The organism is Nonomuraea sp. NPDC049421, assembly GCF_040677005.1.
GTDB classification, from domain to species: domain Bacteria; phylum Actinomycetota; class Actinomycetes; order Streptosporangiales; family Streptosporangiaceae; genus Nonomuraea; species Nonomuraea salmonea.
The window spans coordinates 57,672-114,844 of the sequence record NZ_JBFAQA010000025.1 but is presented as its reverse complement, the minus strand read 5'-3'; the positions used below and the strand labels follow the sequence as shown (position 1 = coordinate 114,844).

Below are 57,173 nucleotides of genomic sequence, written 5' to 3'. Positions count from 1 at the left end.
CGCTCGTCCTCGTCCTTGACGGCCGCGCCCAGCTCCTCCGCCGTCTCGAACGTGAACAGCGAGTTCTCGAACACCGGCGGGTTGACCGCGCCCAGCACCCAAGGCTCGTCCTCACCCAACCGGCCACAGATCCATTCGTCATCCATGGGGGCACACTATGACAGCGCGGGAGAACGGCGACCTCGTGGTCTCGCTGAACGACGGTCAGGAGGCCGCCACGCGCAAGCCCACCATGGCCGACGTCGCGCGGCACGCGGGCGTGAGCCTGAAGACCGTCTCCCGGGTCGTCAACCAGGAGCCGCACGTGCGGGCCTCGCTGCAGCAGCGGGTGCAGGCCGCCATCGACGCGCTCGGCTACCGCCGCAACGAGGCCGCCGCCCGGCTCGCCAGGGGCGCCTCCATGCTGACGCTGGGGCTGGTCATGGAGAACATCTCCAACGAGTTCTACGGCCGCCTGGCCGCCGCCGTGGAGGCCGCCGCCGCCGAGCACGAGGCGCTCGTCGTGTTCGGCTCGTACGAGGAGAGCGCCGACAAGGAGCGCATGCTCATCGAGTCGATGTACGCCCGCGGCGTCGACTCCCTCATCGTCGTGCCGTCGGCCGCCGACCACGGCTGGCTGGCCAGGCACGCCGGGCTCACCACGGTGTTCGTGGACCGGGTGCCGCCCGGCCTGGTGACCGCCGACGCGGTGCTGCTCGACGACGTGCGGGGCGGCCAGGTCGCCACCGAGCACCTGCTGGCCCACGGCCATCGCAGGATCGCGCTCATCTCCGACGACGAGGACATCAGCTCGGTGCACGACCGGGCCGCCGGTCACCGTACGGCGCTGGCCGCCGCCGGGGTGCCCACCGACGAGACGCTCGTCGTGCACGCGGTGTACGACCCCGCCCGCGTGGCCCGCGAGGTCACCAGGCTGCTCGACCTGGCCGACCCGCCCACCGCGTTCTTCGCCACCAACAACCGGGCCGCGATCGGCATCCTCCAGGCGCTGCGCGAACGGCCCGAGCGGCCCGCGTACGTGGGGTTCGACGACTTCGCGCTGGCCGGCGTGTTCAACCCGGGCGTCACCGTGGTCCGCTACGACACCGCGCGGCTCGCCAGGGCCGCCGTGGACCTGCTGCTCAACCCCTCGCGCACGGGCCGCATGGTCAAGGTGCCGATCGAGCTGGTGCCGCGCGGCTCGGGCGAGCTGCCGCCCCAATGACGCCCCCATGACGCCCCGCGCTACGCCTCATGACGCCCGCGCGACGCCCAAAACCCGGTCACGTCTCCACAAGCCCCGCACGCACGGCGGATGAGCGGGTACCTCTGTCTCGACCGACGGGGAGCAGAGCATGTCCGAGGGCGCCGAGGAGGCCAGGGTCAGCACCGACCCGGACGTCTATCTCGACGTGCCCGAGGTCAAGGTGGACGAGATCACCCTCGACGTCCAGGACCTGCGGGCCAGGGTGTCGCTCCAGGCCGAGGTGCTCGACCTGCTCAAGCTCAACGTCGGCGCGGACGTCTTCCTCGGCAGCGTCAATCTCACCATCAAGGGGGTGGAGGCGCAGGCGCTGCTGAAGGTCCGGCTGGACAACGTGGCCCGCATCATCGACCGGGTCCTGCAGACCATCGACACCAACCCGCAGCTCCTCGAGCACCTCACCAGGGGCGTCGGCCGCGCGGTCGAGGACATCGGCCTGGGTGCGGGCCACGCGGTCCGCGACGTCGGCGCGGGCGCGGGCGGCGCGGTGCGGGACGTGGGAGCCGGAGCCGGAGGAGCCGTACGCGACGTCGGCGCGGGCGCGGGCGGCGCCGTGCGGGACGTCGGCACCGGAGCCGGACGAGCCGTACGCGACGTCGGCGCGAGCGCCGGCGACACCGTACGCGACGCCACGGGCGCGGTGCGCGAGGTCGCACCGTCCGGAGGCGCCGGGACACCGCACGAGCAGGAGGAGCATCATGCCGAAGCCGGAACACCCACAGGACCCGGACGTGGAGATCAGCGCCACGGCGAAGGCGAAGGAGCTGCACTTCCACGACCGGCCCAAGGTGGAGGTGCACGCGCATGCCGAGCCGGATGGCGAGTGCTTCTCGGGCAGCGACCGGACGAACCTGCCTGACCAGGTGGAGCCCGGCGTCACCTACCGGGACGTCCGCATCGACTTCCGCGTGGCCGCCGCACTCACCGACCCGGGGGACGACGACGGGGGCCGGCGGCGGGGGGCGACGGCAGCGAAGGACCGTCTCGCATGACACTGGCGTAGGGCGTCCCGTATGACACTACAGTCGGATGGTGGCCCTTTCCCTGCCTGATCTCACCCGGCTCCTCCGCCACAGGCCGGAGCTGGCCGGTACACCCTCCGTCGACCTGCTCGAACGACTGCTGGCCGAACCCCGGCTGGCCATCCCCGCCCTGCTCGACCTCGACGCCGACTGCCACGTGGTCAGCCAGGCGATCCAGGAGGCGGGCGGTGAGAGCAAGCGCGCCGCGCTGGCGGACCGGTTGCACGACCTCCACGACCGGCTCGGCGAGGTGCTCGACGTACTGGCGGGCCACGGCCTGATCACGGTCGACGGCGAGATCGTACGTTCGCGCCATCCCGCCGGCCTGTGGGCGCACCCGTTCGGGCTGGGCCGGCCGCTGCGGGAGTTCGGGAAGGCGGTCACGGCCGAGACTCTGAAGACGATCGTCAGGACGTTCGGCGGGCAGCCCGCGGGGCGCAGGGCCGACCTGATGCGACAGGCCGAGGAGCTGCTGGACGACGGCGAACGCGTACGAGCACGCGTGTCCCGGCTGGGGAGCCAAGAGCGTGCCCTGCTGGAGTCCCTGGCCGCCGGGCCGCCGGTGGCGAACGGCGAGCCCTTCGGCTACGGCTCGCTCCCCGGTGCACGGCCCGTCCAGCGCCTGGCCCAGGCCGGCTTCGTGATCCGCGACGGCTGGGATCACGAGCTGCCCAGGGAGATCGCGCTGGCCCTGCGCGGCGTCGGCTGGAAGCCGGCGCTGACCGGGCAGCCCGGCGTGCCGGCCGGTCCGCGCCCCCAGAGCGACGGCCTGGACGCCGCGCTGGCCACGATCGAGCGCGTGCACGCCCTGGCGGAGCTGGCCGCGGCGGAGTCCGTCGCCGAGCTGAAGTCCGGCGGCGTGGGCGTGCGCGAGGTCAGGCGGCTGGCCAAGGCGCTCGGCCGGACGGAGCAGGAGGTGGCGCTCCTGCTGGACCTCGCATTCGAGGCCGACCTGATCGGCTCGGAGCGGGGCGAGCGACTCGTCGGCACCACGCTCCTGGACGACTGGCTGCGGCAGCCCGCAGGGCGGAGGTGGCGGCTGCTGGCCGAACGCTGGACGGGGTTGCCGCAGGCGCCCACACATCGGGTCGTGGGGTGCTGCGAGGAGCACATGACGCCGCAGCCTCCCCCGTACGAGTTCGCGTGCGAGGCGGGCCGCATCCGGCGCGCCGTCCTCCAGACCCTGAGCACCCTGCCTCCCGGCATGGGCGCGGGCGCGCAGAGCGGCGCGGACGCGAGCGCGGGGGTCGCCGCCGTGCTGGCGGCGGTGGCTTGGCGCACGCGGGCGATGGCGGAGGTTCCCGAGGCGGCCGAGGACTTCGTGGCCGCGGCCCTGCGCGAGGGCGAGTGGCTCGGCGTCGTGGCCGGCGGCGCGCTCACGACGCTGGGCCGGGCGCTGCTCGACGCCGGCGACGTGGACGCCCTCTTCCCCGCACCCGCCACGACCGTGACCCTCCAGAACGACCTGACCGCCATCGTGTCCGGCGTTCCCTCCCCCGACCTGGCCGCCCTGCTCGACCTGGCCGCCGACCTCGAGTCGCGCGACAGGGCGAGCGTGTGGCGCTTCTCCGAGCCGACCGTGCGCAGGGCGCTGGACGCGGGCACCGACGCCGAGACGCTCCTCGCCGGCCTCGCCCGCTTCTCCGCCAAGGCGGTCCCCCAGCCGCTCAACTACCTGATCAAAGACACCGCCCGTAAGCACGGCACCATCAAGGTCTCCGCCGGCCCGTCCGTCGTGATCGCCGAAGACCCGGCCGTCATCATGGAGTTGTGCGCCGCCAAGGCCCTGCGCAAGGCGGGCCTGCGGCAGATCGCGCCGACGGTCGCGCTCGGCACGCTGCCTCCCGCGGAGACCCTGCGCCTGCTGCGGCAGGCCGGTCACGCCCCGGCCGGTGTGGCCGCTGACGGCACGATCCAGGCCGAACGCCCCCAGCGTCGGCTCCTGGCCGTCGAGGCGGCCTCCGACGAGCCGGAACTCGACGCCGAGGCCGCCGCGCTGCGCATGCTCGCCGGCCGGAGCCGGGCCGCCCGCGGCCCGGCGGAGGAGGCGATCGAGGCGGCGGTCATGACCGGCGAAGTGGTCGTGATCGCCTGGCGGCGGCGCGAGCACTACATGGACGGCCTGGAGTTCGGTCCCGATACGGTCATCGGCTACTGCCACGACTGCGACGACGTCCACCGGATCCCCCGGGCCGGCATCAGTAAGGCGTATCTCCTCTGACCCTCCTCTGGCCCTCCTCCGAACTAGGACGAGCGGGGCCGCCAGTCGCCGCGGTCGAGGTCGAGGTTCTCAGGGGTGTGCAGGCGGACCATCGTCCGCGCCACCCCGGCCGGCACGCGGTGCGGGGTGAGGAACGACACCGCGATCATCACGGTGAACGCGATGGGCACCGTCCACGCCGCCGGCTGGGCGAGCAGCGCCCCCGCCAGCCCGCCCTGGGGCCCGGCGACGATCGTGACGAGGACGGCGCCGCTGGCCAGCCCGCCCCCGATGAACAGCCCGGCGAGCGCCCCGACCGTCGACAGGCGCCGCCACCAGATGCCGAGCACGAGCAGCGGGCAGAACGACGACGCGGCCACCGCGAAGGCCAGCCCCACCACGTCCGCCACCGGCAGCGCCCGCGCCCACAGCGCGAGGGCCAGCGGCACCGCGACCGCCATCAGCGTGGCCTCCCTGAACGAGCGCACCCCGCCCTTGAGCAGGTCCTGGGCGATGACGCCCGCCACGGACACGGTCAGCCCCGACGAGGTGGACAGGAACGCGGCGAACGCGCCTGCGGTGACCAGCGCGGTCAGCAGGTCGCCGAGCGTGCCGCCGATCATGCGGCTGGGCAGCGTGAGCACGACCGTGTCGGTGCGGACGAGGTCGGGGGCGTACAGGCGGCCGAGCCAGCCGTACACGGCCGGGAGCAGGTAGAAGGCGCCGAGCAGCGTGAGCACGACGAGCGTGGTGCGGCGGGCGGCCCGCCCGTCGGGGTTGGTGTAGAAGCGCACGAGCACGTGCGGCAGCCCCATGGTGCCGAGGAAGGTCGCGAGGATCAGCGAGTACGTCGAGTACAGCCCGTACTCCTTGCCGCCCACCAGCGGCACCTGCCAGGTGGCCGCGTCGGCGGCGCTGAGGCCCGGCGCGCCGTCGCCCTGCCAGGCGATGAGCAGGAAGACCAGCGGCACGGCCAGCGCGGTCAGCTTCAGCCAGTACTGGAACGCCTGCACGAACGTGATCGACCGCATCCCGCCCGACAGCACGTTGACCGCGACGACGACGGCGACGAGCAGCCCGCCCACCCAGACGGGCGCGCCGGTGATCGTGCGCAGCACCAGGCCCGCGCTCTGGAACTGCGGCATGAGGTAGAGCCAGCCGATCAGCACGACGAGCACGCTCGCGGTGCGGCGCACGGTCATCGACTCCAGCCGCGCCTCGGCGAAGTCGGGCAGCGTGTACGCCCCCGACCGCCGCAGCGGCGCGGAGACCAGCACCAGCAGCACCAGGTAGCCGCCGGTCCAGCCGACGGGCAGCCACAGCATGTCCACGCCGAAGGACAGGATGAGCCCGGCCACGCCCAGGAAGGAGGCCGCCGACAGGTACTCGCCGCCGATGGCGGAGGCGTTCCAGAGCGGGCTGACCGTGCGGGAGGCGACGTAGAAGTCGGAGGTCGTCCGGGAGAACCTGATCCCGAACGCCCCGATGAGCACGGCCGCCACCATGACGACCAGGACCGCGGTCAGGCTCATGCGGCACCCGCGCCCGTGAAGGAGACGTTCACCGGCGCTCGACCAGTTCGGCGAAGTGACGCTCGTTGCGCTCGGCCTGCCGGACGTACAGCCATGCCCCGATGACGAACGCGGGGTAGATGAGCCCGGCCAGCACCGCCCACGGCAGCGGCACGCCCAGCAGGTGCACCTCGCGCAGCTCGGGGATGAGCAGGAACAGCAGCGGCAGCCCGCCGACGACGCAGGCCAGCACCGTGCAGACGAACAGCGCCAGCCGGAACTGGGTGCGCAGCAGCGAGTGCATGTACACCTCGCCGAGCCTGGTCTGCTCGTCGATCTCCCGCGTGGCCGGGTAGCGGGGCCGGCGGGCGGCGGCCGTGCGCGGGCTGGTGACGGCGATCCTGCGCGGCGCGTCCGCTCCCCGCCGCGAGCCCTCCGAGGCCCGCCTGGAGCCGTCGGACGAGCGGCGCGGCTGCTCGGGGCGGGGCAGCGGCGAGCGCCGGCCCTGACGCGGCTCGGAGCTCATTCCTGCCTGCCCTTCCTGGCCCGTCGCACCAGCAGGTCACGCAGCTCCCGCGTGTGCCGACGGCTGACCGGTAGCTCGGTGTCACCGACGCGTACGGTGCACTTGCCCGAGTCGATGTGCAACTCCTCGATGTGTTTCACGGCCACCAGATGGCTGCGGTGCACCCGGACGAACCCGGCCGACGCCCACCGCTCCTCCAGCGTGGCGAGCGGGATGCGCACCAGGTGGCTGCCGGAGGCGGTGTGCAGGCGGGCGTAGTCGCCGTGCGCCTCGACGTAGATGACGTCCGCGCTGGAGACGAACCGGGTCACCCCGCCCAGCTCGACCGGGATCGTGTCGCTCTCGCCGCCTTCCGCGGGCACGTCGGCCGAGACCGCCACCCGCCTGATCGCCTCCGCGAGCCGCTCGGGGCGCACCGGCTTGAGCAGGTAGTCCTCGGCCTTGATCTCGAAGGCGTCCACCGCGTGCTCCTCGTACGCGGTCACGAACACCACCCTGGGCGGGTTCGCGAACTGCGACAGCAGCCGCCCGAGCACCACACCGTCGAGGCCGCGCATCCTGATGTCGAGGAACACGGCGTCGATCGGCCGCCCCTCGGCGATGGCGCGGTCGAGCAGCCGCAGCGCGGCGGCGCCGTCCCGCGCGGTCGCGACCTCGCCGATGCGGGGGTCGGCGCGCAGCAGGTACGACAGGTCTTCCAGAGCGGGCAACTCGTCGTCGACCGCGAGTACCCGGAGTTGTGCCATAGACAGTGATGAAACCGACAACGAAGATCGAGGTCAACGGGCGGAGACGCCTGGGTGATATTTCGGCAATCTGATGTTGACCTTGGTGCCCGCGCCGTCGGCCGTCTCGACCACGAGGCCGTACTCGTCGCCGTAGACCTGGCGCAGCCGCTCGTCCACGTTCGCCAGCCCGACGCCGCCCGCCGGAGCGATCTCACCTGCGAGGATGCGGCGCAGCCTGTCGGGGTCCATGCCGAGGCCGTCGTCCTCGACGCTGATGCGGCACTCCGCTCCGGCGTCCTCGGCGATGATCGTGATGCGGCCGACGCCGTCCTTGCTCTCCAGGCCGTGCCGCACGGCGTTCTCCACCAGCGGCTGCAGGCACAGGAACGGCACCGCGACCGGCAGCACCTCCGGCGCGATGCGCAGCGTCACCTGGAGCTGGTCGCCGAATCTCGCCCGCTCCAGGATCAGGTAGCGGTCGATCGAGCGCAGTTCCTCGGCCAGCGTGGTGAACTCGCCGTGCCGCCGGAAGGAGTAGCGGGTGAAGTCGGCGAACTCCAGCAGCAGCTCCCTGGCCCGCTCTGGGTCGGTGCGCACGAACGAGGCGATCGTGGTGAGCGAGTTGTAGATGAAGTGCGGCGAGATTTGCGCGCGCAGCGCCCGCACCTCGGCCTCCATGAGCAGCGTGCGCGAGCGGTCCAGCTCGGCCAGCTCCAGCTGCGAGTCCACCCAGCCGGCCACCTCCTGGGCGGCCCTGACGAGCCCGGCCGAGGCGGTCTGCCCGTACGCGGCGAGCGTGCCCACCACCCGGTCGTCGGTGGTCAGCGGCACCACCACGGCGTGCCTGATGGGGCATTCGAGCAGGTCGCAGTCGATGGTGAGCACCTGGGTGCGGCCGTCCTGGAGGGTGGCGGCGGCGTGCTCGAACGCCTGGTCGGCGTGGTGGTCGTCGCCCTCGCCGTCGTAGACGAGCAGGCGTTCGCCGTCGGTGATGGCCAGGGCGGCGGAGCCGAGCAGGGTGCGCAGGTGGCGGGAGGCGCGCTCGGCGCCGTCGGCGGTCAGCCCGGCCCGCAGCGGCGGCCCGGCCAGGGAGGCGGTGTGCAGGGTCTCGAACGTGGCCCGCTCGGCCGGGCTGGTGCCCAGCTCCCTGCGGCCGCGCATGAGCCGCCACAGCACGACGCCGGGCACGCCGACGAGCACCGCGACGACGGCCGAGCCGACGAGGTACTCCACGTGGCCAGAGCCTAGCTCATAGGGGGCTCACAGGGCCTTGGCGATGCGGGCTGCGTAGGAGGCGGCCTCATCGGCGGAGTCGTACTTCGTGCGCGGCCAGAAGAAGCCGCGCAGCCCGTCCTTCTTGTTGCGCGGCACGACGTGCACGTGCAGGTGGGCGACGCTCTGGCTGATGCGGTTGTTCATCGCCACGAACGTGCCGCCGGCCTCGAGGCCCTGCTCCACGGCCCGCGTCACGGCCTGCACCCGCTCGAAGAACGGCCCGACGTCGGCGAGGTCGGTGAGCGTCTCGACGTGGACGCGCGGCACGACCAGCACGTGACCCTTGAAGACCGGGCGGATGTCGAGGAAGGCGAGCGCCACGTCGTCGGAGCTCACCAGGTGGGCGCTCCGCTCACCGGCGATGATCTCGCAGAACAGGTCGGTGCTCACGGGCCGACCCTACCGGCCTTGGCCGCGAAGGCCGTCCAGCTCGTCATGTTGGGCTCCGACCACTGCTCGGGGGCGTGCAGGAAGTGCTCACCGACCCGTTCGCGCAGGCGTACGGGCACCTCGGGCACCTTCGCGCCCCTGCAGTGGTAGACCAGCCCGCCGCCGCGCCGCCCCATCGCCATCCACGGCAGCCACGGCGAGACCCGGCACCACGAGAACACGCACGGCACGTCCGGCACGCCCGACTCCAGGTCGGCGGCGGAGGAGAAGAACTGGAACAGCTCCAGCGCCCGGTAGGTGTCGCTCGCCGAGTTCTCCGGGTAGTCGGCCACCTTGAGCGGCGACGGGTAGGCCAGCCGGACGTCCACGTTGTGGACGACCTGGCCGCCGAGCCGCGTCTCGGGGACCTTGTAGGCGCCCAGCCGCTGGTTGACCGGGTCGTTGAAGACGTGCTGAACCTCGACCTCGCGCCCGGTGAACGGGTTGGCCCAGGTGTCGAGCACCCGCCGGTCGCGGGGGTCGAGGTAGAGCGCGGCCTCCCGGGTCAGCAGCCGCCATCCGCCGTCGGTCTCGACGGCCCTGGCCACGTTGAGCCCCTCGAAGCCGAACAGGTGGTGCGGGCCGTCGTCGTCCTGCCGGCCGTAGACGTCGCCGGTCCAGTACGAGATCGTCTCCGCGCCGTCGGCGGACGCGCGTACCCGGATGAAGTCCATGCCGGGCAACCTAGCCACCGGGTATGCCGGAGGACGGCCGCTCGCGCACGGTCACCTGGAAGACCGCCTCGCCCGACTGCCGCCTGCTCTCCTCGGTGGCGGGCGTCCTGTCCTGGCCGCAGCGCCAGCAGTCGTACAGCCTGATCTCGGTCGTGCCCGGGTGCTTGCCGTTGAAGACGAAGTACGCCGTGCCGCCCGAGCCCGGTTCGTCGCCCTGGCTCTCGCGCTCCTCGCTGATGAACGAGGCCACCTTCGTGTCGGGCACCGCCACCAGGCCCCAGCTGTCGCCCACGGACGGGTTCTCCGGCACGGCCAGCGAGAACCGCTGCCCCGGCGTCACCTCGACCTGGACGGTCGCGCCCTTGGCCCCCTTGGCGACCTTCCCGTAGTCGCTCACCCACGACCCGGCGCCGCACCCGGCCGCCAGCAGCGGGACGAGCAGGGCGGCGGCCACCGTTCCACGCATCACCCTGGCAGGTTATCGGCCCTGCTCCTCCGTCCCCTGGAAGGGGGCGTCAGGGGAGTCGCACGACGATCCTGATGCGGTCGCCGCGCCGCCCGATCTCGATCACGCGGCGGCGGTAGGCCGCCCTGCCGGTCATCATCCGGCGCAGCGCGAACGCGGTCATCGCGCCCGCCACCAGGATCAGCACCATGGGACGCCGCCCCTTCGCCACGTCCATGACGGGCTCGGGCACGCTGTCCCTGGCTCGCTCCGCCATGTGCGACGCCCGGCCCTTGACGACATCGGCGCGCTCCCTGGCGACCTCGGCGGCGTGTCCGGCACGTTCCCTGGTCAGTTCGGCCGCGTGGCCCGCGCGCTCCTTGGTGACCTCGGCGGCGTGTCCCGCACGCTCCTTGGCCACCTCGGCCGCGTGGCCCGCGCGTATCTTCGCCGTCTCTGCGGCGTGCCCCGCACGGTCCTTGGCGCGGGCCTTGGCACGGTCCTTGGCGCGGCCGGCCCGGCTCCTCATGTCGACCTTGGCCGCCAGCGCGCCCACGGTCGCGCCCAGCTCGCGCCGGGTCTCCTCGATCTCGCGGCGCAGCTCGTCCTCCGTGGTCGGGCCGCCGGAGCGCCGCCCGCGCGCGCCGTCCCCGCGCGCCGCGCCCTGGGTACTCATGCGGGAGGACGTACGCCGCTCCCCGCCGCCGCGTGAACCTTGCAGCGACGCCTCCTCGGTGCCGTGGCTCATGTCGGCCTCGGCGCGTTCGTCACGTATGGGGGTCTCGGGGATGAACGTCTCGTGCCCCTCGCGCTTCAGCTCGGCCTCGTGCGCGTTCTCCGCCGCGCCAGGACGCGTCTGGGGGACGTTCATGGACTCGCGGTCCGTCGGCGTGCCCACGGTCGCTCTGCGGGCGCCGACGTCACCGGCGTGCTGTCCGCTGTATCCGGGGTCGGTCTCGCTCATCGCCGTGCACTCTCCTTGACCATGTCGATGTCGGCCCTGACGCTCGCGATGGTCTCCTCGGGGACGGGCGGCTTGGCCCGTTTGACCTCGGTCCTGCCCGCGTACGCGAGCACCGCCGCGACGAGGAACAGCACGACCGCCACGATGGCGGCGGCCGCCCAGCCCGGCAGCACCAGGGCGAGCAGCATGATGACGGCGGCCACAAGGGCGGCAGCGCCGAAGAACGCGACGAGACCCGCCGCGCCGAACATGCCGGCGCCGAGACCCGCGCGCTTGCCCTTGGCGGTCAGCTCCATCCTGGCCAGGCGGAGCTCATCCCTCACGAGCCTGGAGACCTGCTCGGAGAGGTCGGTGACCAGCTTGTGGGTGTCGTTCACGACGTTCGCCTCCTCCGCTGAGGAAGGCGACTACCCACACATATGGCCTTCTATCGCACCCGTGGGCGGGGCCGCCGCGCTACCGCCTGGTCGCGGCCCTGAACAGGAAGCCCACCACGGACACCACCGGGTCCTTGCCCGGCTTGTCGCTCTTGCACCAGTTGTCGGGCTGCTGCGGCTTGCTCCACGGGGAGGGCAGCTCGCACGAGGGAGCCTGCGGCTTGGGCCGCTCACACCACGATCCGGGAGTGTTCATACCTTCAGCCTACTCTTCAGGATGGCCGGTGTTCGGGAAAAAACGTCCGCAAATGAGGTGGGTGAGCGGGCGACCCGCCGGTACGGATCCGCCCGCCCGGCCCGCTCCTCGGCCGGTCTCGCCGCGGCCTGGCCCGATGTACGCCGGAGTGGCGGTAGCCTGCCGACGTGCTGGTACACGGGGTCTGGGCGGACGACGGTCTCGCGTTCTGGGCGGAGACCATCGGCCTGCCCGCCGCCCCGCCGTCCCGCACGACCCCCCGCACCCACCCCCACGCCGCACCGGCCTCCGCCCTCACCGCCTTCCTCCGAGCGGCGGGCTCCTCCCCTGAGACGGAGCCGCGGGTGCTGACGTTGCTGCTGCCGGGGTCGGCCAAGGAGCCGCTGCCGTCGCCGGAGACCGGGCGGCTGGCGGAGGTGGCGCGGCCCAGGCTGCGTCCGTGGCGGGTGCCCGCCGTCGTCCCCTCGGCCGGCGACGCGCTGCGGGTGCTGGAGGGGCATGCGGAGACGGCCACCCTGCGCCACTGGGCCGCCGTCGCCGCCTTCGCCCGCGACCTCGTACGCCGGGGCCGCGTCATCCCGCAACTGGTCATGTCGCGGGCCGTGTGGCGGCCCGTGGTGACCGGGGCCGACGCCGCGTACTTCCGTGAGCTGGCGCTGGCCATGCCGCCTGCCTGCCGTACCGGCGAGGTCGAGCGGGCGTCGGCGGAGGTGCAGGCCGAGGCGCTGGAGGCGGTCACGGACGCGATCGTCCGCGAGACGCTCACCGCTCCCCTGCTCATCGAGGAGGCCGCGAGCCCCGCGGAGCGGTGGCTGGCCGCGCTGACCGGGCCCGACCCGGCCTGTCCCGATGTGCCCGAGCTGCGGGCCGAGCTGGAACGGTGGCACGCGGCGGTGACGGCGGCCGAGGACGCCACCCGCGTGTGCTTCCGGCTCATCGAGCCCGCCGAGCCCGTTGAGGCCGCCGCGCTCGTCGAGCCCGCCGAGGCCGCCGAGGCGGCTGAGGCCGGGTGGCGGGTCGAGCTGGCGTTGCAGGCGGTGGACGATCCGAGCCTCTACGTGCCCGCCGCCACCGTGTGGAGCGGGGTGACGGGGCTGCCCGGCAGGCCGGAGCGGGACCTGCTGGCGGGGCTGGGGCGGGCGGTGCGGCTCTACCCGGAGCTGGAGCGGGCGCTGCGGGTGCCGGAGCCGGACGAGCTGGCGCTGGACACGGCGGGCGCGTTCGGGTTCCTGCGGCAGGCGGCGCCGCTGCTGCAGGCGGCCGGGTTCGGGGTGCAGCTGCCGCGCTGGGCGGGCCGCACCCGGCTGGGGCTGAAGCTGACGACGCGGACGAAGAAGCAGTCGGCGGCGGCGAGCCAGGGGTTCGGGATGGCCGACCTGGTGACCTTCCGGGTGGACCTCGCGGTCGGCGGCGAGACGATCAGCGAGGCGGAGCTGGCCGAGCTGGCCAGGCTCAAGGTGCCGCTGGTCCGGGTGCGCGGCCAGTGGGTGGAGCTGGACGACCGGCAGCTCAAGGCGGCGCTGCGGGCGGTGGAGGGCGGCCGTACGGGAGAGGCGAGCGCCGCCGACATCCTGCGGCACGTCGTGCAGGGGGACGAGGAGGAGCTGCCGCTGCTGGAGGTGGACGCCGACGGGGTGCTCGGCGACCTGCTGTCGGGGCAGGCGGAGCGGCGGCTGGCCCCGCTGGCCACCCCGGCCGGCCTGGACGCGACGCTGCGGCCGTACCAGGAGCGGGGGCTCGCCTGGCTGAGCTTCCTGTCGGAGCTGGGCCTCGGCGGGGTGCTGGCCGACGACATGGGCCTGGGCAAGACCATCACCACGCTGGCCCTGCTCGTCCACGAACGCGCCGCCGGGACCGAGATGGAGCCGACGCTGCTGGTCTGCCCGATGTCGCTGATCGGGAACTGGCAGCGGGAGGCGGCCAGGTTCGCGCCCGCCCTGCGCGTGTACGTGCACCACGGCAGCGGCCGCGACGCCGCCGAGATCGCGGACGCGGACCTGGTGATCACCACGTACGGCACCGCCCACCGCGACCTGGAGACGCTCAGAAAGCACGCCTGGCGGCGGGTGGTGTGCGACGAGGCGCAGGCGATCAAGAACAGCGGCACCCTTCAGGCCAGGGCCGTACGCTCGATCCCGACCGGCACGAGGCTCGCGCTGACCGGCACGCCGGTGGAGAACCACCTGGCCGAGCTCTGGTCGATCATGGAGTTCGCGAACCCGGGCCTGCTGGGCCCGCGGGCCAGGTTCAGGACGCGCTTCCAGGAGCCGATCGAGGCCCGCCAGGACGAGCAGGCGACGCGGGCGCTCAGGAGGGCGACGGGCCCGTTCATCCTGCGCCGGCTCAAGACCGACACCTCGATCATCTCCGACCTGCCGGAGAAGCTGGAGGTCAAGGAGTGGTGCTCGCTCACCACCGAGCAGGCCACGCTCTACCGGGCGGTGGTGGACGACATGCTGGGCAGGATCGACGACAGCGAGGGCATCGAGCGGCGCGGCCTGGTGCTGTCTGCGATGGCGAAGCTGAAGCAGGTCTGCAATCACCCGGCGCACCTGCTCAAGGACGGCTCCCGCCTCGCCGGCCGATCCGGAAAACTCACCCGATTGGAGCAGTTGTCCGAAGAAATCCTGGCGGAGGGTGAAAAAGCGCTGCTCTTCACTCAATACGCGGAGTTCGGCACCATGCTGCAGCCGTACCTCGCCCAGCGCCTCGACCACCCGGTGCTGTTCCTGCACGGCGGCCTGCCCAAGAAGACGCGCGACCGCCTGGTCGACCGTTTCCAGAACGACCCTGAGCCCGCGCTGTTCGTGCTGTCGCTCAAGGCCGCCGGCGTCGGCCTCAATCTGACGGCCGCCAACCACGTCGTCCACGTGGACCGCTGGTGGAACCCGGCCGTCGAGGACCAGGCGACCGACCGCGCGTTCCGCATCGGCCAGCGCAAGAACGTGCAGGTCCGCAAGCTCATCTGCGCGGGCACCCTGGAGGAGCGGGTGGACGAGATGATCGAGCGCAAGAAGGCGCTGGCGGAGCGGGTGGTCGGCACCGGCGAGGACTGGCTGACCGACCTGTCCACGCAGGAGCTGCGCGAGGTGTTCAGGCTGAGCGCCGAGGGGGTGGACTGATCGTGGCCGAACGCCCCGGCTGGTACGACAGCGCCGGCCCGATCGAGGTCGAGGGCGGCATCAGGGCGCGCTCGAAGCGCGGCAGCATCGGCTCCGCCTGGTGGTCGCGGCGCTTCATCGACATCCTGGAGCGCGTCTGCGACAAGGGCCGCCTCTCGCGCGGCCGGGCCTACGCCCGCAAGGGCCAGGTGGTCTCGATCGACCTCGAAGCGGGCGAGGTGCGGGCGTCGGTGCAGGGCTCGCGGCCGAAGCCGTACCGGGTGACGATCAGGATCGAGGCGTACGACGAGGCGCGCTGGAGCGCCATCGAGGAGGGCATCGCCGCGCAGGCCGTGCACCGGGCGCGGCTGCTGGCCGGCGAGATGCCGCCGGAGATCGAGGAGCTGTTCGCCGCGATGGGCGTCGACCTCTTCCCGCGCGACCTCGACATGGACTGCTCGTGCCCCGACTGGGGTTTCCCGTGCAAGCACCTGTCGGCGGTGCTCTATCTGCTGGCGGAGTCGTTCGACGACGACCCGTTCCTGGTGCTGGCCTGGCGGGGCAGGACGCGCGAGCAGCTGCTCGGCTCGCTGGCGGAGGAGCCGGCGGCGGGCGCGCCCGCCGTGGAGGACGTGCCGTTCGCCGACCGGCTGGCCGACTTCTACGCCCCTGGCGCCTCGGCGCACCGCCCGGAGCGCCGCCCGGTGACCGTGGCGCCGGGCCTGCTGCCCCGCGTCTTCCCGCCGCCCGGCGAGGTGGCGGCCCCGCTCATCGAGGCGTACCGGCGGCTGGAGACATCGTGACTTAGCGCGATCTCTCGTTTACCGTGGGTGTACGGAAGTCGCGACGAAAGGGCGGAGACATGGGATTCTCCTGGGCGTGAGCCGCTGACTCAGCGGTCCTCGAAGTCGGCGGGCACCATCACGCGCACCCCGTTAGGGACCACGCGGAGCCTGATCGGGGTGCGCAGCCGCACCTCTCCGTCGACGTCGGCGGCCATCGGCGGGTCGGTCTCCAGCAGCATCTCCCTGCCCATCACGAACGGCCCGCCCGCGAGGCTGCGCCACCGCCCGGTGGTCGCCCTGATGAGCGTCTCGCCGAGCAGCCGCAGCTTCTTGCCCGAGCCGAGCTGATAGGCCACCAGCATGCCGTTGTCGATGCTGATGTCCTTGGCCACCTGCCAGCCGCCGTGGAAGCGGCCGTTGGCGATGTTGAGCTGATGGGTGAGCAGCTCGTGGCGCTCGCCCTCGACCGTGATGTACGCCCGGAACGGCCGGTGCCCCGGCAGGATCGTCAGCGCGGTGAGGGGGTAGGCGGGCCGGCCCACGATGCGCTTGAGCCACGGCTTGACCTTGCCGGCCACCTCGACCGACACCCCGAAGCTGGCCAGGTTGGCGAACGGCCGGTCGTCGGCCAGGCCGAGGTCGATGTCGGCCACCTTGCCGGTGTCGAACACCTTGATCGCGCCGGCCAGGTCGAGCGGCAGGCCGAGGCTGCGCGCGAAGTTGTTGGTGGTGCCGAGCGGCAGCACGCCGAGCGCGACGTCGCGGTGGGCGACATGGCGGACGGCGGAGGAGAGAGTGCCGTCGCCGCCGCCGACGATGAGCAGGTCGGGGTCGGTGGCGAGGGCGGTGTCGAGCAGATCGCGCAGCCGCTTGGGGTTGTAGACCGACAGCTCCGCCAGCGGCTCGAACCCGAGGTTGTGGATCTGCTCGATCACCTCGAAGTAGTGGCGTCGGCCACGGCGCGAGCGAGTGTTGACCACCACCGCCACCCGGCGATCTCTGCGGATCGCCGCGGTGTGCTCATCTTTGGTGCGCAATTCGGCCATGGTCATCAATGGTAGGGGGCCGCCGGACGCCCGGCGGCCCCCTGTGGATCACTTCTTCGGCGGGACCACGTGGACGATCGCGCCGAGGTTGCCGGGCAGCGGGCTGACCAGCTTGAACTGCACGCCGAGGGCCTTGCCCTCGTCACCGGGGTCGCCGGTGCCGAGCACCGAGCCGGCGGCCACCTGGCCGTACAGCTCGGTGGCCGGGGTGCCGTCCTGGTGGACGACGCGCGTGGTGTAGGCCTGGTCGCCCTTCGACGGCACGACCACCGAGGCGTCGAAGTCGCGGTAGTACAGGCCGCCGTCGATCACCTCGATGCCCGGGTACCAGGTCTTGGCGTCGGTGAAGGACTTGACCGGCTTCTGCGCGGGGAAGTCCGTGCAGTAGGAGCTGGCCGGCTCGTCCGGCGCCTCCACGCACTCCTTGAACGGGTACGTCTTGACGAACCCGAACGCGGCGTTGGAGGTCTGGACGCGGCCCTGGAGGTTCTTGTTCAGGGTCGGGTCCAGCTCGGCGGCGCGGCCGGTGCGGCGCAGCGGCTCGTAGTGGGAGTCCACGACGAGCAGGCTGCCCTTGGGCCCGACGCTCGGCGTCTGCTGCAGGGTGCTGCCGATGTTGTTGTTGATGAACGTCGAGTCGCGGTACCAGACCAGCAGGCCGGGCGCGTTGTACTTCACCTTCTGCACCTTCCACGCCCCGTCGCGGAGGTAGTCGGTGTCGTAGGTGTAGGCCAGGCCCTTGTCGAAGCCGTCGAAGTTGCGCCACTCGGCGAGGTAGAAGCGGGAGATCTCGCGCTCGCCGTTGTTGCGGGTCCAGCCCTGGCCGCTGGTGTTGGTGAAGGTGCCGCCCACGGCGATCCAGCCGGTGTCGCTCTCCACGTCGTCGCTCCAGACGGCGGTGCCGCCGTTGGTGAGCTCGAAGTCGTCGACGTGCCAGCCGCGCTCCTGGTAGGCGGCGTCGGAGTTGAACGTCAGCCGGAACTTGATCGTCTGGCCGGCGTACGGCGTCAGGTCCACGTAGTCGTGCCGCCAGGCGCCGCCCGTGCCGCCGGTGATGCCGTACTTCTTGTTGCCGAAGGTGACGAGGTTCTTGTTGGGGTCGGGGTAGTCGTCAGGCGTGGTGACCTCGTTGCCCGCCTCGTCGAACATCTTCTGCTGGGTCCACGTCTCGCCGCCGTCGGTCGAGACCTCCACGAAGCCGAAGTCCCAGTCGGACTCGATCTCGTAGTTGTTCCACATCCACATCTTGAGGTCGCCGCCGGCGGGAACGGGCAGGTCGCGGGTCAGCGTGAGGTTGGCCCAGTCCTGGTCGAGGCCGCTCCACCAGGCGTTCGAGCCGCTGTGCGGGTCGATCATCTTCAGCGGGGTGGACTTCAGGTTGACCCGGACGCCGTCCTGGGTGAGCTTGGGCGTGCGCGAGGACTGCCCGACGGTGACGATCTTGGCCTTGTCGCCCGGGTCGAACACCTTCGGGTTGGCCCAGCCGAGCACCCACTTGTCCCACAGGCCCATGTGGCTGGGCATCGACTGGAAGATGGGGCCGGAGTGGGAGCCGCTGGACATCAGGTCCCAGAAGTCCACGGCGGAGCTGGCCTGGCCCGAGGTGTCGTACAGGTCGGGCAGGCCGAGGTCGTGGCCGTACTCGTGGGCGAAGACGCCGACGCCGGAGTCCTCGGGCTGCACGATGTAGTTGGAGATCTTCTTGTCGGTGCCCGGGATCTTGTAGCCGCCGGCGACCGCGCTGGAGTGGGCCCAGATCGCGTACGTGCCCTCGGCGCCGCCGTCGGAGGACTTGTCCTTGCCGGCGTGCACGAGCACCAGGTGGTCGATGACGCCGTCGGGCTCGGCGAAGTCGCCGTCGCCGTCGGCGTCGGAGACGTCCTCGACGTCGTAGTCGGCCCACGGGAAGTCGGGCTGCGCCTTGGCCAGCGCCTCGATGGTGTCGATGGGCAGCTGCTGGGCGCCGCGCGCGTTGTCGGGGTGGCCGGACATGTCCTGGGGCGCGCCGCCGCAGGCCGCGGCGCCGTACCAGGCCTCGGAGTGCGGCACCTTGATCCAGCCGACCGCGGAGCCGGTGACGGAGTAGGCGCCCTTCGACATCTCCTCGTACATCTTCTTCATCGTGAAGCCGGAGATGTCGATGCCGCGCTTGCCGTCGCGGGGGTCCTTCAGGTCCGTACGCACGCGCTGCGTGATGCCCTTGTCGGTGTAGAGCATCTTGTTGAAGTGGTCGGTGCTGAAGTCCTTGACCCAGAAGGAGTTGTTGTCCTTGTACGGCAGCGTCGCCGGGTCCGGGATGTTGTTGTGCAGCGGGCCGTTGAGCAGGGTGCCGGCCGGCTCGACCACGCAGTCGTCGGGGGCGCTGTTCACCGTGCGCAGGCGGTTGAAGCCGGAGAAGTCGTCGTTGGCCTGGTCGTCGAACTCGACGAGGACGGTCAGGAGCTTGGCCGTGCGGGCCTGCTTCGACTTCTTGAAGATCCATTCAGCCGGGTTGCGCCCGGTCCTGATGGCCTCGTTCTCACGGGCGGCGAGCACGCGGCCCGCCGCCGGGTTGCCGCTGCTGAACTTGCGGTCGTACTTCTGCGCGGGGGTGAGCGAGCGGGCCTGCGCGCCGGTGAGGGACGGCTCCTTGACGTCCTTCTCGACCTGCGGCGGGGCGTAGTTGATGTAGAAGTCCGCGGCCGTGGGCTCATAAGTGGCGACGGAGGTCGCCTGAGCCGCCGGGGGCACGAACAGGGCGGCGCTCAGGAGCGCGACCGCCGGGACTGTAGCTAACAGGCGCTTTGTGCTGGGCACCAGGAACCCTCTCTGCCCGGGGTCGCCGGGCGCATGGCCATGGGGTGTGCAATGCCGGACGCTAGAGCCTGGGTCAACCGATCGTAAAGTGCGTTGTTGAAACGTGATCAAAATACGACAATCACACCATCAAGGTCACAGCCACCACACCGCCCGCGACCGCGGCCCCGTAACACAGGATCGCGATGAGCACGTCGAAGCGGCCGATGCCGAGCAGCTCCTCGCTGGTGAAGCGGAGACGGTGGGCGGCGTGGAAGAGGCAGAGCACGACGACCACCACGAACGCCGCGCGTGCCGGCACGTGGCCCAGCAGCCCGCTCAGGTGCTCCGGGGCCGGCCACTCCAGCACGCCGAGCGGCATGAGCACCCCGAACAGCAGCACGAGCACCGGCAGCAGCAGCGCCGCCACCACTCCCCCGCCACTGAACAGCAGCCACAGGTACGGCTCCAGCCTGCGCCTCACCCGAACCCCCTCAGCACGAAGAACGCGACGACCGCCGAGACGACCAGCCAGAGCGAGTGGTTGCCGCCCTGGATCAGCCAGGCCGGCAGCCGGTAGCCGTCCACCCGGACGACGGTCGCCTTGGGCGCGAGGTTGAGGAACGTGACCGCGTGGAAGGCGGTCGCCACCAGGGTCACCACGTTGATCGCGATCATCCACGGGCGGGCCGCCAGCGCCGCGAACTCCGCCAGGCGCCCGCCGAGCACCGCGGCGGCCAGCATGAGCAGGAACACCACGGCCCACGCCACGAGGACGCTGGTCAGCTCGCGCAGCACGAACACCGCGCAGCCGCGGCTGCGGGTGAACCACAGCCGGTCGCGCCCGGGCCGGTGGACGGCCGGGGTGACCTCCTCACCGGCCTTCATCTCCTGCTCCAGGGCAGCACCGAGCGCAGCGCCGCCGTCAGCTTGTAACGCTGGATCGCCTCCGCCGGGTCCACGTGCTTCGGGCAGACCTTCGTGCACTCGCCGACGAACGTGCACCCCCACACCGCGTCGTCCTGGCTGAGCACGTCGAACCGGTCCCCCATGTCGCGCGAGTCGAGGTTGTAGCGCTGCGCCAGCGCGATCGCGGCCGGGCCGAGGAAGTCGGGGTCGAGCACGTAGACCGGGCAGGCCGAGTAGCACAGCAGGCAGTTGATGCACATGCTGTACTGCTTGTACGCCTCCAGCTGCTCGGGCGTCTGGGCGTACTCGGCGGTCAGCGGCGGCTCCTCGCCCTGCCTGATCAGCCACGGCCGCACCGACGACAGCTTGGCCAGGAAGCCGTCGATGTCCACCACCAGGTCCCTGATCACCGGGAAGCCCTTCAGCGGCTCGATCCTGACCGGGCCCTCGCCGTACTCGGTGAGGAACGTGCCGCAGGTCAGCCGCGGCTCGCCGTTCACCGTCATGCCGCACGAGCCGCACACCCCCATGCGGCACGACCACCGGTAGGACAGGCTGCCGTCGAGCCGGTCCTTGATGTGGTTGAGCCCGTCGAGCACCGCCCACCCGGGCAGCACCGGCACGTCGTAGCCCTGCATGACGGGCGCGTCGTCCTCGCCGGGCCGGAACCTGGCGACCTCCATCCTGATCGTGCGGGCACCCGCCTGCCTGTCCTCAGTCACGGCCGTACACCCTTTCTCCCGGAGGCCAGCGGGTGATCGTCACGGGCAGCAGGCCGACGGACGGCGTGCCGTCGGGCGCGCGGTGCACCAGCGAGTGCGCCAGGTACGTCGCGTCGTCCCTGGCGGTGTGGTCCGTACGCTGGTGCGCGCCGCGCGACTCCTGCCGGTTGAGCGCGCAGGCCACGACCGTCTGGGCGATCTCCAGCATGCCGCGCAGCTCCTGGAGGCTGATCAGCTCGGTGTTGAACGGGCCGCTGTCGTCCTCGACCCGCGCGTACTCGGCGCGTTCGCGCAGGTCGGCGAGCGTGTCGGCGGCCTTGGCCAGGACGTCGCCGGTCCGGTAGATGCCGGCCGCCTCCTCCAGCGTGTGCTGCATGCGCTCGCGCAGGTCGGCGATCCGCTCGCCGCCCTCGTGCCGCTCGCGCGCGCGGAGCAGCCGCCGCCGCTCGTCCTCCCCCTGGGCGCCTGCGACGGCCGGCTGCGGCTCACGGTGCTCCCTGGCGAACTCCGCCGCCGCGACGCCCGCCCGGCGGCCGAACACCAGGATCTCGGGCAGCGAGTTCGAGCCCAGCCGGTTGGCGCCGTTGATGCTCACGCACGCCGTCTCCCCCGCCGCGAACAGGCCGGCGATCGGGGTGGCGCCGTTCAGGTCGGTGTGGACGCCGCCCATCATGTAGTGCACGACCGGGCGCACCGGGATGAGGTCGGTGGCCGGGTCGAGGTTCTGGTAGCTGCGGCACAGCTCGCGGACGAACGGGATGCGGGCCTCGATCCTGCCCTCCCCGAGGTGGCGCAGGTCGAGGTGGACGACGGGACCGTGCGGGGTGTCCACGGTGCGGCCCTTGCGCTGCTCGTGCACGAACGCCTGCGAGAGCCGGTCGCGCGGGCCCAGCTCCATGCTGCGCAGCCTGGGCGTGGGTGTCGGCCTGCCGAGGTCGTAGTCCTGGAGGTAGCGGTAGCCGTCCTTGTTGAGCAGCCAGCCGCCCTCCGCCCTGGCCGCCTCGGTGATGAGGATGCCGGTGAACGGCAGGCCGGTGGGGTGGTACTGGACGAACTCCATGTCCTTGAGCGGCGCGCCCTCCCGGTAGGCCAGCGCCATGCCGTCGCCGGTCTTGATGGCGGCGTTCGTGGTGAAGGGGAAGATCCGGCCGCAGCCGCCGGTGGCGAGGATCACCGTCCTGGCGTGGACGGTCTCGATGCGGCCGGTGCGCAGCTCGACGGCCACCACGCCGTGGACGCGGCCGTCGTCCACGAGAAGCTTGGTGACGAACCACTCGTCGTACCGCAATATGTCCTGATATTTCAGGGTGGTCTGGAAGAGCGTGTGCAGCAGGTGGAAGCCGGTCTTGTCGGCGGCGTACCAGGTGCGCATCTTCTTCATGCCGCCGAACGGCCGCACCGCCACCCGCCCGTCGCGCTCCCTGCTCCACGGGCAGCCCCAGTGCTCCAGTCTGATCAGCTCGGCCGGCGCCTCGGCCACGAACGCCTCCACCGCGTCCTGGTCGCACAGCCAGTCGCCGCCGGAGACGGTGTCGTAGCAGTGCTCGTCGAGCGTGTCGTCCACGCCGATCACGGCGGCGGCCCCGCCCTCGGCGGAGACGGTGTGGCTGCGCATCGGATAGACCTTCGACACGACCGCCACCTTGAGCGCCGGGTCCGTCTCGGCGACCGCCACGGCCGCGCGCAACCCCGCGCCGCCACCTCCCACGATGAGCACGTCGATCATGGCGCTCACTTTCCCCGGTCCGGTTCGATGGGGTCCTTGACGCGCTTGCCGTCGTGGCGGACGGCCGACAGGTGGATGCTGCCGTCGTGGTAGTCGTGGCGGATCCTGCGGCAGCCGCAGTCGAAGAGCTGGTCCCTGATGACGAGGCCGTAACCGTCGTCGTCGACGAGACGTTCACCGCCCGACTTCTTCCCGCAGGGGGCCGTCTCGGGGTCGAACGGGATCTTGCTGCCGGTCATCGCCGATCTCCTTAGATGGGCGAGATGTCATGGTCAGCCAGGTGCGTCGGCGCGCGGCGGCACCTCGGGGGCGTCGTCCCCGCCGGAGATCTCGTCCGGCGCGGGGCTCTCGGCCGTTTCCTCACGCGGGTAGTGCAGGTCGAAGGCGGGCCGCTCGGAGCGGATGGGCGGCATGAACGTGAAGTTGTGCCGGGGCGGCGGGCAGCTCGTCGCCCACTCCAGGGAGTTGCCGTAGCCCCACGGGTCGTCGAGCGTGACCTTGGGCGCGCGCCTGGCGGTCTTCCAGACGTTGTAGAGGAACGGCAGCGTCGAGGCGCCGAGCAGGAAGGCCCCGACGGAGGAGATCTGGTTGAGCGTGGTGAAGCCGTCGCCCACGCCGTAGTCGGCGTAGCGCCTCGGCATGCCGAGCTGCCCGATCACGTGCTGGATGAGGAAGGTGGTGTGGAAGCCGATGAACAGCGTCCAGAAGTGCACCTTGCCGAGCCGGTCGTCCAGCATCCTGCCGGTCATCTTGGGCCACCAGAAGTAGAAGCCGGAGAACATGGCGAACACGACGGTGCCGAAGACGACGTAGTGGAAGTGGGCGACGACGAAATAGGTGTCGGTGATGTGGAAGTCGAGCGGCGGCGAGGCCAGGATGATGCCGGTCAGCCCGCCGAGCAGGAACGTCACGAGGAAGCCCACGGCGAACAGCATCGGCGACTCGAACGTCAGGTGGCCCCGCCACATCGTGCCGATCCAGTTGAAGAACTTCACCCCGGTCGGCACGGCGATGAGGAACGTCATGAACGAGAAGAAGGGCAGCAGCACCTGCCCCGTGGGGAACATGTGGTGCGCCCACACGGTCATCGACAGCCCGGCGATCGCGATGGTGGCGCCGACCAGCCCCATGTAGCCGAAGATCGGCTTGCGGCTGAAGACCGGGATGACCTCGGTGATGATGCCGAAGAACGGCAGCGCGATGATGTAGACCTCGGGGTGGCCGAAGAACCAGAACAGGTGCTGCCACAGCAGCGGCCCGCCGTTGCCGGCGACGAACACCTGCGTGCCGAGCTTGCGGTCCGACTCCAGCACCAGCAGCGCGGCGGCCAGCACCGGGAACGCCATCAGCACGAGCATGCTGGTCAGCAGGACGTTCCAGGTGAACAGCGGCATGCGGAACATGGTCATGCCGGGCGCGCGCATGCCGATGATCGTGGTGATGAAGTTGACCGCGCCGAGGATCGTCCCGAGGCCGGACAGCGCGAGGCCCATGATCCACAGGTCGCCGCCGATCTGCGGCGAGAACGTCGAGGACGCCAGCGGCGTGTACGCGAACCACCCGAAGTCGGCCGCGCCCCCGGGCGTGAAGAACCCGGCCACCACCATCAGCCCGCCGAACAGGAACAGCCAGTACGCCACCGCGTTCAGCCGGGGGAAGGCCACGTCGGGGGCGCCGATCTGCAGCGGCATGACCACGTTCGCGAAGCCCGCGAACAGCGGGGTGGCGAACAGCAGCAGCATGATCGTGCCGTGGATGGTGAACAGCTGGTTGTACTGCTGCTGGTTGACGAGCTGCATGCCGGGCGCGACCAGCTCCGCCCGGATGATCATCGCCATGACGCCGGCGACCAGGAAGAAGCCGAAGGAGGTGATCAGATACAGGTAACCGATGACCTTGTGGTCGGTCGTGGACATCCACGAGACGATCACCGTCCCGGTGCGACGGCGCCGGACCTGCTCGATAGAGGTCTCCCGCACGGTCGTCACGGCTGCTCCCTCCGACGCGGAGTTGTGCCTGCCCCGATCTACCCATTGCACGCCAACGACCGCCACTCGTGAAGTCGTTCTTTGGGATTCGCCGCCGAAAGCTTTGCGGGAACGGCCGCCGGAGGTGTCCAGATGGCGGAAAGCGGGCCGGTGCTGCGGGCGCCATCTTCTATCCTGCGTAGGCGAACCGAATCGGAGGAGATGCTCGTGACCGCCCAGCGTGACTACGCCGACCTCGTCCAGCGAGGGCTCTCGCTCGACCTGACCAGGGGCAAGCCGTCGCCGCGCCAGCTCGACCTCTCCGACGACCTGCTGAAACTGCCCACGTCCTACCGTGCGGCCGACGGCACCGACGGCCGCAACTACGGCAACCTTCAGGGCCTGGCCGAGCTGCGCGAGCTGTTCGCGCCGCTGCTGCAGGTCCCGGCCGGGCAGCTGGTGGTCGGCGGCAACGCGAGCCTCGCGCTGATGCACGACACGGTCGTGCACGCGCTGCTCAGCAAGGTCCCCGGCGCCGCCCGCCGGTGGGTCGAGGAGCCGAAGGTCACGTTCCTGTGCCCGGTGCCCGGCTACGACCGGCACTTCACGATCTGCGAGCGGCTCGGCATCGAGATGGTCGCGGTGCCGATGACCGCGGAGGGCCCCGACATGGACGTCGTGGAGCAGCTGGTCTCCTCCGACGCGAGCGTCAAGGGCATGTGGTGCGTGCCGAAGTACAGCAACCCGTCCGGCGTCACCTACAGCGACGAGACCGTGCGCAGGCTGGCCGCCATGCCGGCGGCCGCACCCGACTTCCGGATCTTCTGGGACAACGCCTACGCCGTCCACCACCTCACCGACGCCCCCGACGAGCTGGCCGACATCCTCACACTGGCCGCCGAGCACGGCAACGCCGACCGCGTGTTCGTCTACGCCTCCACCTCGAAGGTGACGCTCGCCGGCTCAGGCGTGTCGTTCTTCGGCTCCTCGCCGGCCAACGTGAAGTGGTTCCTCGGCAACACCTCGAAGCAGTCGATCGGCCCCGACAAGATCAACCAGCTGCGCCACGTCGAGTTCCTGCGCGACCCGGCCGGCGTCGAGGCCCACATGCGCCGCCACGCGGAGCTGATCGGGCCCAAGTTCGAGCTGGTCGACAAGGTGCTGAGCGAGCGGCTGAGCGGCCTGGCCACCTGGACCAGCCCCAAGGGCGGCTACTTCATCAGCCTGGAGGTGCCCCACGCGGCCGAGGTCGTGGCCAAGGCCAAGGCGGCCGGCATCGCGCTCACCCCGGCGGGCGCGACGCACCCCTACGGCAAGGACCCCGACGACCGCACGATCAGGATCGCGCCCACCTTCCCCGAGCTCGACGAGCTGGAGCAGGCGATCGAGGGCCTGGCCGTGTGCGTCCGCCTGGTGGCGGAGGAGCGCGGCTAGCGCTGGCCGTTCCTGAAGCCGAAGATGTACTCGCGCGTCTCGCTCGGATGGAACGGGACGCCGACCCCCGGCTCGAAGGCGACGTTGTCGCGGGCGCAGTAAGCGAGGCTCTCCCACACGGCCAGGGCCTTCTCCCTGGCCGGGGCCTCGACGCGGTCGCGCTTGCGCGCGCCGTACGAACCGAGCACGTTCAGCAGCCCGAACCCCCAGAACAGGCCCGTCAGGCAGAACGGGGCGAGCAGCACCTCGCCCCACGCCGGGTCCTGTCCCATGGCGATGATCAGCGACATGACCAGGTGCATCAGGGCCGCGACGAGCAGCAGCACGTAGCCCTGGTTCCTGGTCCACGCGGTGTAGTGGCGGCTGGGGAACGACAGCCAGACCGCGAGCTGCGTCCGGCTCATCACGTGTTTGGACGCGCCGAGCGCCGCTGCCGTGGGCAGATCGGCGACCTCGCGCGCCCCCGGTAACCGCACCCGGCCGATCTTGTACGTGGTCCCGGCCGCGACCGCTCCGGGGACCGCGACGACCTGGTCATCCTTGGAGCACACCGGGCACTCGACGTTCATCCGGGCAGTCTGGCCTTAAGGAACGCGCTGCGCAAACCATAGGCTTCGAGATGTGAGACCGATTGATGCCTTGGTGAACGCCCTGCCCGAAGCGCGTGTCGTGACCGACCCCGATGTGATCGACTCCTATGCCCGGGATCGTACGTTTCTGGCGCCGGGCAAGCCGCTCGGCGTCGTTCTGGCCACCACGCGCGACGACGTGGTGACGACCCTGAAGTGGGCGAGCGAGCACCGGGTGCCGGTGGTCGCGCGCGGCGGGGGTACCGGCCTCGCGGGCGCGTCCGTCGCCGGTGACGGCACGATCGTCCTGTCGCTGGCCAGGATGACCGCGATCAGGGAGCTGTCGCCGGCCGACGAGATCGCGGTCGTCGAGCCCGGCGTCATCACCGCCGACCTCGACAGGGCCGCGAGGCAGCACGGGCTCATGTACGCGCCCGACCCCTCCTCGTACGAGATCTCCACGATCGGCGGCAACCTGGCCACCAACGCCGGCGGGCTGCGCTGCGTGAAGTACGGCGTCACCAGGGACTCCGCTCTCGGCCTCGAAGTGGTGCTGGCCGACGGCCGGGTGCTGAACACCGGCCGGCGCACGATGAAGGGCGTCACCGGCTACGACCTGACCGGCCTGTTCGTCGGCTCGGAAGGCACGCTCGGCGTGATCACCGCCGCCACCGTACGGCTGCGCCGCGCGCCGGCCGCGCCGCCCGCGACGTTCGCCGCCGAGTTCGGCTCGCTGCGCGAGGCGGGCGCGGCCGTCTCGGCCATCATGGCGGCGGGCTGCCAGCCGTCCCTGATGGAGCTGCTCGACCGGGCCACGCTGCAGGCCATCGACGACTGGCGCAACATCGGGCTCGAAGCGAGCACGCAGGCCATGCTCATCGGGCAATCCGACGTACCCGACGGGCAGGCGGTGGTCGAGCGCATGGAGCGGATCTGCACCGAGAACGGCGCCTCGTTCGTGGCCGTCTCCTCCAGCCCGGCCGAGGCCGAGGAGCTGGTGGGGCTGCGGCGGCTGGCGTACGGGGCCAAGGAGCGACTGGGCGCGTGCCTGGTCGAGGACGTGTGCGTGCCCAGGTCCGTCCTGCCCGACATGATCACCGCGATCGAGGAGGCGGGCGTACGGCACGGCGTGCGCATCGCGACCGTCGCGCACGCCGGCGACGGCAACCTGCACCCGGTCTTCATCTTCGAGCACGGGACGCTCGAACCGCCCGCCGAGGTGTGGGCGGCGGCGGACGAGGTGTTCAGGCGGGCGCTGGAGTTCGGCGGCACGCTCACCGGCGAGCACGGCGTGGGGCTGCTCAAACGGCGCTGGCTCGAACTGGAGTCGGGGCCGGTGGCGGCCGAGCTCCAGCAGGGGATCAAGGCCGTCTTCGACCCGCTCGGCATCCTGAATCCGGGCAAGGCGATCTGATCTTCGGTTGACCAAGCCGTGACCTTGAGGTTCGCGGCGTACACGACCTGCACAGGAACGCTGACTTTGCTCGTCAAAACCTGAAACTTCTGACACGTCCGGCAGACGCCCCAAGCGTAGCGCTGGTAGCGTTTTGCCTCATCTATTGGGTTGTTATGGGGGTCCGACGTGAATCAGTTCCAGCCGTTGGCGGCGGACGATCCGCGGCGGCTGGGGGCGTTTGACATCGTCGCCCGGCTCGGCGAGGGCGGCCAGGGTGTTGTCTATCTCGGCAAGAGCGACTCCGGGGAACAGGTCGCGGTCAAGCTGCTGCACAACGCCCTCGTGGCCGACGCCGACGCCAGGACCCGCTTCCTGCGCGAGGTCGCCGTCGCGCAGCGGGTGGCGCGGTTCTGCACCGCGCCCGTGCTGCACGCCGACCTCGACGGGAGCCGGCCGTACATCGTCAGCGAGTACGTGCCGGGGCCGTCCCTGCGCGAGCTGGTCATCAACGAGGGGCCGCGACGGGGCGCGGCGCTCGAACGGCTGGCCATCAGCACCGCCACCGCGCTGGCGGCCATCCACCGGGCCGGGATCCTGCACCGGGACTTCAAGCCCGCCAACGTGCTGATGGGGCCCGAGGGTCCCGTCGTGATCGACTTCGGCATCGCCCGCGCCCTCGACTCGCCCGGCGCCACCGCGACCGGCATGGCCATGGGCACCCCCTCGTACCTCGCGCCCGAGCAGCTCAGTGGGGCCGCCGTGTCCGAGGCGGCGGACGTGTTCGCGTGGGGCGTCACCATGGTGTTCGCCGCCACCGGCAAGCCCGCCTTCGGCGCCGACTCCATCCCCGTCGTGATGAACCGGATCCTCAACGAGGAGCCCGAGCTCGGGACGATGGACGGCATGCTGGGCGAGCTGGTCGCCGCCTGCCTGTCCAAGGACCCGTCGCTGCGGCCCACCGCCGACGAGCTGATCGTCCACCTCACCGGCCAGCCCGCCCCGAAGGCCGCCATCGAACCGGTCACGGGCTCCACCCCGACCGGCGCCCAGTCCGGCGCCCAGTCCGGCGCCCAGTCCGGCGCCCAGTCCGGTGCCACGCAGACCGGCGTCCCGCAGACCGCCGCCGACCAAGCCGCCGCCGCGGCTCAAGGTGCCGCCGGGGCTTTCGGGGCCGGCGGAGACGGCTCCGGCCAGGACCACTACCCCGGCCCCTGGACGCAGCCCACCGGCCCGTACCTCGCGGGCGGCCCCCAGGGCACGGCCCCTCCCCAGACCGGCGACTACGGCCACCTGGCCGCCACCGCCCACCTCGGCTCGGGCCTCCCCGGCCAGACCGGCCCTCAGGCCCAGCCCGGCGCTCCCGGTCAGGGCGGCGCCCCCGGCCAGCCCGGTGTTCCCGGCCAGGGCGGCGTGGCGGGCGGTCCCGGGCAGGGTGTGCCCGGTCAGGGCGGGGTTTCCCCCAACTCGCCGCACGGCGCTCCGCACCCCGGCATGCCGCAGACCACCGGCCCCCTGCCACTCGGCGGCCCCGGCAACGTGCCCGGCGGCCCGGCGCACGGCGGTATGCCCGGTCAGGCCGGTGCACCCGGTCAGGGCATCCCAGGGCAGGGCGTTCCCGGACATGGTGGGCCTGGACAGGGTGGACCGGCGCAGGGTGGACCGGCGCAGGGTCAACCTGGGCAGGGGCAGCATGGCGCGCCCCAAGGGCCGGGTGGGATGCCGTTCGGGCCGCAGGGGCCGGGCGTTCCCGGTCAGATGGGCCCGCACGCCGGCGCTCAGGGCCCGCACGGGCCCGCGCAGGGCGGGCCCGGCATTCCTCAGCAGCACGGCGCCCCCGGCGGCCCGTACCAGGGCGGCCCGGCCGGCCCTAACGGGCCCGGCGGGCACGGTCCAGCTGGGCCCGGAGCTGGCGCTCCCGGAGCTGGCGGACCCGGTGCAGGTGGGCATGGTGCCGGGGCGCATGGTGCCGGGGCGCATGGTGCCGGGGCGCATGGTGCCAGTAGACATGGTGCTGGTGCCGGTGGGCCCGGTGGGCCCGGTGGGTCTGGCGGGTCTGGGCAGGACGGTGATGGGGCGCGGGCGAAGCAGCGGCGGACTCTGACGCTGGCGTTGTCCGGTGCGGCCGCCGCGGCGCTGCTGGTGGTGGCCGGGGCGGTGGTCGTGCAGGCGAACGCCGGCAAGGAGGTCCCGGTGGTCGCCGTGGGCAAGTCCTCCAGCGACTCCGACGCCGATGGCGGGGGCTCCGGCCAGGGTGAGGCGCCCACGACGTCCGAATCGCCCACGCCGGCCCCGACGGGCTCCCCCGCGCCGGTCCCGACGCTGGACATCGAGCCGGAGAAGACGAAGAAGCCGAAGCCGACGAAGGAGCCGATCGCGCAGGTGCCGACGGTGACGACGACGGCGCCGATCCGCCCGACGCCCAGGCCGACGCGCACGACGGTCGTGAACCCGGACGACAAGCCGGCCAAGACCCCGAAGCCGACCACGACCCGCAAGAAAGAGGTCAAGCCGAGCAAGTCGCTCAAGGCGAACACGGCCAGCGCCACGTCGCTGTGCGGCGCCGGGTACACGATCATCAACTCGCACGCGCTGGCCGGCCACGCCACGGTCTACCTGCTCTACAACGCCGGCGCCGGGATGAACTGCGTGGTCACGATCTCCCGCTACGTCCACCCGAACAAGGTGAACATGAGCGCCATCCTCCAGGTCAAGGGCGGCGCCAGCGCGAACGACCCCGGCACGTTCACCGCCTACGCGGGCCCGGTGCGGCTGCCCGCCAAGAAGAAGTGCGTGATCTGGGGCGGCGCGTGGAACTCGTACGTGTGGAAGTCGGAGTGGAGCCACTGCAGCTGAGCCCGCGGGCTGTGACGGGAGGCGGGCCTGCGTTAGCGTGGGCATGATCGTCGGCTCCGTACGAGGAGGGCGCCCGTGATCATCAGCAGGCTCGACACCGGCTCGGCCGGCCACCGTGCCCGCAGTGAGGCGATGCTCGCCAAGCTGGCCGAGCTGGACGCCGAGCAGGCGAAGGCGGTGGCGGGCGGCGGCGAGCGGTACGTCACCAGGCACCGCGCCCGCGGCAAGCTGACCGCCAGGGAGCGCGTCGAGCTGCTGGTCGATCCCGACTCACCGTTCCTTGAGCTGTCGCCGCTCGCGGGGTGGGGCACCGAGTTCCCCGTGGGCGCGAGCCTGGTCGCGGGCATCGGCGTGATCGAGGGCGTCGAGTGCATGATCACGGCGAACGACCCGACCGTGCGCGGCGGGGCGTCGAACCCGTGGACGCTGCGCAAGACCCTGCGGGCCGCCGACATCGCCCTGCGCAACCGCCTGCCGTACGTGAACCTGGTCGAGAGCGGCGGCGCGGACCTGCCGACGCAGAAGGACATCTTCATCCCCGGCGGGCAGGTCTTCCGCGACCTGACGCGGTTGTCGGCGGCGGGGGTGCCGACGGTGGCGCTGGTGTTCGGCAACTCGACGGCGGGCGGCGCTTACGTGCCGGGCATGAGCGACCACGTGGTGATGGTCAGGGAGCGCGCGAAGGTGTTCCTGGGCGGGCCGCCGCTGGTGAAGATGGCGACCGGCGAGGAGTCCGACGACGAGTCGCTGGGCGGCGCGGAGATGCACGCCAGGGTGAGCGGCCTGGCCGACCATCTGGCGCAGGACGAGTACGACGCCTTACGCATCGGCCGCCGCATCGTCGCCTCGCTCGGCTGGCGCAAGCTGGGCCGCGAGCCGGACGGCGAGGTGCGCGAGCCGGCGTACCCGGCGGACGAGCTGCTCGGCATCGTGCCGGAGGACCTGAAGGTGCCGTTCGACCCGCGCGAGGTGATCGCCCGGGTGGTGGACGGCAGCGTGTTCGAGGAGTTCAAGCCGCTCTACGGCGCCTCGCTGGTCACGGGGTGGGCGAGCGTGCACGGCTACCGGGTGGGCGTGCTGGCGAACGCGCGCGGGGTGCTGTTCAGCGAGGAGTCGCAGAAGGCGACCCAGTTCATCCAGCTCGCGAACCAGACCCGCACCCCGCTGCTGTTCCTGCAGAACACGACCGGCTACATGGTCGGCAAGGACTACGAGCAGGGCGGCATCATCAAGCACGGCGCCATGATGATCAACGCGGTGTCCAACTCGACCGTGCCGCACCTGACCGTGGTCATGGGCGCCTCGTACGGGGCGGGCAACTACGGCATGTGCGGGCGCGCGTACGAGCCCCGCTTCCTGTTCAGCTGGCCGAGCGCCAGGTCGGCGGTGATGGGCCCGGCGCAGCTCGCCGGGGTGCTGTCGATCGTGGGCCGGGCGTCGGCGCTGGCGAAGGGGCAGCCGTACGACGAGGAGGCGGACGCGGCCATGCGCGCCATGGTGGAGCAGCAGATCGAGGCGGAGTCGGCGGCGTTCTTCCTGTCGGGCCGCCTGTACGACGACGGCGTGATCGACCCGCGTGACACGCGGACGGTGCTGGGCCTGTGCCTGTCGGCGATCAACAGCGCGCCGGTGCCCGAGCCGGCGGGATATGGAGTGTTCCGGCCGTGATCACCCGCCTGCTGGTCGCGAACCGGGGTGAGATCGCCCGGCGCGTGTTCCGTACCTGCCGCTCGCTCGGCGTCTCGACGGTCGCCGTCTTCTCCGACGCCGACGCGGACGCGCCGCACGTGGTCGAGGCCGACCTGGCGGTCCGCCTGCCGGGCGTGTCGGCGGCCGAGACGTACCTGGACGCCGAGCGGATCCTCGCGGCCTGCCGGGCGAGCGGGGCGGACGCGGTGCATCCCGGTTACGGGTTCCTGTCGGAGAGCGCCGCCTTCGCGCGGGCGGTGCTGGACGCAGGGCTGGTGTGGGTGGGACCGCCGCCCGAGGCGATCGCCGCCATGGGGGTCAAGATCGGGGCGAAGCGGCTGATGGCGGAGGCCGGCGTACCGGTGCTGCCCTCGCTCGACCTGGTCGCGCCCGAGGAGTACCCGCTGCTGGTCAAGGCGTCGGCGGGCGGCGGCGGGCGCGGGATGCGGATCGTGCGCGGGCCTGACGAGCTGGCCGAGGCGGTGGAGTCGGCGCGGCGCGAGTCGGCCGCGGCGTTCGGCGACGGCACGGTCTTCGCCGAGCCGCTGCTGGAGTGGGCCCGCCACGTCGAGGTGCAGGTGCTGGCCGACCGGTACGGCGGCGTGTGGACGCTGGGCGAGCGCGAGTGCAGCGTGCAGCGGCGGCACCAGAAGGTGGTCGAGGAGTGCCCGTCGCCCGGCGTCACGGACGCGACGCGGGAGCTGCTGTACGACGCCGCCGCCAGAGCCGTCCGCAAGATCGGCTACGTCGGGGCCGGGACGGTGGAGTTCCTGGTCAAGGGCGACCGGGTGGCGTTCCTGGAGATGAACACCCGGCTCCAGGTCGAGCATCCGGTGACCGAGCTGGTCTACGGCGTCGATCTGGTCCGGCTGCAGCTGGAGGTGGCCGAGGGCGCGGCGCTGCCGCCGTCGCCGCCCGAGCCGTCCGGCTGGGCGGTGGAGGCCCGCCTGTACGCCGAGGACACCTCCTTCGTGCCGCAGAGCGGCACGTTGTGGCGGTTCGAGGTGACCGGTGACGTGCGCGTGGACGCCGGGGTGGAGTCGGGGTCCGTGGTGCCGCCGCACTATGACGCGATGCTGGCCAAGGTGGTCGCGTACGGGGCGACGCGGGCGGAGGCGGTGCGGCGGCTGGCGGGGGCGTTGCGGCGGGCGAAGCTGCACGGCGTACCGACTAACCGCGATTTATTACTGGACGTCCTGAAAAATCGGGATTTTGTGGCTGGTGACACGCACACCGGGCTGCTCGACCACCCCCTTCCGTCCGCGGCGGCCACCGATGACCTGGCTCCGCTGGCCGCCGCGCTCGCGATGGCCGCCGGCAACCGGCGCCGGGCACGCGTACTCGGCGGGCTGCCGGGCGGCTGGCGCAACGTCCGCTCCCAGCCCCGCATGGTCACCTTCGAGGAGACCGGCCCCGTCACCTACGACCCGCTGCCCCCAGGCATCCGCGTGGTCAGCGCGAGCCCCGATGAGGTGGTGCTGGAACGCGACGGCGTGCGGCGTACGTACGAGGTGGCCGGGTACGAGCCGCAAGGCCCGCTCTACGTGGACCACGCCGAGGGCGCCGCGCGGCTGACCCCGCTCCCCCGCCTGCCGGAACCCGCCGAGCACACCGCCCCTGGCTCACTGCTCGCCCCCATGCCGGGTAGCGTGCTGCGGGTCGAGGTGGCGCCCGGCGACCGGGTGACCAAGGGGCAGACGGTCCTCGTCCTCGAAGCGATGAAGATGGAGCACCGGATCACCGCGCCGGCCGACGGGGTGGTGTCCGGCGTCCATGTGGAGAAGGGCCGGCAGGTCGACGCGGGCGAGGTGCTGGCGATCATCCAGGAGGGGGACTCATGACGGGCCTGGTGCACAAGGAGCTCACCGCGGGCGTAGCGACGATCACGCTCGACTCGCCGCACAACCGCAACGCGCTGTCCGTGGCGCTGCTCGGCGAGCTGTCCGAGCACCTGAAGCAGGCCCTGGACGAGCCCGCCGCCCGGGTGATCGTGCTGACCGCCACGGGGACGGTGTTCTGCTCGGGCGCCGACCTGAAGGAGCAGGGCAAACCGGGGGCGCCGGTGACGGCGTCGTTCCCCGACATCATGGAGCTGATCTGGGAGAGCCCCAAGCCGGTGGTCTGCCGCCTCAACGGCACCGCGAGGGCGGGCGGGCTCGGCCTGGTGGCCGCGTGCGACTTCGCGATCGCGCCGCTGACGGCGTCGTTCGCGTTCACCGAGGTACGTCTCGGGGTCGCGCCCGCCATGATCGCCGTGCCGGTCCTCAGGAGGCTGTCGGCCAGGGCGGCGGCCGAATACTTCCTGACCGGCGAGGTCTTCGACGCGGCGCGGGCCGTGGAGATCGGGCTGCTGTCGCGGGCCGTCCCCGAGGACGAGCTGGACGCCACCGTCGCCCGCTACACCGAGATGCTGGCCAAGGGCGGCCCCGAGGCGCTCGCCATCACGAAGCGGCTGGTCAGGGAGGTGCCCGCGATGTCGTTCCACGACGGGCTGCGGGCCATGGCCGAGCTGTCGGCCGAGCGCTTCACCTCCGAGGAGGGCCAGGAGGGCATCGCCGCGTTCAAGGCCAAGCGCCCGCCGGCATGGACGGTGTGAGCCCCGTGGTGCTGCGCGTCGCCAACTGCAGCGGCTTCTACGGCGACCGGCTCTCCGCCGCCCGCGAGATGGTGACGGGCGGGCCGATCGACGTGCTGACCGGCGACTGGCTGGCCGAGCTGACCATGTTCATCCTGGCCGGCAACCGGCTCAAGGGCCGTCCAGGGTACGCGCCCACGTTCCTGCGCCAGCTCGAAGACGTCCTGGGCCCCTGTCTCGACCGCGGCATCAAGATCGTGACGAACGCGGGCGGTCTCGACCCCGCGGGGTGCGCCGAGGCCGTCCACGAGCTGGCCGACCGGCTCGGGCTCAGCCCCTCCATCGCGTACGTCACCGGCGACGACCTCACCGGCCTGCCCCTCGACCTCGTCAACGCCGACACGGGCGAGCGCCTCGACGCCACCCCGCTCACCGCCAACGCCTACCTGGGCGGCCGGCCCATCGCCGCCGCCCTCACGGCCGGCGCTGACGTCGTGGTGACCGGGCGCGTCACCGACGCGGCGCTGGTGACGGGGCCCGGCATCTGGCGGTACGGCTGGGCGCCTGGCGACCTCGACGCGCTGGCCGGGTCGGTGGTGGCCGGGCACGTCATCGAGTGCGGCTGCCAGGCGACCGGCGGCAACTACGCGTTCTTCCAGGACGTTCCCGACCTCGGCCACTGCGGCTTCCCGCTCGCCGAGTTGCACGCCGACGGCTCCTCCGTCATCACCAAGCATCCCGGCACGGGCGGCCTGGTCTCCGTCGGCACCGTCACCGCGCAGCTCGTGTACGAACTCGGCGGCCCCCGCTACCCCGGGCCCGACGTGATCGCCCGCTTCGACACCATCACGCTCACCGACGACGGCCCCGACCGGGTCCGCGTCTCCGGCGTCCGCGGCGAGCCACCACCTGACACCCTCAAGGCGTCGGTCAACCACCTGGGCGGCTACCGCAACACGATGACGCTCGTCCTGACCGGCCTCGACCTGCCGGCCAAGGCCAGGGTGGCCGAGGAGGCCCTGTGGGCCCGGATCCCCCGCGACCGCTTCGACGACGTCTCCGTCACCCTCACCGGCTTGGGCCCGCCTTCGGAGGCCGGGACGGCACTTCTGCGGATCACCGTCATGTCCGACGACCGCCGCACGGCGGGCCGCGCCTTCTCATCGGCCGTCGTCGAGACCGGGCTCGCCAGCTACCCCGGCTTCCACGCCCTCACCCCGCCCGGGGACGCCTCCCCGTACGGCGTGCACTGGCCGGTGCTCGTCCCGGCCGCCCAGGTCCGCCCCCGCGTCTTCGTGGACGGCACCGAGCTCCCCTTCGAGCAGCCACCACCGCCCACCGAGGCGCCGATCATCCAGGAAGCCTCCACGACCCGGCCGGCTCCCGGGGGGAAGGGCGTGCGGATCCCGCTGGGCCGCATCGCCGGGGCCCGATCGGGCGACAAGGGCGGGAACGCGAACCTGGGCGTCTGGACCGACACCCGGCCCCGTTACGACTGGCTGGCCGCGTACCTCACCGTGGAGACCCTGAAGGACCTTCTCCCGGCCCTGCGCCCGTACCGCGTGGACCGGCACGACCTGCCCAACCTCAAGGCCGTCAACTTCGTGATCCACGGCCTCCTCGGCCGGGGCGTGGCGGCGAGCACCCGCCTGGACCCGCAGGCCAAGGCGCTGGGCGAGGAGCTACGAGCCCGCCCGGTGGAGATCCCGGCCGGCCTTCACCCCTGAGCGGTCCAGCCCAGCAGGGCCGCGCCGAGCAGGCCGGCCAGCGGGCCGAGACGCGAGGTCCGTACGTCGGGGGCGGGGCGGAAGGCGAGCCGGGCGGCCAGCCGCGCGCGCAGGGGCACCACGAGCGCGTCCCCCGCCTGCGACACGCCGCCCCCGATGACGACGGCCGCGGGATCGAGCACCAGCGTGTACGTCGCCAGCGCCAGCGCGAGCGCCTCCACCGCCTCCGCCCACACCGCCGTGGCCCGCGCGTCGCCCTGCGCGGCCAGCCGGACGACGTCCTCGGCGCCGGGAACCCCGCACCGCGCCGCCACGGCCGACCCTGACGCGTACGCCGCCAGGCACCCCGACTGCCCGCACCCGCACGCGAGCCCGTCGGGCCACACGGGGACGTGCCCGATCTGCCCGGCCCAGCCGCCCGCGCCGCCGTAGAGCGCGCCCGACGGCACCACGGCTCCCGCGATGCCGGTGCCGATCGGCAGGTAGAGCACGTGTGCTTCGCCGCCCCCGTACGCCAGCTCGGCCTCACCCGCCGACCGCACGTCGTGGCCGAGCGCGACGGGCAGGTCCACGTCGGCGAACGCGGCGGCGGGCACGTCACGCCAGCCGAAGGCGGCGGAGAAGACGGCATGCGTGGGGCTGACGAGCCCCGGCACGGCCAGCCCCACCGCCACCGGCCGCGCCCCTTCCACAACCGGTGAAGGTGTTCCTGAGCCGTCCCAGGGCCGGCTGAGGTCGGCGGCGAAGCGGGAGATCGCCGCGATCACGCGCTCCGGCCCCTCGGCGCGCGGCGTGGGCCGGCGTTCGAGGTGGAGGATCGTCCCGTCGCGGGCGACGAGCCCGCCCTTCATGGTGGTGCCGCCGACGTCGATCGCGGCCACGTACGTCACCCGCGGCATCCTTTCACGACCCGATGGTTGACCGGCCCGGAGCCGCTCTCATAAGGTCGGGCACCAGAATATCGTTCTGTCGAGGGGCGGCCCATGACCTCCACCCACATCGACGTCGGCACGATCGACTTCGACGCGCTCGGCGCGTGGATGGACACCCAGGGCCTGCCCGGCGGCCCCATCACCGGCCCCGCGCCGGTGATCGGCGGCACGCAGAACGTCATGGTCCGCTTCGAGCGCGGCGGCCGCCCGTACATTTTGCGCCGCCCGCCCGTCCACGCCCGCAGCAAGAGCAACGAGGTGCTGCGCCGCGAGGCGCGCGTGCTGGCGGCCCTGCGCGGCACGCAGGTCCCCGCGCCCCGGCTGGTGGCCGCGCAGACGCTGCGCGAGCCGGTGTTCTACCTCATGGAGCCGGTGGACGGGTTCAACCCCTCGACGGGACTGCCGGAGCCGCACGCCTCCGACCCGGCGATCAGGCACCGCATGGGCCTGGAGGCCGCCGCGGCGCTGGCCGAGCTGGGACGGGTCGATCCCGGCGTGCTGCCGGGGTTCGGGCGGCCCGAGGGCTTCCTGGAGCGGCAGGTGCCGCGCTGGCTGAAGGAGCTCGACTCGTACGGGGAGCTCGACGGCTATCCGGGCCCCCACATCCCCGGCCTGCGCGAGACCGCCGGCTGGCTGACCCGGCACCTGCCCCGCGCGTTCACGCCGGGCATCATGCACGGCGACTACCACTTCGCGAACCTGATGTTCGCCTGCGACGGCCCGCGCGTGGCGGCGATCGTCGACTGGGAGATGTGCACGATCGGCGACCCGCTGCTCGACCTGGGCTGGCTGCTGGCCACCTGGCCGTCGAGCGCCGGGCACGTCCCGGGCCTGCCCGCGCCGCAGGAGATCGTCGCCTACTACGGGGAGCTGTCGGAGCGGGACATGTCGGCCGTCGAGTGGTACGCGGTCATGGCCTGCTTCAAGCTGGGCATCGTGCTCGAAGGCACCCACGCGCGGGCGTGCGCCGGCAAGGCGCCCAAGGACATCGGCGACCTGCTGCACGCGACGACGCTGAGCCTGTTCGAGCGGGCGCGGGAGTTCATGGGCGGCACGCTCTCCTGACCGGTCGAACACCCCGAAAGCCACACATAGCCACCATAAATCGCCACAAAAGGCATGTGTCCGCGCCAGCCTTATATCACGATTTCCGGAAAAACGATCACACGCTTACCCCCGGCCCGTACAATTGCGCGCAATTGCATCAATCATCGGGGAAGGAACGTCATGCGCATGCGGTTTCTCGGCTCCACCTCGGAGGCGGGCGCCTGCCCCACCCTGTACGAGACCGACCGCGGCACCATCGTCGTGCAGGGCCTGCAAGTCACCGACGCGGAGGCGCTCGCGGACCTCCGCGACGTCCTCGACGGCGAGGCAGCGGTCGAAGTGCCCCGCGAACTGCTCACCGACATCGCCCGCCGCGTCCTGCCCGATGATCGGAATGGGACGGTAACCGCTTTCCCGACCAGCGAAGGGACACCCACGGCAACCGCTTGATCACATGTGCGGGGGGCCCTGGCATGATCGGCGTGACCGGAGCTAGCCTCTTGCCGCGTGACGTCCTTTCAGCAGGCGCGCATCGATCTCGGCAGCCAGTTACGCCAATTGCGCGAGGCGGCCCATCTGTCGGGCAAGGAGCTGGCCGAGCGGTTGCGCTGGCAACCCTCCAAGGTCTCCCGCCTCGAGAACGCCCGGCAGACCGCGACCGAGGATGACGTCGTCGTGTGGGCGCAGGCGGTCAACGCCTCGCCCGACACGACCGACGAGCTCATCAGGCAGTCGATCGCGCTGCTCGAACGGCACGACGACTGGAAACAGCGCCACCGCAGCGGCCTGGCCGCGCTCCAGGAGGACATCCGCGACCTGGAGGCGCGCACGAAGCTGTTCCGCGTCTTCGAGCCCGGCATCATCGTGGGCCTGCTGCAGACCTCCGAGTACGCCAGGCACGTCTTCCGCAAGGTCAAGCGCCTCTACAGCGCCGCCGACCAGATCGACGCGGCGGTCCGGGTGCGCATGCAGCGCCAGGAGATCCTGTACGACCGCACGCGCACGTTCAGGTTCGTCGTCACGGAGGCCGCGCTGCGCTCTGCGCTGGCCCCGCCTGAAGTGATGCGCGGCCAGCTCGACCGCCTGCTCGCGGTCAGCACACTGCCGAACGTGGAGTTCGGCGTCATCCCGTTCGGCACCGAGCTGCCGTCCAGCCCGATCAACGGCTTCTGGATCTTCAACGAGGCCATGGTCGCGGTCGCCACCATGACGAAGGACCTCATCCTGCGCGACCCAGACGACATCGCCTTTTACGTACGGGCCTTCGACGATTACGTGAAGGTGGCGGAGTTCGATGAGACCGGACGGGAGGTCATCATCTCCGTTCTTCACGAATACCGGAAACAAACTCCACATTAACCGCAGCAATTGCTTGCCTCCTCCGCCAAGATCGTGCAATTCTGTCGCGAGACGTTGCGGAGGTGACGCATGATGCTTGATACCGCGCTCAGCCTTGAGCGCTTCGCCTGGCACGCGGGTCGTCACGCTGACCTGTCCGTCCAGAGCATCGCGCTGGCCTGCGACCCGGCGTACGTGTCGGTCCGCAACCGGTTCTCCGCCACCCTCGCCGAGACCGTCACCTGCTCCGACGAGGGCGCGTTCATCACCTCCTGGGGCTACCGCCTGGGCACCACCGACGACGTCGAGTCGGCCGCCGCCCGCCTCGCCTTCCTCCTCGCCGCCCTCCCCGCCTGATCACCGCACCTGACCACCGCACCTGACCACCGCGCCTGATCACTGCGCCTGATCACTGCGCCTGACCGCCGAACCTGACCGCCGTGTCCGGCCGGCCCGCGCGGGGCCGCCCGTCGCGCGCTCAGCACCCGGCCTTGTAGAGCACCTTCTGCACGTCGGGCTGGTCGACGTTCTCGGCCGTCACGATCGTCGCCTCGGTCGGGATCGACGCCGTGACCTGCTCCCCCCTCACCGCCGCCACGGCCTGCTCGACGCCCTTGGCCCCGATGTCGCCCGGCAGCTGCGCGATGAGCGCCTGCACGACGCCGTCCTTGAGCTGCTTGACCTGCGCCGGCCCCGCGTCGAAGCCGACCATCTTGACCTCGCCGAGCGTGCCGCTGCCCGCCGGACAGCGCGGAGACGGGCGCGCTCTGGGAGGCCGGCCGCACCCCGAGCCGCTCGCACGCCTCCCGCGTCCCGCGGCGCATGGCCGCGTTGTCCAGCACGCCGAGCAGCCCCAGCAGGCCGGGCCTGAGCCGTTCCCTGCCGAGGAAGAAGTTGGCGGCCGGGCTGAGGTCGGCGCAGAGCGCGAGATCCTGGTAGACGGTCTCGATGCCGGCGCTCCTGGCCTCGTCGACCGACCCGAACGCGACGGGCTCGCCGTCGATCGCGATCGTCCCGCCGTCCGGCCGCTCGACCCCGGACAGGATCTTCGCCGGCGTGGACTTGCCGGCGCCGTTGTCAACCCTGAGGGGCCGCCTTCAGGACGCGGACCGGCGTACGCGGCTCCCGGGCAGCTCCATGATCGCGATCGCGCCGCCACCGGGCGCGTTGCCCAGGCGTACCGTGCCGCCCGCCTCCTCGACGGCCTGCTTGACGATCGCGAGGCCCAGCCCCGAGCCGGGCAGGCCGCGGGCGGAGGGCGAGCGCCAGAAGCGTTCGAAGACGTGCGGCAGCTCCTCCTCCGGCAAGCCTGGCCCGTGGTCGCGGACGGTCAGCCGGCCGTCGAGCAGCCGCACCTCGATCTGGCCGCCGGGGCTGAACTTGGCCGCGTTGTCCATGAGGTTGAGCACGGCACGTTCCAGAGAGGCGGCGTTGCCCACGAGATACCAGGGCCGCAGGTCGGCGCTGACTTCGGCGCCGCGCAGCCTGGCCCGCTCGACCGCCGCCGTGACCACCTCGTGCAGGGCCAGCTCGACGTGCGGCTCGTGGTCGTTGTCGCCCCTGGCGAGCTGAAGCAGGTCGGCGACCAGCGTGGACAGCTCGGCGAACTGCGCCTTGACGTTGACCAGCAGGCGTTCCTTGGCGGCCGGGTCGAGGCTGCGGCCGGTCTGCTCGCTGCGCAGCAGCAGGTCGATGTTGGTGCGCAGGGTGGTGAGCGGCGTGCGCAGCTCGTGGCCCGCGTCGGCGACGAGCTGCTTCTGCCGCTCTCTCGACCCGGCCAGCGCGGCCGTCATGGCGTTGAACGACGACGACAGGCGGGCGATCTCGTCGTTGCCGGTGACGGGGATGCGGGTGCCGAGGTCCTCGGTCTGGGCGATGTGCTCGACCGCCTTGGTCAGCTCGCCGACCGGGCGCAGCGCGGCCCGCGAGATCACGAGCCCGGCCCAGGCCGCGCCGATGACGCCGAGCGCCGTGATGCCGCTCAGCATGAGCGCGGAGCGCCGCAGCGTGTTGCTGACCCACCACATCGGCCTGGCCTCCATCACGGCCACGCCCTTGTCGAAGTTGAGCGCCACCACCCGGACCGGCGTGCCGTCGCTGGTGTGGCCGTCGCGGTAGACCGGCTCGCACGGCTCGAACGCCTCGGAGTCCTTGTCGTAGACGGGCACGATGGGCGGCCCGATCGAGCAGGTGGTGCCGTCGGAGCGCAGCAGCGTCGCCATGCCGTCGAACATGCCCTGCGTGCCCTGCTCGGTGCAGTGGTGCTTGAGGTAGTCGCGGTCGCTGTCCTTCAGCGACTCCACGATGCTCATGTCGAGGTTACTGCGCAGCCGCTGCTGCACGATGTAGTAGGACAGGCCGGCGCACGTCGCGATGGCCACCGCCACGGCGACCGTGACGAGCAGCGTCAGCCGCGTGCGCAGGCTGCCCCGCCTGGAGAGCGCGGCCAGACGCGACCGCATCGTGCTCGTGCGACTGCTCATGGGGAGTTCCGCAGGACGTACCCCACCCCGCGCACGGTGTGGATCACTCGCGGCGCGCCGCCGGCCTCGGTCTTGCGCCGCAGGTACATGACGTAGACGTCGAGCGAGTTGGAGGTCGGCTCGAAGTCGAAGCCCCACACCTCGCTGAGTATCTGGTCGCGGGTCAGCACCTGGCGCGGGTGCGCGAGGAACAGCTCCATCAGCAGGTATTCGGTGCGGGTCAGGTCGAGCCTGCGCTCGCCGCGGGTGACCTCTCTGGTGGCCTGGTCCATGCGCAGGTCGGTGTAGGTGAGCGTGTCGCCTTCCGGGGTGCCCGTGCTGATCGCGGCCCGCCGCAGCAGCGCGCGCACCCGGGCCAGCAGCTCGTCCAGCTCGAACGGCTTGACCAGGTAGTCGTCGGCGCCCGCGTCGAGCCCGGACACCCGGTCGCCGACGGCGTCGCGGGCGGTGAGCATGAGGACGGGCACGTGGTTGCCCGACGACCGCAGCCTGCGGCACGCGGTGAGCCCGTCGAGCCGCGGCATCATCACGTCGAGCAGCACCGCGTCGTACGTCTCCGCGGCCAGCGCGTCGAGGGCCTGCTGCCCGTCGTCGGCGGTGGCGACCTTGTAGCCCTCGAACTCCAGGCTCGACTGCAGCGCCTCGCGCAACGCGGGCTCGTCGTCGACCACCAGCAGACGTGCAGGCTCACTCATACTTACCAAAGGTAAGACGTCATCATGAGAACCGGATGAACGATCTCACCTTTGTTTCCCGACGATCACCAGGCGACGGGCATCCTGGTGAGCCCGAAGATGGCCTTGCCGTACTTCAGGCCGAGCTCCTCCTCCGGCGCCGTGACGCGCAGCCCGGGCAGCCGCTCGAACAACGTGCGCAGCGCGATCTCCAGCTCGGCCCGCGCCAGGTTCTGGCCGAGGCACTGGTGCACCCCGTACCCGAAGGCCACGTGGTGGCGGGCGCCGCGCTGGACGTCGAAGTCGTCGGGCCGCTCGAACGCCCGCTCGTCCCTGTTGGCCGACGCGCCGAGCACGTACACGCCCTCGCCCTTCCTGACGAGCTGCCCGCCGATCTCCTGGTCCTCGACGGCCACCCGGTCGAAGGCCACCCAGTCGACGATCGAGTGGTAGCGCAGCAGCTCCTCGACCGCGGCCGGCCAGTTGCCGGGGTTCTCGCGCAGGGCCGCGAGCTGGTCCGGGTTGCGCAGCAGCGTGTACGCCGACAGCGGGATCATGTTCGCCGTGGTCTCGTGACCGGCGACGAGCAGCAGGAAGGCCACCCCGGTCAGCTCCTCGGCGGTCAGCTTGCCGCCGGTGGCCAGCCGGCCGAGCAGGTCGTCCTTGGGCGCGGCGACGACGTCGGTGACGAGGTCGGCGAGGTAGGACCTGATCTCGAACGTCGCCGCGCGCCTGGCCCGCTCGTCGGCCCCGGCGTCCACCATCATCCTGGTGCGGGACTGGAAGAAGTCGTGGTCGGCGTACGGGACGCCGAGCAGCCGGCAGATGACCAGCGACGGGAGCGCCAGCCCGTACGCCTCCACCAGCTCCGCCTCGTCGCCCTTGGCGATCATGTCGTCGAGCAGCCCGTCGGCCAGCCGCTGGATGCCGGGCCGCATCTCCCTGATCCGCCGGACGGTGAACTCGCTGATGAGCAGCCGGCGGAAGCGGGTGTGCTCGGGCGGGTCGTGGTCGATGAAGAACCCGACGGACATCTGCCGGGCGGCGGCGATCTCCTCGGGCGACATGTTCGCTGTGTCGAGGGCGCTCGGATGGCCTGGGGTGTCGGGGCTGGTGCTGAAGCCGGTGCCGGCGAGGACCTGCTGGGCCTCGGCGTGCCGGGTGACGAGCCACACCTCGCCGCGGGAGGTCTCGCCTCTGACGAGGGGGGCCTGGTCGCGCCAGCCCTCGTACTCCTGAGGCGGGGCGAACGGGCACGTGCGATGGACAGGGAAGCTTTCCGCCATAGTCTGCTCCGTAATAGCCGGACTCCGCATTGCTTACTTACGCGAAAGTAAACAATGTGGGGTGCGGCCGTCAACAGAAGGAGCGAGATGGCAGGGCGGCGGACGGACACACGAGAGCGGATCCAGCAGGTCGCGCTGGAGCTGTTCGCCGAGCGCGGATACGACAAGACCTCGCTGCAGGAGGTGGCGGAGCGGCTGCAGATCACCAGGCCGGCGCTCTACTACCACTTCCGTACGAAGGAGGAGATCCTCGCCGGCGTGATCGAGCGCCTGGTCGAGTCGATCGAGGAACTGGTGGCCTGGGGGCGGCGGCAGCCGGCCACCACGGAGGCGCGGCTGGAGATCCTGCGGCGGATCTCCGGGCTGCTTTCCGACCAGTGGCGGCCGCTGTTCAGGTTCGCCCAGGTCAACCAGGGCGCGATGGAGCACCACCCGAAGGGCGAACGCCTGCGCGGGTGCGTGATCTCGCTGGTGTCGCTGCTGTGCGTGCCCGGTGAGAGCGCGGAGAAGCAGTTCGAGTCCAGGCTGGCGGTGCTCGCGGTGATCCTCGGCAACCTGCCGCTCCTGTTCGGAGCGGAGACGGACCCGCAGACGGACATGAACGAGGTGGCGCTCCGCGTCGCCACCAAGCTCGTCACCGGCGAACAACCGGACGAGTAACCGCCGGCGAGCCCCACCGGCCCCCAAGCCCGACCCCCAAGCCCGACCCCCAAGCCCGGCCCCCAAGCCCGGCCGGCCCTGCCACCGGCCGGCCCTGCCACCGGCCGGCCCGATCACCCTGGCCCGGCCCTCCCGGCCGGACCGCGCCGAATGCGGCATCAGGCGGTGGGCCGGACCGTGCCGAGTGCGGCGTCAGGCGGTGAGCAGGGCCATGGCGGCGTTGTGGCCGCCGATGCCGCTCACGCCGCCGCCCCTGCGAGCGGCGGCGCCGCAGAGCAGGATGCGCTCGTGCCCGGTCTCCACGCCCCAGCCGCCGCTCTCCGCGTACGGCCAGCTCAGGTCGGTGTGGAAGATGTGGCCGCCGGGCAGGCCCGCGTCGGTCTCCAGGTCCACGGGGGTCTTGACCTCGACGCACGGAGTGTCGTCGGGGGCGGTGAGCAGGCAGTCCTCGATCGGCTCTGCGAGGACGGCGTTGATGGAGGCGAAGGTGGCATCCAACGCCATCTTCCGCGCTTTCTCCGGATTTTTCCGGAAAAGGCGGGCGGGCATGTGCAGGCCGAACAGCGTCATCGTCTCCGCCCGCCCTCGCAGGCCGGGCCCCAGGATCGACGGGTCGGTCAGCGAGTGGCAGTAGACCTCGGCGGGCGGCAGCTCCGGGATCTCGCCGCGGGCCGCCTGCTCGTACGCCCGCGCGAGCTGGTCACGTCCCTCGTTGATGTGGAACGTACCGCTGAAGGCCGCCCGCGGATCCACCGTCGCGTCCCTCAGGCGGGGCAGCCGGGTCAGCACCATGTTGACCTTGAGCTGCGCGCCCTCGGGCACCGTCGCGGGCCGTCCCATGAGCCGGTCGAGCACCGCGGGCGGCAGGTTGACCAGCACGTGCCCGCCCCGCACGGCGTGCTCGCCCGCGCCGTCCCTGAACGTCACCTCGCCCGACGGGTCGATGCCGACGATCTCCGCGCCCGTCCTGATCTCGGCGCCCGCCCGCCTGGCCGCCGCCTCCAGCGCGCCGGAGACCGCGCCCATGCCGCCGACGGGGACGTTCCACTCGCCGGTGCCGTCGCCGATCACGTGGTAGAGGAAACAGCGGTTGGCCAGCAGGTCGGTGTCGGGGTCGGCGAACGTGCCGATGAGCGCGTCGGTGAGCACGACCCCGCGTACGGTGTCGTCGGCGAACCGCTCGGCCACGCTCTCCCCGATCGGCCGCCCGAACAGGTCGCGCCACGCCTCGGGGCCGACCATCCGCTCGATCTCGGCCTGCGGGCGCAGCGGTTCCAGCAGGGTCGGCGCCAGCACCCGCGCGACCTCGGCGACCATGCCGTAGAAGCGCCGCCACGCCTCGTGGTCGGACTCGCCGCCCGTCACGTGCCGGAACGAGGCCGCCGTCCGCAGGTCGTCCTCGTTGTCCACGAGCAGCCCCGTCTCGCCCTTGGGCGTGTACGAGGCGTAGCGCCGCCGGCGCAGCTCCAGGCCGAGCCCGAGATCGCGGGCGATCTTCGAGGGCAGCAGGCTGACGAGATAGGAGTACCGCGACAGGCGCACGTCCACGCCGGGGAAGGCCCGCGCCGAGATCGCCAGGCCGCCGACGTGCTCGTGCCGCTCCAGCACCAGCACCCGCCGCCCGGCCTGCGCCAGGTACGCCGCCGCCACCAGCCCGTTGTGCCCGCCTCCGGCCACGATCACGTCATACGCGCTCATCCTCGCACCTTAAGGCCGATTCCGGCCAGAACGCCACGGGCCGCGCGGTCCTCAAGTGGACGGCCGGGCAAGGGGCCCGTACGCTGCTCTGTTCGGAACAAATCTCATCAGAGCCGCCGTTCCTCACACGCAGGGCCACCACCACTCAAGGAGCACGAGCCTCACCATGCGCAGCACCACCGACGCCGTTCCGCAGCCGTCCGACGAGGTCGCCGAGGCCCTGTCGACCGGAGCGCCGGTCGTGGCCCTGGAGTCCACGATCATCTCCCACGGGCTGCCGCAGCCGCGCAACCTGGAGGTGGCGCGCGAGCTGGAGGGCATCGTACGAGCCGAGGGCGCCGTCCCCGCCACGATCGCGGTGCTCGACGGGGTGCCCCGCATCGGGCTGAACGAGGTCGAGCTGGAGCGCATCGCCACCGAGCCGGGCCTGCGCAAGCTGGGCCAGCGCGACCTGCCGCTGGCGGCGGCGCTGAAGGCGAGCGGTGCGACCACCGTGTCGGCCACGTCGTTCCTGGCCGCCCGCGCCGGCATCCGCGTCTTCGCCACCGGCGGCCTGGGCGGCGTGCACCGCCACTGGACCGAGGACCAGGACGAGTCCGCCGACCTCGACACGCTCGCCCGCACCCGCATCACGGTCGTGTGCGCGGGCGTCAAGTCGATCCTCGACGTGCCGGCCACACTGCAGCGGCTGGAGACGCGCGGGGTGAGCGTGGCCGGGTTCCGCACCGAGACGTTCCCCGGCTTCTACCTGCACTCCTCCGGCCAGCCGATCGAGTGGCGGATCGAGACGGCCGACGAGGCGGCGGCCGTCATGCGCGGCCAGGACGCGCTCGGCGGCCCCGAGACGGCCCTGATCGTCGCCAACCCCGTCCCCAAGGAGCAGCAGCTCGATCCCGAGCTGCACGACCGGGTGCTCGCCGAGGCGCTGGCCGCCGCCGAGCGCGACGGCGTCAAGGGCCAGGCGATCACCCCGTTCCTGCTCGGCTACCTGGTCGACGGCACCAAGGGCGCGTCCCTGGAGGCCAACCTGGCCGCCGTGCGCGGCAACGCCGCGCTCGCCGCCCGCATCGCCCTGGCCTGGTCGCGATCGTGAGCGGTGACGCCCTCCTGATCATCGGCGACGTCGTCACCGACGTCGTGGCGCTGCACGGCTCGCCCGTCCTGGCGGGCGAGGACACCGCCGCCGAGATCGTGCTGCGTCCCGGCGGCTCCGGCGCCAACACCGCCGCCTGGGCCGCCTGCCTGGGAGCCGAGGTGCACCTGCTGGCCAAGCTCGGCTACGACAGCAGCGAGTGGCACGCCACCGAACTGATCAACACGGGCGTCCAGCCCCACTTCTCCGTGGACCCCGACCATCCGACCGCCGTGGTGATCGCCATGGTGGACAAGAGCGGCGAACGCTCGATGCTCACCAACCGCGGCGCCGGCGACCTGATCTCCGAGGACGACTGGGACCCGGCGCTGCTGGACGGCGTCGGCCGGCTGCATCTGTCGGGGTACGTCCTGTTCGCCGAGCCCGGCCTGCGCCTGGCCGCCCGCGCCATGGCCGACGCCGTGGCGGCGGGCATCACGGTGAGCGTGGACCCGGCCTCCACGGGGCCGCTGCGCGACTTCGGCGTCGAACGTTTCATGCAGGCGACGGCCGCCGCCGAGCTGATCCTGCCCAACCTCGACGAGGCGCTTCTGCTCACCGGGGTGACATCGGCCGAGCGTGCGGCCGTACTCTTGAGTGAGAGATATGGCACAGCGGTCGTGAAACTCGGCGCGGAGGGGGCGCTGGCCGCGCGAGACGGTGAGGTGGTGGCGACGGCCGAGGGCCGATCCGCTGAGGTCGTGGACTCGACGGGCGCAGGTGACGCCTTCGCCGCCGGGTTCATCGCCGCGACGCTGCGCGGTGCCGGGACGCGGGCGGCTCTGGAGGTGGGTTGCCGTGCCGGTGCCGCATGTGTGGCCCAGGTGGGCGGCCGTCCACGGTACGGTTTGGATCTGAACCGTCTTTACCCTATTCACACTGATTGATAGCTTGCCGCGTAGGCTGCACCATTAGCCACATGCGTTACGGGCAGCACACGCGGCTCACTGGGGAGGATAAGGTCCGCCGATGGAAGTCGAGTCATCGATCTGCCTGAGCGACCTGGTCCCTGCGCTGCGATGGAGCCGGCCCCAGCAGGTGGCCGAGGCGTTGGGCGACCCACGCCTGCCCGCCGGATGGTGGCACTCCCTGCCGCTGCCCAAGGCCCTCGGCATGACGGGGCTCGACTGGATCTGCGAACGCCTCGCGCGGCTCGCCTCCTCCCGGTGGGACCACCTCCCCCTGTCCGACCTGCTGCCCGCGCTGACGGTCCACCACATCGACCCCGCGCTGCCGGGCTGGCCCGACGCCACCCGTACGGCGATCACCGGCCTCGGCGGCTGGCAGCGGCTGCGCCGGTTGTCCCCCAGTGATCTCGGCACGCCGTCGGCCACGCCCGAGGTCGTCATCGGCTCGGTCTTCCGCGAGATCCTCGGCCGCATCCCGGCCCAGCCCGACGCGTCCGGCGCCGCCCCTGGCACCGCCGGCGTCCCGGGGGTCGCGGGCGGCCACCCCGAGGTCACCCGGCCGCTCCAACGCGGCCAGGGCGTCCCGTCGGGCGCGTTCCCGGTACCGGAGTCCGGCCCCTTCCCCGCACAGGGCGACCCGGCCGCACAACCGCTGGCAGCCCAGGCCGGCGCGGGCGGCCCCTTCGCCCAGGCCACCCCCTCAGGCCCGCTCCCCGCACCCATCGACACCACCACCGGCCGCCCCCAGACAAGCGGCCCCTTCGCCGCACAGGACGGCCAATCACCGTCCAGCGGAGCCGAGGGCTCCCCGGCAGGCGCCCCCTTCGCCGCGCAGGGCGGCCAGTCCCCGGCGGCCGGTCCCTTCGCGGGCTCCGGCACCCAGAACGGCCCCCTGCCTCAGCGTCCGGGCGGCCCTTACCCCGGCGCGCCCGCGGACGGCGACCCCCAACGCCCCGGCACCTTCCCCGAGGGCGCCCCCGGCCCGCGCCAGACGGGCTCCTTCCCGGCTGTGTCGGATGGCCCCCGTCCGACCGGCACTTTCGCCGACGCCACCCCCGGCGCCCGCCAGACCGGCTCCTTCCCAGCGGTCCCCGACTCCTCCGGCTCCCCCCAGACCGGCAGCTTCGCCGCAAACCCTGACGGCACCCCCGGCTCCCGCCAGACGGGCAGCTTCCCCGCCGCCTCCGACGGCGCACCCGGCCCGCGCCAGACGGGTAGTTTCCCGGCTACCTCCGACGGCGCCCCCGGGTCGCGGCAGACCGGCGGCTTCCCCGCTGCCCCCGACGGCACGCCCGGATCCCGCCAGACCGGCAGTTTCCCGGCCGCCTCTGACACCGCGCCCGGCTCTCGACAGGCCGGTAACGTCCCCGGTGCCTCCGACGGCCAGCCCGGCACCGGCTCCTCCCCCGCCCAGGGGGCCGACTCACGCACGAGCGGCTCCTTCCCCGTTCCGCCCGGGTCGCGTTCGACCGGTTCTTTCCCGGCGGCGTCCCAGCCGGGGTCCTTCCCCGGCGCGCCCGCCGACGGCGGCCAGCAGAGCCGCCCCGGCACCTTCCCCGAGGGCGCTCCCGGCCCTCGTCAGACGGGCTCCTTCCCAGCGGTCCCCGACGCCTCCGGCTCTCCCCAGACCGGCAGCTTCGCGGCGGCCCCTGATGACGCGCCCGGATCCCGCCAGACCGGCAACTTCCCAGCAGCCCCCGAGGGCGCACCCGGCTCCCGCCAGACGGGCAGTTTCCCGGCCGCCCCCGGCGGCGCGCCCGGATCCCGACAGACGGGGAGCTTCCCCGCCGCCTCCAACGGCGCTCCGGGCGCGCAGCAGGGCGGCGCGCCTTCCGGGCAGGGTCCCGCAGGGCCCGGCCAGAACGGCGCGCTCCCCGGTCAGGGCGGCGCGTACCCCGGCGATCAGCAGGGCGGCGCGGCCCGCCAGGGCTTCGCGGGCGAGGGCCTGCCCCAGCGCCCAGGCCAGCAGGACCGCCTCCCGCAACGCCCCACAGGCCCCCAGCCCGGCCGCCAGGACACCGGCTCCACCCCAGCCGGCGCAGGCAACGGCATGCCCGGCGCCCCCGGCAACGGGCTGCCCGGCGGCCCCGGCAGCCCGGTGACCGCCGCAGGCGCCGGCAGCGCAGGCGGAGCGAGCACGGGCGGCCCAGGAACGGGCGGCGGACCTGGCGCGGGCGGCGGCCCCGGGATGGGCACGGGCGGCCCCGGAACGGGCTCCCTCCCGGCGATCCCAGGCATGAACGCCCCCGGCTCCAGCACCAGCGCACCGGGCGCGAACACCCCTGCCTCCGGCACGAACGGCCCGGGCTCGGGTGCGAACGGCCCCGGATCCGGCGCGAACACCGCCGTGCCGGGCACGAACACGTCCGTCCCGGGGAAGGGCACGCCCGCCTACGCAGGCCCCGTCCCCACCGACCCGGACCACGCCATGGTCAGGGTCGTGGACAACCTCTTCCGCAACCTCGACAAGCTGGAGCTGGCCGTGGCCCAGCACCGGCTGTTCGCCGAGGACCCGGTGAGCCTCCGTACGCTCGCCCACAAGATGCTCGTCGAACGTGAGGCGCTCTCGCTGGCCCAGCGCACCGCCGAGGAACGCGTCCTGCAGTGGCTGCGCTCCTCCGAGTCCGCGCCGGTCACCGGGCACATGTTCCGGCTGACGGAGTGGCTGGGCGCGGCGGCCACCGAGGACCAGCTGATCGGCGCCGACCCGGCTCACCCGGTGACGGTCCCCTCGCTGCGTACGCCGCTGTGGCGGGTCCTCGTGACGCTCATGCCGGACCGCCGCCTCCAGGACGGCTGGCTGGTCGTCGGCGACATGTACGGCCTCCAGGCGCGTACGCGGCAGCTCCTCGCCTCCGCCCCGGCCGACGCGGACGTCGTCGAGCTCATGAGCGAGCTGGGCATCCGCGCCCACTCCGCCAAGGCGTGGCTCGACGCCCTGCCCCCGGAGACCAGCCGCGACGCCGCGGCCGCGGCCCCCGGCCCGGCCCAGCCGCTCCCCCGCCGCACGCCCGGCGCGAACGGCCACCACCACCGCGGCGGCCAGCCCATCCCGCCCGCAGCGAACAGCTCGATCGACCCGTCGGCCGCGCTGGCCACCCTGTCGGCGCTGTCGGGCGGCCGCTCGCCCATGCTCTCCGGCACGCTGGCCGGGACCCCGCCCACGCCTCCCCCGCCACTGCCCAGCCCGTCCTCCGACCCGCGCCGCTGGCAACGCATCGAGGTCACCCCGGAACACCTCAGGGGCGGCCCGGTGCCTGTCCCGGAGGGCTACGCCGCCCAGCTCGGCATGCGCCCCGGCACCCTCCTGTCGGTCACGGGCCCCGGCGACAACGCCATCGTCCTGGTCTGGCAGGGCCACCAGCCCGTCTTCGACTCCCTCCAGCCGGTACTGATGCGCCTGAACGCCCGCCCCGGCGACCAGGTCTACGTCACGGTGGACGGCTACCGCCTGGAAGCCCAACTGACCGGCTGACCACCATCCAGAAAGACAAACGCAAGCAGCAGAACACAAAGCCGCGCCCCACACGCCCACCCAAGGCACCCGGGCCGACCCGTCGGACAAGGACGGCAAGGGCCCAATCGGCAGCCTCTCTTGAGCGGGTCCAGCCGAAGGGGTGGAGGTGGTTGGCGGGGCGGGGCAGCGGCGCGGAGAAGGACACCCGGCCGACGCCACCACCCCGACACCGAGGCCAAACCGCCGGCGGAGCTAGTCGAAGAGGTGGAGGCGGTGGGCGGTGGCGGCGGCTTCGCCTCGGGTGGCGACGCCGAGTTTGGCCAGGATGTTGGAGACGTGCACGCTCACCGTCTTGATCGAGATGACCAGCTCCTCCGCGATCTCGCGGTTGCTGCGGCCGTTCGTCACCTCGCGCAGGACCTCCAGCTCGCGTGCGGTCAGACCCAGCGGCTGGGCGTCGGTGGCCTCGTCGGAGCCGCCGATCCTGGCGCGGCGGCCGAGTACGTCGAGTTGTTCGAGCAGCGGTGTGACGCCCAGGTCGCGGGCCAGCGTGCGGGCCCGGGCGAGCCGGGTGGCGGCCTCCTGGCGGGCGCCGCACGCGAGCGCCGCCTGACCGGCCGCCAGCAGGCACTGCGCCTCCGCGTACGGCTGCCGCAACGCCGCCCACGCCTCCACCGCCTGCTCCCAGGCCGCGAACTGCCAGGCGGCCGGCTCGACCCCCTCGCCCCAGGGCTTCTCCGGCCCGGTCAGCGCGACGAAGGTGAGCCGATGCGCCTCCTGCAGCAGGCCCTCGCACGCGAGCTCACGCCCGAGCGCCCGCAGCCGCCGCAGCATCGCCAGCGCCTGCTCCACGAGCGCCTCACCCTGAGCCACCCCGGCACCCGGCGCGCCACCCCCATCGGACCCACTCAGCGCATCATCGGTGATCGCATCGAGCAGGCGTGAGGCGGGCACCGCCATGCGGACCAGACGTCCGAAGGTGGTGACAACAGGCCAGGCGTAGCGGGGGCCGTTGATGAGGTCGTCGCCCTCCATGCCGCGCAGCGCCGCCGCCACCGCCTCCCCGAGCTGCCCGCGGCACATGAGCGCCAGCACCTCCCTGCGGAGATGCGGCAGGACGTGCTGGTCGCGGTGGGCGCCGCGGGCCAGGACGCGGCGGGTGGAGTCGAGCAGGCGGGCGGCCCGGTCGTGGTCGCCCCGCGCGAGCGCGATGTCGGTGGTGAACCCGCGCAGGCTGGCGGCGTAGGGGGCGGGCGGCGCGAGGTCGAGGGCGTGGTCGATCACCTGGAGCGCCTCGTCCCACCGCCCGAGCGAGACCAGCGGCTCGGCCAGGTTGATCGACAGGAACGCGCCTGACGTGCGGGCCAGCCCGTAGTGCAGGGACTCCTCGATGCCCTCCCTGGCCACTTTGGCGGCCTGCTCGTGCCGGCCCGCGCCTTCGAGCGCGTCGGACTCGGAGATCGCGCAGCGCATGAGCGCGCTGAAGACCTCACCGCGCGCGGCGATCTGCCGGGCCTCGGCGAATGCCTGGAGCTGCGGCTCCATGTCGGAGTAATCGGTCAGCCCCCAGGCGAGGTCGATGATGGCGTGGGCCTCGATGCCGGCATGGCCCAGGGTGTGGCCGATCTCCATGGCGGCCCTGGCCGTGGCCGCGCGCTCGGCCCGGGTGGCCGGGCCGTGGAGCATGCGGGCCAGCGACTCCAGCACCCTGCCGCGCAGGAGCGGCTGGTCGTCGGGGACGAGCTCGGCGGCCCTGCGCAGGTCGTCGATGAAGCCGGGGCGGCCGAGGTCGTAGCGGGTGTGGCTGCGCTGGCGCAGCAGCATGACGGCCCTGACCGGGTCGGCCTCGAGCCCGGGGTCGCGGGCCAGCTCGTCGAGCGCGGCGCTGGACACGGCGATGCCACGCTCGAACTCGCCGGCCAGGTGGGCGACGACGGCGGTCACCCTGAGCACGTCGAGCCAGTCGGCGCCGATGCGCTCGGCCGCGTCGGGCACCTGGTCCCACAGCTCGAGCACGCGGGAGAGCATGCGCAGCTGCTCGTCGTAGGCGGTGGACTTGCGGGCGGCGGCGGCCGCGTGCCAGGCGCTGACCAGCGCCCAGGTGGAGTCGTGGGCGGAATGCCAGTGGTGGGCCAGCTCGATCGCGCCGCGCGGTGCGGGCAGGATCGACAGGTCGTGCTCGAGGGCCTCGGCGTAGCGGGTGTGCAGGCGGGTGTGCTCGCCGGGCAGCAGGTCGTCGTGGAGCGCCTCGCGGATGAGGGCGTGGCGGAAGGCGTAGCCCTCGCCGTCGACGACCAGGACGTTGCCCGCCACGGCCGGGCGCAGCGCGCTCGACAGGGCGGCGTCGTCGAGCCCGGCGACGGCGCTGAGCAGGGCGTGCTCGATGCGCTGCCCGCCGGCGCTGGCCACCCGCAGCAGCTCCTGGGTCTCTTCCGGCAGCCGCTCGACGGCGGCGAGCAGCAGGTCGCGCAGCGACTCGGGCAGCGGCTCGCCCGCCCCCGACTCGGTGAGCAGCGCCTCGACGAACAGCGGGTTGCCCTCGCTGCGGGCGTAGATGAGGTCCATGTCGGCCGCGGACGGCTCTTGCTCCAGCATGCCGACGGCCAGCGCGACGGCCTCCTTGCGGGTGAGCCTGCGCAGCTCGACCCTGCCGACCGACTCGATGCGCCCCAGCTCGGCGAGCAGCGGCCGCAGCGGGTGGGTGCGGTGGAGCTCGTCGGTGCGGTAGGTCACCACGAGCAGCACCCGGGCGGCGGTGCGCTGGTAGCGGACGAGGAACGTGAGCAGGTCGCGGGTGGAGCGGTCGGCCCAGTGGGCGTCTTCGACGACGAGCACCACGGGCCGCTCGTCGGCCAGGCGCTCCAGCAGCCCGAGCACCTGCTCGAACAGCCGCGCCCTGGCCTCGGCGCCGTCTTTGCCCGGCTCGCCGAACTCGGGCAGCAGCCTGGCGAGCCCGCGCGCGTTGCCGCCCGGCACCAGGGCGGCGACCGCGTCGTGGCCCAGCTCGCGGACGAGCTGGCGCAGCACGGCGGTGAACGGCGCGAACGGCAGGCCCTCTGTGCCCAGCTCCAGGCAGGCACCGACGAGCACCATGGCGTCGCCCGCGTGCCGCCCGGTGAACTCGCCGATCAGGCGGGTCTTGCCGGCCCCCGCCTCGCCGCCGACGAGCACGGTGGCCGGGATGCCGGCGCGCGCCCTGGACAGGGCGTCGCCGAGGGTGGCGAGCTCGCGGGAGCGCCCGACGAACAACGGGCTCACGGCGTGGATCCTCACGCCCTCAGCATGCCACCCGGTGCCGACAGAATGGCCCGCCAGGTGGCCCTTATCGCAGCACCTTGCGGAAGAACGTGGCCGACGCCTCGTAGCCCAGCGCGTGGTAGAACTCCGGCGCCCGCCGCGTGGCCATCGCGACGTAGCCGGCCTCGCGGGAGCGTGCCCACCGCTCGAACTCCTCCAGCAGCGACCGCCCGACGCCCTGCCGCCGGGAGCCCGACTGCACCATGGCCTCCTCCACCCACGCGACCGGCCCGTTGGCGAAGAGGGTGAGGTGGACGAAGCCGAGCAGGTAGCCGCGCACGCGCCCGTTGACGACGGCCGCGAGCAGCAGGGCGTCGTCGTTGGCCAGCAGCGCGGGCAGCGCGGCGTCGAAGGCCTCGCGCTCGGGCCTGAAGGTCAGGCCGAACTCGCGGGCCAGCGCGAACACCTCGTCGGCGTCCGCTTTCTCCGCTCTCCTGATGAGAAGATCGTCAGCCGTCATGAGCATCGACCCTAGATCGTCGGTCGTCGCCTGCGCAAACCCATGCTTGACGTTTCCCCGCTTTTCGTGCCGGGATGAAACGGGCGCGGCGGGTCACAGGTCACCGAGTCCGAGCTGGCGGGCGATGAGCATGCGCTGCACCTCGCTGGTGCCCTCGCCGATCTCCAGCACCTTGGCGTCGCGGTAGAAGCGGCCGACGGGGAACTCGTTCATGAAGCCGTAGCCGCCGAACACCTGGGTTGCGTCGCGGGAGTTGTCCATGGCGGCATTGGAGGAGACGAGCTTGGCGATCGCCGCCTCCTTCTTGAACGGCTCGCCCGCGAGCATCTTCTGTGCGGCGTGGTAGTAGGCGAGGCGGGCGGTGTGGGCGCGGGCCTCCATGTCGGCGATCTTGAACTGGATGGCCTGGTAGTGGCCGATGGGGTGGCCGAACGCCTTGCGGTCCCTGACGTACTTGAGGCATTCGTCCACGCAGCCCTGGGCCAGGCCGACGCCGAGCGCGGCGATGGCGACGCGGCCCTCGTCGAGGGTGCGCAGGAACTGGGCGTAGCCGCGGCCGCGCTCGCCGAGCAGGTTCACGGCGGGCACGCGGCAGTCGGTGAAGGACAGCTCGCGGGTGTCGGAGGCGTTCCAGCCGACCTTGGAGTACTTCTTCGACACCGTGAACCCCGGCGTGCCGCTCGGCACGAGGATGGTGGAGATCTCGCGCTCGCCGGTGAGCCCGGTGAGCGCGGCCACGCCGACGACGCCGGTGATGTCGGTGCCGGAGTTGGTGATGAAGGACTTCGTCCCGTTGATCACCCATTCGTCGCCGTCGAGCACGGCCGTGGTCCGCATCCCGCCGGGCACGTCGGACCCGCCGCCCGGCTCGGTCAGT

The 57,173-nt window shown here is 72.3% G+C and carries 49 protein-coding genes and 1 pseudogene (2 of these 50 cut by a window edge); 20 read left to right on the top strand and 30 right to left on the bottom strand.

Going from position 1 to position 57,173, the window contains the following annotated elements; translation table 11 throughout:
• On the bottom strand, nt 1–146 hold the beginning of the coding sequence (locus tag AB0K18_RS34940; RefSeq protein ID WP_364923126.1) for a PLP-dependent aspartate aminotransferase family protein. 1,012 nt of this gene lie to the left of the window's left edge; the window shows 146 of its 1,158 coding nt (coding positions 1–146); the start codon lies at nt 144–146; its stop codon lies off the left edge, out of view.
• A gap of 11 nt (nt 147–157) precedes the next feature.
• On the opposite strand from AB0K18_RS34940, the gene AB0K18_RS34935 reads away from it, so the two are divergent.
• From AB0K18_RS34935 to AB0K18_RS34925, 3 genes are all read left to right on the top strand, one after another.
• Nucleotides 158–1,204: a LacI family DNA-binding transcriptional regulator gene (locus AB0K18_RS34935; RefSeq protein WP_364923122.1), complete on the top strand. Its 1,047-nt coding sequence runs from the start codon at nt 158–160 to the stop codon at nt 1,202–1,204.
• 130 nt (nt 1,205–1,334) lie between these two features.
• Nucleotides 1,335–2,102, top strand: coding sequence for a hypothetical protein (locus AB0K18_RS34930; RefSeq protein ID WP_364923120.1), 768 nt, complete (start codon nt 1,335–1,337; stop codon nt 2,100–2,102).
• 170 nt (nt 2,103–2,272) lie between these two features.
• On the top strand, nt 2,273–4,486 hold the full coding sequence (locus AB0K18_RS34925; RefSeq protein ID WP_364923117.1) for a helicase-associated domain-containing protein: 2,214 nt from the start codon (nt 2,273–2,275) through the stop codon (nt 4,484–4,486).
• Between the two features lie 23 nt (nt 4,487–4,509).
• Here AB0K18_RS34925 and AB0K18_RS34920 read toward each other — a convergent pair whose 3' ends face one another.
• The 10 genes from AB0K18_RS34920 to AB0K18_RS34875 form a co-directional block, all read right to left on the bottom strand.
• Nucleotides 4,510–5,997 (bottom strand): cation acetate symporter, encoded by a 1,488-nt coding sequence (locus AB0K18_RS34920; protein WP_364923114.1) that lies wholly within the window; start codon nt 5,995–5,997, stop codon nt 4,510–4,512.
• Nucleotides 5,998–6,025: 28 nt separating this feature from the next.
• Nucleotides 6,026–6,502, bottom strand: a complete 477-nt coding sequence (locus AB0K18_RS34915) for a hypothetical protein (protein ID WP_355430788.1) — start codon at nt 6,500–6,502, stop codon at nt 6,026–6,028.
• On the bottom strand, nt 6,499–7,248 hold the full coding sequence (locus tag AB0K18_RS34910) for a LytTR family DNA-binding domain-containing protein (protein WP_355430791.1): 750 nt from the start codon (nt 7,246–7,248) through the stop codon (nt 6,499–6,501). The genes AB0K18_RS34915 and AB0K18_RS34910 overlap by 4 nt, the downstream gene beginning before the upstream one ends.
• A 33-nt stretch (nt 7,249–7,281) precedes the next feature.
• Nucleotides 7,282–8,463, bottom strand: coding sequence for a histidine kinase (locus AB0K18_RS34905; protein ID WP_364923110.1), 1,182 nt, complete (start codon nt 8,461–8,463; stop codon nt 7,282–7,284).
• A gap of 27 nt (nt 8,464–8,490) precedes the next feature.
• Entirely contained in the window at nt 8,491–8,895 is a 405-nt protein-coding gene (locus tag AB0K18_RS34900) for an HIT family protein (RefSeq protein WP_364923107.1), read from the bottom strand.
• Nucleotides 8,892–9,608 carry a DUF1838 family protein gene (locus AB0K18_RS34895; RefSeq protein WP_364923104.1) on the bottom strand — a complete coding sequence of 239 codons (717 nt, stop codon included), beginning with the start codon at nt 9,606–9,608 and terminating at the stop codon, nt 8,892–8,894. Before AB0K18_RS34895 ends, AB0K18_RS34900 begins: the two co-directional genes overlap by 4 nt.
• 10 nt (nt 9,609–9,618) lie before the next feature.
• Nucleotides 9,619–10,074: a protease inhibitor I42 family protein gene (locus AB0K18_RS34890; RefSeq protein ID WP_364923259.1), complete on the bottom strand. Its 456-nt coding sequence runs from the start codon at nt 10,072–10,074 to the stop codon at nt 9,619–9,621.
• 49 nt (nt 10,075–10,123) lie between these two features.
• Complete coding sequence (locus tag AB0K18_RS34885; protein ID WP_364923101.1) at nt 10,124–11,017, bottom strand: DUF3618 domain-containing protein; 894 nt, start codon at nt 11,015–11,017, stop codon at nt 10,124–10,126.
• Nucleotides 11,014–11,394: a phage holin family protein gene (locus AB0K18_RS34880; RefSeq protein ID WP_345386864.1), complete on the bottom strand. Its 381-nt coding sequence runs from the start codon at nt 11,392–11,394 to the stop codon at nt 11,014–11,016. Before AB0K18_RS34880 ends, AB0K18_RS34885 begins: the two co-directional genes overlap by 4 nt.
• Before the next feature lie 79 nt (nt 11,395–11,473).
• Nucleotides 11,474–11,650 (bottom strand): hypothetical protein, encoded by a 177-nt coding sequence (locus AB0K18_RS34875; RefSeq protein ID WP_364923099.1) that lies wholly within the window; start codon nt 11,648–11,650, stop codon nt 11,474–11,476.
• A 167-nt stretch (nt 11,651–11,817) separates the two neighbouring features.
• Between AB0K18_RS34875 and AB0K18_RS34870 the strand changes: the two genes are divergently transcribed.
• Nucleotides 11,818–14,772, top strand: coding sequence for a DEAD/DEAH box helicase (locus tag AB0K18_RS34870; protein WP_364923096.1), 2,955 nt, complete (start codon nt 11,818–11,820; stop codon nt 14,770–14,772).
• Between the two features lie 2 nt (nt 14,773–14,774).
• Nucleotides 14,775–15,554, top strand: a complete 780-nt coding sequence (locus AB0K18_RS34865; RefSeq protein WP_364923093.1) for an SWIM zinc finger family protein — start codon at nt 14,775–14,777, stop codon at nt 15,552–15,554.
• Between the two features lie 89 nt (nt 15,555–15,643).
• Here the strand turns inward: AB0K18_RS34865 and AB0K18_RS34860 are convergent, their stop codons facing one another.
• The 8 genes from AB0K18_RS34860 to ctaD all read right to left on the bottom strand — a co-directional run bounded on the left by AB0K18_RS34860 (nt 15,644) and on the right by ctaD (nt 24,630).
• On the bottom strand, nt 15,644–16,582 hold the full coding sequence (locus tag AB0K18_RS34860) for a diacylglycerol kinase family protein (RefSeq protein WP_345386876.1): 939 nt from the start codon (nt 16,580–16,582) through the stop codon (nt 15,644–15,646).
• Between the two features lie 48 nt (nt 16,583–16,630).
• Complete coding sequence (locus tag AB0K18_RS34855) at nt 16,631–19,378, bottom strand: immune inhibitor A domain-containing protein (RefSeq protein ID WP_364923089.1); 2,748 nt, start codon at nt 19,376–19,378, stop codon at nt 16,631–16,633.
• 121 nt (nt 19,379–19,499) lie between these two features.
• Nucleotides 19,500–19,841 (bottom strand): fumarate reductase subunit FrdD, encoded by a 342-nt coding sequence (gene frdD / locus AB0K18_RS34850; protein WP_364923086.1) that lies wholly within the window; start codon nt 19,839–19,841, stop codon nt 19,500–19,502.
• Complete coding sequence (locus AB0K18_RS34845; protein ID WP_364923083.1) at nt 19,838–20,245, bottom strand: hypothetical protein; 408 nt, start codon at nt 20,243–20,245, stop codon at nt 19,838–19,840. Before AB0K18_RS34845 ends, frdD begins: the two co-directional genes overlap by 4 nt.
• Entirely contained in the window at nt 20,242–20,988 is a 747-nt protein-coding gene (gene sdhB, locus AB0K18_RS34840) for a succinate dehydrogenase iron-sulfur subunit (protein ID WP_364923080.1), read from the bottom strand. Before sdhB ends, AB0K18_RS34845 begins: the two co-directional genes overlap by 4 nt.
• A complete protein-coding gene (gene frdA, locus AB0K18_RS34835) occupies nt 20,981–22,714 on the bottom strand; it encodes a fumarate reductase (quinol) flavoprotein subunit (protein ID WP_364923078.1) in 1,734 nt (577 codons plus the stop codon). The genes sdhB and frdA overlap by 8 nt, the downstream gene beginning before the upstream one ends.
• Nucleotides 22,715–22,719: 5 nt before the next feature.
• Nucleotides 22,720–22,953 carry a hypothetical protein gene (locus AB0K18_RS34830; protein WP_364923076.1) on the bottom strand — a complete coding sequence of 78 codons (234 nt, stop codon included), beginning with the start codon at nt 22,951–22,953 and terminating at the stop codon, nt 22,720–22,722.
• Nucleotides 22,954–22,986: 33 nt separating this feature from the next.
• Complete coding sequence (gene ctaD, locus AB0K18_RS34825; protein WP_364923256.1) at nt 22,987–24,630, bottom strand: cytochrome c oxidase subunit I; 1,644 nt, start codon at nt 24,628–24,630, stop codon at nt 22,987–22,989.
• A gap of 273 nt (nt 24,631–24,903) precedes the next feature.
• Here ctaD and AB0K18_RS34820 point away from each other — a divergent pair, with 273 nt between their 5' ends.
• Nucleotides 24,904–26,115 (top strand): aminotransferase class I/II-fold pyridoxal phosphate-dependent enzyme, encoded by a 1,212-nt coding sequence (locus AB0K18_RS34820; RefSeq protein ID WP_364923073.1) that lies wholly within the window; start codon nt 24,904–24,906, stop codon nt 26,113–26,115.
• On the opposite strand, the gene AB0K18_RS34815 is transcribed toward AB0K18_RS34820, so the two are convergent.
• A complete protein-coding gene (locus tag AB0K18_RS34815; RefSeq protein WP_364923070.1) occupies nt 26,112–26,684 on the bottom strand; it encodes a hypothetical protein in 573 nt (190 codons plus the stop codon). The two genes, AB0K18_RS34820 and AB0K18_RS34815, sit on opposite strands and share 4 nt — an antisense overlap.
• A gap of 52 nt (nt 26,685–26,736) precedes the next feature.
• On the opposite strand from AB0K18_RS34815, the gene AB0K18_RS34810 reads away from it, so the two are divergent.
• The 6 genes from AB0K18_RS34810 to AB0K18_RS34785 all read left to right on the top strand — a co-directional run bounded on the left by AB0K18_RS34810 (nt 26,737) and on the right by AB0K18_RS34785 (nt 36,924).
• Nucleotides 26,737–28,098: an FAD-linked oxidase C-terminal domain-containing protein gene (locus AB0K18_RS34810; protein WP_364923067.1), complete on the top strand. Its 1,362-nt coding sequence runs from the start codon at nt 26,737–26,739 to the stop codon at nt 28,096–28,098.
• A 168-nt stretch (nt 28,099–28,266) separates the two neighbouring features.
• Nucleotides 28,267–30,933 (top strand): serine/threonine-protein kinase, encoded by a 2,667-nt coding sequence (locus AB0K18_RS34805; RefSeq protein ID WP_364923064.1) that lies wholly within the window; start codon nt 28,267–28,269, stop codon nt 30,931–30,933.
• Nucleotides 30,934–31,065: 132 nt separating this feature from the next.
• Entirely contained in the window at nt 31,066–32,601 is a 1,536-nt protein-coding gene (locus AB0K18_RS34800) for a carboxyl transferase domain-containing protein (protein WP_364923253.1), read from the top strand.
• The gene (locus tag AB0K18_RS34795; RefSeq protein WP_364923061.1) at nt 32,598–34,463 is read left to right on the top strand and encodes a biotin carboxylase N-terminal domain-containing protein; all 1,866 of its coding nucleotides are present in this window, start codon (nt 32,598–32,600) and stop codon (nt 34,461–34,463) included. Before AB0K18_RS34800 ends, AB0K18_RS34795 begins: the two co-directional genes overlap by 4 nt.
• A complete protein-coding gene (locus tag AB0K18_RS34790; RefSeq protein ID WP_364923058.1) occupies nt 34,460–35,218 on the top strand; it encodes an enoyl-CoA hydratase-related protein in 759 nt (252 codons plus the stop codon). The genes AB0K18_RS34795 and AB0K18_RS34790 overlap by 4 nt, the downstream gene beginning before the upstream one ends.
• Entirely contained in the window at nt 35,206–36,924 is a 1,719-nt protein-coding gene (locus tag AB0K18_RS34785) for an acyclic terpene utilization AtuA family protein (RefSeq protein WP_364923056.1), read from the top strand. Before AB0K18_RS34790 ends, AB0K18_RS34785 begins: the two co-directional genes overlap by 13 nt.
• Here the strand turns inward: AB0K18_RS34785 and AB0K18_RS34780 are convergent.
• Nucleotides 36,915–37,814: an ROK family protein gene (locus AB0K18_RS34780; protein WP_364923053.1), complete on the bottom strand. Its 900-nt coding sequence runs from the start codon at nt 37,812–37,814 to the stop codon at nt 36,915–36,917. The genes AB0K18_RS34785 and AB0K18_RS34780 overlap by 10 nt on opposite strands.
• Nucleotides 37,815–37,907: 93 nt before the next feature.
• On the opposite strand from AB0K18_RS34780, the gene AB0K18_RS34775 reads away from it, so the two are divergent.
• From AB0K18_RS34775 to AB0K18_RS34760, 4 genes are all read left to right on the top strand, one after another.
• Nucleotides 37,908–38,921 (top strand): phosphotransferase family protein, encoded by a 1,014-nt coding sequence (locus AB0K18_RS34775; protein ID WP_364923051.1) that lies wholly within the window; start codon nt 37,908–37,910, stop codon nt 38,919–38,921.
• 162 nt (nt 38,922–39,083) lie between these two features.
• Complete coding sequence (locus AB0K18_RS34770) at nt 39,084–39,353, top strand: hypothetical protein (RefSeq protein ID WP_364923048.1); 270 nt, start codon at nt 39,084–39,086, stop codon at nt 39,351–39,353.
• A gap of 57 nt (nt 39,354–39,410) precedes the next feature.
• The gene (locus AB0K18_RS34765; RefSeq protein WP_364923045.1) at nt 39,411–40,262 is read left to right on the top strand and encodes a helix-turn-helix transcriptional regulator; all 852 of its coding nucleotides are present in this window, start codon (nt 39,411–39,413) and stop codon (nt 40,260–40,262) included.
• A gap of 69 nt (nt 40,263–40,331) precedes the next feature.
• A complete protein-coding gene (locus tag AB0K18_RS34760; RefSeq protein WP_345386917.1) occupies nt 40,332–40,598 on the top strand; it encodes a hypothetical protein in 267 nt (88 codons plus the stop codon).
• Between the two features lie 121 nt (nt 40,599–40,719).
• On the opposite strand, the gene AB0K18_RS34755 is transcribed toward AB0K18_RS34760, so the two are convergent.
• The 5 genes and pseudogenes from AB0K18_RS34755 to AB0K18_RS34735 all read right to left on the bottom strand — a co-directional run bounded on the left by AB0K18_RS34755 (nt 40,720) and on the right by AB0K18_RS34735 (nt 44,684).
• Nucleotides 40,720–40,953, bottom strand: coding sequence for a hypothetical protein (locus AB0K18_RS34755; RefSeq protein ID WP_364923042.1), 234 nt, complete (start codon nt 40,951–40,953; stop codon nt 40,720–40,722).
• Nucleotides 40,954–40,984: 31 nt separating this feature from the next.
• Nucleotides 40,985–41,305 (bottom strand): annotated as a pseudogene (locus AB0K18_RS34750) (ATP-binding cassette domain-containing protein); the annotation flags it as partial.
• Nucleotides 41,306–41,338: 33 nt separating this feature from the next.
• Nucleotides 41,339–42,724 (bottom strand): HAMP domain-containing sensor histidine kinase, encoded by a 1,386-nt coding sequence (locus AB0K18_RS34745; protein WP_364923039.1) that lies wholly within the window; start codon nt 42,722–42,724, stop codon nt 41,339–41,341.
• Nucleotides 42,721–43,419: a response regulator transcription factor gene (locus tag AB0K18_RS34740; RefSeq protein WP_364923036.1), complete on the bottom strand. Its 699-nt coding sequence runs from the start codon at nt 43,417–43,419 to the stop codon at nt 42,721–42,723. The genes AB0K18_RS34745 and AB0K18_RS34740 overlap by 4 nt, the downstream gene beginning before the upstream one ends.
• Nucleotides 43,420–43,484: 65 nt before the next feature.
• Complete coding sequence (locus AB0K18_RS34735; protein WP_364923033.1) at nt 43,485–44,684, bottom strand: cytochrome P450; 1,200 nt, start codon at nt 44,682–44,684, stop codon at nt 43,485–43,487.
• A gap of 87 nt (nt 44,685–44,771) precedes the next feature.
• Between AB0K18_RS34735 and AB0K18_RS34730 the strand changes: the two genes are divergently transcribed.
• Nucleotides 44,772–45,344, top strand: a complete 573-nt coding sequence (locus AB0K18_RS34730) for a TetR/AcrR family transcriptional regulator (protein WP_364923030.1) — start codon at nt 44,772–44,774, stop codon at nt 45,342–45,344.
• Nucleotides 45,345–45,536: 192 nt separating this feature from the next.
• Here the strand turns inward: AB0K18_RS34730 and AB0K18_RS34725 are convergent, their stop codons facing one another.
• Nucleotides 45,537–47,042: an NAD(P)/FAD-dependent oxidoreductase gene (locus AB0K18_RS34725; protein ID WP_364923027.1), complete on the bottom strand. Its 1,506-nt coding sequence runs from the start codon at nt 47,040–47,042 to the stop codon at nt 45,537–45,539.
• Nucleotides 47,043–47,208: 166 nt separating this feature from the next.
• Between AB0K18_RS34725 and AB0K18_RS34720 the strand changes: the two genes are divergently transcribed.
• The 3 genes from AB0K18_RS34720 to AB0K18_RS34710 all read left to right on the top strand — a co-directional run bounded on the left by AB0K18_RS34720 (nt 47,209) and on the right by AB0K18_RS34710 (nt 52,557).
• Complete coding sequence (locus AB0K18_RS34720; RefSeq protein ID WP_364923025.1) at nt 47,209–48,135, top strand: pseudouridine-5'-phosphate glycosidase; 927 nt, start codon at nt 47,209–47,211, stop codon at nt 48,133–48,135.
• On the top strand, nt 48,132–49,061 hold the full coding sequence (locus tag AB0K18_RS34715) for a sugar kinase (protein ID WP_355428461.1): 930 nt from the start codon (nt 48,132–48,134) through the stop codon (nt 49,059–49,061). Before AB0K18_RS34720 ends, AB0K18_RS34715 begins: the two co-directional genes overlap by 4 nt.
• An 82-nt stretch (nt 49,062–49,143) precedes the next feature.
• A complete protein-coding gene (locus AB0K18_RS34710; protein WP_364923022.1) occupies nt 49,144–52,557 on the top strand; it encodes a hypothetical protein in 3,414 nt (1,137 codons plus the stop codon).
• A 234-nt stretch (nt 52,558–52,791) separates the two neighbouring features.
• Here the strand turns inward: AB0K18_RS34710 and AB0K18_RS34705 are convergent, their stop codons facing one another.
• From AB0K18_RS34705 to AB0K18_RS34695, 3 genes are all read right to left on the bottom strand, one after another.
• Nucleotides 52,792–55,812, bottom strand: a complete 3,021-nt coding sequence (locus tag AB0K18_RS34705) for an AAA family ATPase (RefSeq protein ID WP_364923019.1) — start codon at nt 55,810–55,812, stop codon at nt 52,792–52,794.
• A gap of 49 nt (nt 55,813–55,861) precedes the next feature.
• Nucleotides 55,862–56,296, bottom strand: a complete 435-nt coding sequence (locus AB0K18_RS34700; RefSeq protein WP_345386945.1) for a GNAT family N-acetyltransferase — start codon at nt 56,294–56,296, stop codon at nt 55,862–55,864.
• A gap of 93 nt (nt 56,297–56,389) precedes the next feature.
• Nucleotides 56,390–57,173, bottom strand: the 3' portion of a protein-coding gene (locus AB0K18_RS34695; protein WP_364923016.1) for an acyl-CoA dehydrogenase family protein. Its footprint extends 362 nt past the window's final position; the window shows 784 of its 1,146 coding nt (coding positions 363–1,146); the start codon falls outside the window, past its right edge — the gene reads right to left on this strand; its stop codon occupies nt 56,390–56,392.

Bases quoted from the DNA above. Each gene is read 5' to 3' on its own strand.
- AB0K18_RS34885 (WP_364923101.1), bottom strand. From the start codon at position 11,017: ATGAGCGAGACCGACCCCGGATACAGCGGACAGCACGCCGGTGACGTC.
- AB0K18_RS34755 (WP_364923042.1), bottom strand. From the start codon at position 40,953: ATGGTCGGCTTCGACGCGGGGCCGGCGCAGGTCAAGCAGCTCAAGGAC.
- AB0K18_RS34910 (WP_355430791.1), bottom strand. From the start codon at position 7,248: ATGGCACAACTCCGGGTACTCGCGGTCGACGACGAGTTGCCCGCTCTG.
- AB0K18_RS34800 (WP_364923253.1), top strand. From the start codon at position 31,066: ATGCTCGCCAAGCTGGCCGAGCTGGACGCCGAGCAGGCGAAGGCGGTG.
- AB0K18_RS34710 (WP_364923022.1), top strand. From the start codon at position 49,144: ATGGAAGTCGAGTCATCGATCTGCCTGAGCGACCTGGTCCCTGCGCTG.
- AB0K18_RS34860 (WP_345386876.1), bottom strand. From the start codon at position 16,582: ATGGCCGAATTGCGCACCAAAGATGAGCACACCGCGGCGATCCGCAGA.
- AB0K18_RS34735 (WP_364923033.1), bottom strand. From the start codon at position 44,684: ATGGCGGAAAGCTTCCCTGTCCATCGCACGTGCCCGTTCGCCCCGCCT.
- AB0K18_RS34830 (WP_364923076.1), bottom strand. From the start codon at position 22,953: ATGACCGGCAGCAAGATCCCGTTCGACCCCGAGACGGCCCCCTGCGGG.
- AB0K18_RS34930 (WP_364923120.1), top strand. From the start codon at position 1,335: ATGTCCGAGGGCGCCGAGGAGGCCAGGGTCAGCACCGACCCGGACGTC.
- AB0K18_RS34845 (WP_364923083.1), bottom strand. From the start codon at position 20,245: ATGAAGGCCGGTGAGGAGGTCACCCCGGCCGTCCACCGGCCCGGGCGC.
- AB0K18_RS34820 (WP_364923073.1), top strand. From the start codon at position 24,904: ATGCTCGTGACCGCCCAGCGTGACTACGCCGACCTCGTCCAGCGAGGG.
- AB0K18_RS34745 (WP_364923039.1), bottom strand. From the start codon at position 42,724: ATGAGCAGTCGCACGAGCACGATGCGGTCGCGTCTGGCCGCGCTCTCC.
- AB0K18_RS34720 (WP_364923025.1), top strand. From the start codon at position 47,209: ATGCGCAGCACCACCGACGCCGTTCCGCAGCCGTCCGACGAGGTCGCC.
- AB0K18_RS34700 (WP_345386945.1), bottom strand. From the start codon at position 56,296: ATGACGGCTGACGATCTTCTCATCAGGAGAGCGGAGAAAGCGGACGCC.
- AB0K18_RS34775 (WP_364923051.1), top strand. From the start codon at position 37,908: ATGACCTCCACCCACATCGACGTCGGCACGATCGACTTCGACGCGCTC.
- AB0K18_RS34875 (WP_364923099.1), bottom strand. From the start codon at position 11,650: ATGAACACTCCCGGATCGTGGTGTGAGCGGCCCAAGCCGCAGGCTCCC.
- AB0K18_RS34925 (WP_364923117.1), top strand. From the start codon at position 2,273: ATGGTGGCCCTTTCCCTGCCTGATCTCACCCGGCTCCTCCGCCACAGG.
- ctaD (WP_364923256.1), bottom strand. From the start codon at position 24,630: ATGTCCACGACCGACCACAAGGTCATCGGTTACCTGTATCTGATCACC.
- AB0K18_RS34935 (WP_364923122.1), top strand. From the start codon at position 158: ATGACAGCGCGGGAGAACGGCGACCTCGTGGTCTCGCTGAACGACGGT.
- AB0K18_RS34770 (WP_364923048.1), top strand. From the start codon at position 39,084: ATGCGCATGCGGTTTCTCGGCTCCACCTCGGAGGCGGGCGCCTGCCCC.
- AB0K18_RS34760 (WP_345386917.1), top strand. From the start codon at position 40,332: ATGATGCTTGATACCGCGCTCAGCCTTGAGCGCTTCGCCTGGCACGCG.
- frdA (WP_364923078.1), bottom strand. From the start codon at position 22,714: ATGATCGACGTGCTCATCGTGGGAGGTGGCGGCGCGGGGTTGCGCGCG.
- AB0K18_RS34740 (WP_364923036.1), bottom strand. From the start codon at position 43,419: ATGAGTGAGCCTGCACGTCTGCTGGTGGTCGACGACGAGCCCGCGTTG.
- AB0K18_RS34730 (WP_364923030.1), top strand. From the start codon at position 44,772: ATGGCAGGGCGGCGGACGGACACACGAGAGCGGATCCAGCAGGTCGCG.
- AB0K18_RS34920 (WP_364923114.1), bottom strand. From the start codon at position 5,997: ATGAGCCTGACCGCGGTCCTGGTCGTCATGGTGGCGGCCGTGCTCATC.
- AB0K18_RS34785 (WP_364923056.1), top strand. From the start codon at position 35,206: ATGGACGGTGTGAGCCCCGTGGTGCTGCGCGTCGCCAACTGCAGCGGC.
- AB0K18_RS34915 (WP_355430788.1), bottom strand. From the start codon at position 6,502: ATGAGCTCCGAGCCGCGTCAGGGCCGGCGCTCGCCGCTGCCCCGCCCC.
- AB0K18_RS34815 (WP_364923070.1), bottom strand. From the start codon at position 26,684: ATGAACGTCGAGTGCCCGGTGTGCTCCAAGGATGACCAGGTCGTCGCG.
- AB0K18_RS34895 (WP_364923104.1), bottom strand. From the start codon at position 9,608: ATGGACTTCATCCGGGTACGCGCGTCCGCCGACGGCGCGGAGACGATC.
- AB0K18_RS34790 (WP_364923058.1), top strand. From the start codon at position 34,460: ATGACGGGCCTGGTGCACAAGGAGCTCACCGCGGGCGTAGCGACGATC.
- AB0K18_RS34890 (WP_364923259.1), bottom strand. From the start codon at position 10,074: ATGCGTGGAACGGTGGCCGCCGCCCTGCTCGTCCCGCTGCTGGCGGCC.
- AB0K18_RS34725 (WP_364923027.1), bottom strand. From the start codon at position 47,042: ATGAGCGCGTATGACGTGATCGTGGCCGGAGGCGGGCACAACGGGCTG.